This is a genomic window from Amycolatopsis sp. MEPSY49, from assembly GCF_051337345.1.
In the GTDB taxonomy this organism is placed as follows: Bacteria; Actinomycetota; Actinomycetes; order Mycobacteriales; family Pseudonocardiaceae; genus Amycolatopsis.
Genome location: NZ_JBDLYJ010000014.1, coordinates 54,027 through 110,312, shown reverse-complemented (window position 1 = coordinate 110,312; position 56,286 = coordinate 54,027). Strand labels below are relative to the sequence as shown.

At 69.5% G+C, this 56,286-nt stretch carries 51 protein-coding genes and 4 tRNA genes (1 of these 55 cut by a window edge); 37 read left to right on the top strand and 18 right to left on the bottom strand.

Going from position 1 to position 56,286, the window contains the following annotated elements; all coding sequences use genetic code 11:
• The 4 genes in view from ABFJ78_RS41510 to ABFJ78_RS41495 are tightly spaced (at most 5 nt apart) and all read right to left on the bottom strand, a layout consistent with a single transcriptional unit that may run on beyond the window.
• Positions 1-923, bottom strand: partial view of an NAD-dependent epimerase/dehydratase family protein gene (locus ABFJ78_RS41510; protein ID WP_436392932.1) — the 5' portion only. Its footprint begins 97 nt before the window's first position; 923 of the gene's 1,020 nt are visible here — the first part of the coding sequence; its start codon is at positions 921-923; its stop codon lies off the left edge, out of view.
• A gap of 5 nt (positions 924-928) precedes the next feature.
• Positions 929-1,576, bottom strand: a complete 648-nt coding sequence (locus ABFJ78_RS41505) for a PIG-L deacetylase family protein (RefSeq protein ID WP_436392931.1) — start codon at positions 1,574-1,576, stop codon at positions 929-931.
• Positions 1,573-2,364, bottom strand: coding sequence for a sugar phosphate nucleotidyltransferase (locus ABFJ78_RS41500; protein ID WP_436392930.1), 792 nt, complete (start codon positions 2,362-2,364; stop codon positions 1,573-1,575). The genes ABFJ78_RS41505 and ABFJ78_RS41500 overlap by 4 nt, the downstream gene beginning before the upstream one ends.
• Before the next feature lies 1 nt (position 2,365).
• Complete coding sequence (locus ABFJ78_RS41495; RefSeq protein ID WP_436392929.1) at positions 2,366-3,598, bottom strand: class I SAM-dependent methyltransferase; 1,233 nt, start codon at positions 3,596-3,598, stop codon at positions 2,366-2,368.
• 187 nt (positions 3,599-3,785) lie between these two features.
• On the opposite strand from ABFJ78_RS41495, the gene ABFJ78_RS41490 reads away from it, so the two are divergent.
• Positions 3,786-4,154, top strand: a complete 369-nt coding sequence (locus ABFJ78_RS41490; RefSeq protein WP_436392928.1) for a YrdB family protein — start codon at positions 3,786-3,788, stop codon at positions 4,152-4,154.
• A 48-nt stretch (positions 4,155-4,202) separates the two neighbouring features.
• Here ABFJ78_RS41490 and ABFJ78_RS41485 read toward each other — a convergent pair whose 3' ends face one another.
• Both ABFJ78_RS41485 and ABFJ78_RS41480 read right to left on the bottom strand, forming a co-directional pair.
• The gene (locus tag ABFJ78_RS41485) at positions 4,203-5,075 is read right to left on the bottom strand and encodes an LLM class F420-dependent oxidoreductase (protein ID WP_436392927.1); all 873 of its coding nucleotides are present in this window, start codon (positions 5,073-5,075) and stop codon (positions 4,203-4,205) included.
• A 41-nt stretch (positions 5,076-5,116) separates the two neighbouring features.
• Positions 5,117-6,085, bottom strand: a complete 969-nt coding sequence (locus ABFJ78_RS41480; RefSeq protein ID WP_436392926.1) for a YncE family protein — start codon at positions 6,083-6,085, stop codon at positions 5,117-5,119.
• A gap of 134 nt (positions 6,086-6,219) precedes the next feature.
• Between ABFJ78_RS41480 and htpX the strand changes: the two genes are divergently transcribed.
• The 3 genes from htpX (at position 6,220) to ABFJ78_RS41465 (ending at position 9,595) form a co-directional block, all read left to right on the top strand.
• The gene (htpX, locus tag ABFJ78_RS41475) at positions 6,220-7,071 is read left to right on the top strand and encodes a zinc metalloprotease HtpX (protein ID WP_436392925.1); all 852 of its coding nucleotides are present in this window, start codon (positions 6,220-6,222) and stop codon (positions 7,069-7,071) included.
• A 117-nt stretch (positions 7,072-7,188) separates the two neighbouring features.
• The gene (locus ABFJ78_RS41470) at positions 7,189-8,283 is read left to right on the top strand and encodes an LLM class flavin-dependent oxidoreductase (protein ID WP_436392924.1); all 1,095 of its coding nucleotides are present in this window, start codon (positions 7,189-7,191) and stop codon (positions 8,281-8,283) included.
• A 1-nt stretch (position 8,284) separates the two neighbouring features.
• Entirely contained in the window at positions 8,285-9,595 is a 1,311-nt protein-coding gene (locus ABFJ78_RS41465) for an NtaA/DmoA family FMN-dependent monooxygenase (RefSeq protein ID WP_436392923.1), read from the top strand.
• Here ABFJ78_RS41465 and rfbA read toward each other — a convergent pair.
• A complete protein-coding gene (rfbA, locus tag ABFJ78_RS41460) occupies positions 9,592-10,467 on the bottom strand; it encodes a glucose-1-phosphate thymidylyltransferase RfbA (protein WP_436392922.1) in 876 nt (291 codons plus the stop codon). The two genes, ABFJ78_RS41465 and rfbA, sit on opposite strands and share 4 nt — an antisense overlap.
• Positions 10,468-10,517: 50 nt before the next feature.
• Complete coding sequence (locus ABFJ78_RS41455) at positions 10,518-11,654, bottom strand: sialidase family protein (protein WP_436392921.1); 1,137 nt, start codon at positions 11,652-11,654, stop codon at positions 10,518-10,520.
• Between the two features lie 146 nt (positions 11,655-11,800).
• Between ABFJ78_RS41455 and ABFJ78_RS41450 the strand changes: the two genes are divergently transcribed.
• Positions 11,801-12,469, top strand: coding sequence for a hypothetical protein (locus ABFJ78_RS41450; RefSeq protein ID WP_436392920.1), 669 nt, complete (start codon positions 11,801-11,803; stop codon positions 12,467-12,469).
• 34 nt (positions 12,470-12,503) lie between these two features.
• On the opposite strand, the gene ABFJ78_RS41445 is transcribed toward ABFJ78_RS41450, so the two are convergent.
• Positions 12,504-12,995, bottom strand: coding sequence for a YajQ family cyclic di-GMP-binding protein (locus ABFJ78_RS41445; RefSeq protein ID WP_372671307.1), 492 nt, complete (start codon positions 12,993-12,995; stop codon positions 12,504-12,506).
• A gap of 118 nt (positions 12,996-13,113) precedes the next feature.
• Between ABFJ78_RS41445 and ABFJ78_RS41440 the strand changes: the two genes are divergently transcribed.
• Positions 13,114-13,196: transfer RNA gene (locus tag ABFJ78_RS41440), tRNA-Tyr, on the top strand.
• 196 nt (positions 13,197-13,392) lie between these two features.
• Here ABFJ78_RS41440 and lon read toward each other — a convergent pair.
• The 4 genes from lon to ABFJ78_RS41420 all read right to left on the bottom strand — a co-directional run bounded on the left by lon (position 13,393) and on the right by ABFJ78_RS41420 (position 18,604).
• Positions 13,393-15,795 (bottom strand): endopeptidase La, encoded by a 2,403-nt coding sequence (lon, locus tag ABFJ78_RS41435; protein ID WP_436392919.1) that lies wholly within the window; start codon positions 15,793-15,795, stop codon positions 13,393-13,395.
• A gap of 100 nt (positions 15,796-15,895) precedes the next feature.
• The gene (locus ABFJ78_RS41430) at positions 15,896-16,744 is read right to left on the bottom strand and encodes an SAM-dependent methyltransferase (protein WP_436392918.1); all 849 of its coding nucleotides are present in this window, start codon (positions 16,742-16,744) and stop codon (positions 15,896-15,898) included.
• Entirely contained in the window at positions 16,741-17,595 is an 855-nt protein-coding gene (locus tag ABFJ78_RS41425) for an SAM-dependent methyltransferase (RefSeq protein WP_436392917.1), read from the bottom strand. Before ABFJ78_RS41425 ends, ABFJ78_RS41430 begins: the two co-directional genes overlap by 4 nt.
• Before the next feature lie 70 nt (positions 17,596-17,665).
• Positions 17,666-18,604, bottom strand: a complete 939-nt coding sequence (locus ABFJ78_RS41420; protein WP_436392916.1) for a GNAT family N-acetyltransferase — start codon at positions 18,602-18,604, stop codon at positions 17,666-17,668.
• Between the two features lie 237 nt (positions 18,605-18,841).
• On the opposite strand from ABFJ78_RS41420, the gene ABFJ78_RS41415 reads away from it, so the two are divergent.
• The 6 genes from ABFJ78_RS41415 to ABFJ78_RS41390 all read left to right on the top strand — a co-directional run bounded on the left by ABFJ78_RS41415 (position 18,842) and on the right by ABFJ78_RS41390 (position 22,901).
• Positions 18,842-21,487 carry a putative bifunctional diguanylate cyclase/phosphodiesterase gene (locus ABFJ78_RS41415; RefSeq protein WP_436392915.1) on the top strand — a complete coding sequence of 882 codons (2,646 nt, stop codon included), beginning with the start codon at positions 18,842-18,844 and terminating at the stop codon, positions 21,485-21,487.
• A 79-nt stretch (positions 21,488-21,566) separates the two neighbouring features.
• Positions 21,567-21,639, top strand: a tRNA-Thr gene (locus ABFJ78_RS41410).
• 50 nt (positions 21,640-21,689) lie between these two features.
• Positions 21,690-21,762, top strand: a tRNA-Met gene (locus tag ABFJ78_RS41405).
• Positions 21,763-21,811: 49 nt separating this feature from the next.
• Entirely contained in the window at positions 21,812-21,976 is a 165-nt protein-coding gene (rpmG, locus tag ABFJ78_RS41400) for a 50S ribosomal protein L33 (protein ID WP_005152047.1), read from the top strand.
• Positions 21,977-22,056: 80 nt separating this feature from the next.
• Positions 22,057-22,506 (top strand): MaoC family dehydratase N-terminal domain-containing protein, encoded by a 450-nt coding sequence (locus ABFJ78_RS41395; protein ID WP_436392914.1) that lies wholly within the window; start codon positions 22,057-22,059, stop codon positions 22,504-22,506.
• The gene (locus ABFJ78_RS41390; protein ID WP_436392913.1) at positions 22,503-22,901 is read left to right on the top strand and encodes a MaoC family dehydratase; all 399 of its coding nucleotides are present in this window, start codon (positions 22,503-22,505) and stop codon (positions 22,899-22,901) included. Before ABFJ78_RS41395 ends, ABFJ78_RS41390 begins: the two co-directional genes overlap by 4 nt.
• A 150-nt stretch (positions 22,902-23,051) precedes the next feature.
• Here ABFJ78_RS41390 and ABFJ78_RS41385 read toward each other — a convergent pair whose 3' ends face one another.
• Together ABFJ78_RS41385 and ABFJ78_RS41380 are read right to left on the bottom strand one after the other, a co-directional pair.
• Positions 23,052-23,957, bottom strand: a complete 906-nt coding sequence (locus ABFJ78_RS41385; RefSeq protein ID WP_436392912.1) for an SGNH/GDSL hydrolase family protein — start codon at positions 23,955-23,957, stop codon at positions 23,052-23,054.
• A 94-nt stretch (positions 23,958-24,051) separates the two neighbouring features.
• On the bottom strand, positions 24,052-24,981 hold the full coding sequence (locus tag ABFJ78_RS41380) for a TIGR03619 family F420-dependent LLM class oxidoreductase (protein ID WP_436392911.1): 930 nt from the start codon (positions 24,979-24,981) through the stop codon (positions 24,052-24,054).
• 197 nt (positions 24,982-25,178) lie between these two features.
• On the opposite strand from ABFJ78_RS41380, the gene ABFJ78_RS41375 reads away from it, so the two are divergent.
• From ABFJ78_RS41375 to ABFJ78_RS41350, 6 genes are all read left to right on the top strand, one after another.
• Positions 25,179-25,251 (top strand) — tRNA-Trp (locus ABFJ78_RS41375).
• A gap of 26 nt (positions 25,252-25,277) precedes the next feature.
• Positions 25,278-25,718, top strand: coding sequence for a preprotein translocase subunit SecE (gene secE, locus ABFJ78_RS41370; RefSeq protein WP_436392910.1), 441 nt, complete (start codon positions 25,278-25,280; stop codon positions 25,716-25,718).
• A gap of 73 nt (positions 25,719-25,791) precedes the next feature.
• Complete coding sequence (gene nusG, locus ABFJ78_RS41365) at positions 25,792-26,604, top strand: transcription termination/antitermination protein NusG (protein WP_436392909.1); 813 nt, start codon at positions 25,792-25,794, stop codon at positions 26,602-26,604.
• A 74-nt stretch (positions 26,605-26,678) separates the two neighbouring features.
• Positions 26,679-27,116, top strand: coding sequence for a 50S ribosomal protein L11 (gene rplK, locus ABFJ78_RS41360; RefSeq protein WP_043781763.1), 438 nt, complete (start codon positions 26,679-26,681; stop codon positions 27,114-27,116).
• Between the two features lie 73 nt (positions 27,117-27,189).
• Positions 27,190-27,909 (top strand): 50S ribosomal protein L1, encoded by a 720-nt coding sequence (rplA, locus tag ABFJ78_RS41355; RefSeq protein WP_372671273.1) that lies wholly within the window; start codon positions 27,190-27,192, stop codon positions 27,907-27,909.
• 162 nt (positions 27,910-28,071) lie between these two features.
• Positions 28,072-28,851, top strand: a complete 780-nt coding sequence (locus ABFJ78_RS41350; RefSeq protein WP_436392908.1) for an alpha/beta fold hydrolase — start codon at positions 28,072-28,074, stop codon at positions 28,849-28,851.
• Between the two features lies 1 nt (position 28,852).
• Here the strand turns inward: ABFJ78_RS41350 and ABFJ78_RS41345 are convergent, their stop codons facing one another.
• Positions 28,853-29,761, bottom strand: coding sequence for a hypothetical protein (locus tag ABFJ78_RS41345; protein WP_436392907.1), 909 nt, complete (start codon positions 29,759-29,761; stop codon positions 28,853-28,855).
• A gap of 306 nt (positions 29,762-30,067) precedes the next feature.
• Here ABFJ78_RS41345 and rplJ point away from each other — a divergent pair, with 306 nt between their 5' ends.
• From rplJ to ABFJ78_RS41260, 17 genes are all read left to right on the top strand, one after another.
• Positions 30,068-30,622 (top strand): 50S ribosomal protein L10, encoded by a 555-nt coding sequence (rplJ, locus tag ABFJ78_RS41340; RefSeq protein WP_372671270.1) that lies wholly within the window; start codon positions 30,068-30,070, stop codon positions 30,620-30,622.
• A 48-nt stretch (positions 30,623-30,670) separates the two neighbouring features.
• Positions 30,671-31,057 (top strand): 50S ribosomal protein L7/L12, encoded by a 387-nt coding sequence (rplL, locus tag ABFJ78_RS41335; protein WP_436392906.1) that lies wholly within the window; start codon positions 30,671-30,673, stop codon positions 31,055-31,057.
• Positions 31,058-31,165: 108 nt separating this feature from the next.
• Complete coding sequence (locus tag ABFJ78_RS41330; protein WP_436392905.1) at positions 31,166-31,303, top strand: hypothetical protein; 138 nt, start codon at positions 31,166-31,168, stop codon at positions 31,301-31,303.
• Between the two features lie 278 nt (positions 31,304-31,581).
• Complete coding sequence (locus tag ABFJ78_RS41325; protein ID WP_436392904.1) at positions 31,582-32,775, top strand: ABC transporter ATP-binding protein; 1,194 nt, start codon at positions 31,582-31,584, stop codon at positions 32,773-32,775.
• A 38-nt stretch (positions 32,776-32,813) separates the two neighbouring features.
• Complete coding sequence (locus ABFJ78_RS41320; RefSeq protein ID WP_086675527.1) at positions 32,814-33,566, top strand: MlaE family ABC transporter permease; 753 nt, start codon at positions 32,814-32,816, stop codon at positions 33,564-33,566.
• 4 nt (positions 33,567-33,570) lie between these two features.
• The gene (locus tag ABFJ78_RS41315; RefSeq protein WP_003060266.1) at positions 33,571-34,407 is read left to right on the top strand and encodes an MlaE family ABC transporter permease; all 837 of its coding nucleotides are present in this window, start codon (positions 33,571-33,573) and stop codon (positions 34,405-34,407) included.
• Entirely contained in the window at positions 34,404-35,741 is a 1,338-nt protein-coding gene (locus tag ABFJ78_RS41310; protein ID WP_436392903.1) for an MCE family protein, read from the top strand. Before ABFJ78_RS41315 ends, ABFJ78_RS41310 begins: the two co-directional genes overlap by 4 nt.
• Positions 35,738-36,766, top strand: a complete 1,029-nt coding sequence (locus tag ABFJ78_RS41305; protein WP_436392902.1) for an MCE family protein — start codon at positions 35,738-35,740, stop codon at positions 36,764-36,766. The genes ABFJ78_RS41310 and ABFJ78_RS41305 overlap by 4 nt, the downstream gene beginning before the upstream one ends.
• Positions 36,763-37,749 carry an MCE family protein gene (locus ABFJ78_RS41300; RefSeq protein ID WP_436392901.1) on the top strand — a complete coding sequence of 329 codons (987 nt, stop codon included), beginning with the start codon at positions 36,763-36,765 and terminating at the stop codon, positions 37,747-37,749. The genes ABFJ78_RS41305 and ABFJ78_RS41300 overlap by 4 nt, the downstream gene beginning before the upstream one ends.
• Positions 37,746-38,930, top strand: coding sequence for an MCE family protein (locus ABFJ78_RS41295; RefSeq protein ID WP_436392900.1), 1,185 nt, complete (start codon positions 37,746-37,748; stop codon positions 38,928-38,930). Before ABFJ78_RS41300 ends, ABFJ78_RS41295 begins: the two co-directional genes overlap by 4 nt.
• Positions 38,927-40,114, top strand: coding sequence for an MCE family protein (locus ABFJ78_RS41290; protein WP_436392899.1), 1,188 nt, complete (start codon positions 38,927-38,929; stop codon positions 40,112-40,114). Before ABFJ78_RS41295 ends, ABFJ78_RS41290 begins: the two co-directional genes overlap by 4 nt.
• Positions 40,114-41,379: an MCE family protein gene (locus ABFJ78_RS41285; protein ID WP_436392898.1), complete on the top strand. Its 1,266-nt coding sequence runs from the start codon at positions 40,114-40,116 to the stop codon at positions 41,377-41,379. The genes ABFJ78_RS41290 and ABFJ78_RS41285 overlap by 1 nt, the downstream gene beginning before the upstream one ends.
• Positions 41,380-41,415: 36 nt before the next feature.
• A complete protein-coding gene (locus ABFJ78_RS41280; RefSeq protein WP_436392897.1) occupies positions 41,416-42,000 on the top strand; it encodes a hypothetical protein in 585 nt (194 codons plus the stop codon).
• A gap of 85 nt (positions 42,001-42,085) precedes the next feature.
• Entirely contained in the window at positions 42,086-43,051 is a 966-nt protein-coding gene (locus tag ABFJ78_RS41275; RefSeq protein WP_436393036.1) for a hypothetical protein, read from the top strand.
• A 946-nt stretch (positions 43,052-43,997) separates the two neighbouring features.
• On the top strand, positions 43,998-47,501 hold the full coding sequence (gene rpoB / locus ABFJ78_RS41270; protein ID WP_436392896.1) for a DNA-directed RNA polymerase subunit beta: 3,504 nt from the start codon (positions 43,998-44,000) through the stop codon (positions 47,499-47,501).
• A gap of 97 nt (positions 47,502-47,598) precedes the next feature.
• Entirely contained in the window at positions 47,599-51,510 is a 3,912-nt protein-coding gene (locus ABFJ78_RS41265; RefSeq protein ID WP_436392895.1) for a DNA-directed RNA polymerase subunit beta', read from the top strand.
• A gap of 275 nt (positions 51,511-51,785) precedes the next feature.
• On the top strand, positions 51,786-52,889 hold the full coding sequence (locus tag ABFJ78_RS41260) for a hypothetical protein (protein ID WP_436392894.1): 1,104 nt from the start codon (positions 51,786-51,788) through the stop codon (positions 52,887-52,889).
• A gap of 57 nt (positions 52,890-52,946) precedes the next feature.
• On the opposite strand, the gene ABFJ78_RS41255 is transcribed toward ABFJ78_RS41260, so the two are convergent.
• Positions 52,947-53,720: a M15 family metallopeptidase gene (locus ABFJ78_RS41255; RefSeq protein WP_436392893.1), complete on the bottom strand. Its 774-nt coding sequence runs from the start codon at positions 53,718-53,720 to the stop codon at positions 52,947-52,949.
• Positions 53,721-53,767: 47 nt separating this feature from the next.
• Positions 53,768-54,268, bottom strand: a complete 501-nt coding sequence (locus ABFJ78_RS41250) for an Lrp/AsnC family transcriptional regulator (protein WP_003071759.1) — start codon at positions 54,266-54,268, stop codon at positions 53,768-53,770.
• Positions 54,269-54,363: 95 nt separating this feature from the next.
• Between ABFJ78_RS41250 and ABFJ78_RS41245 the strand changes: the two genes are divergently transcribed.
• Positions 54,364-55,536: an MFS transporter gene (locus ABFJ78_RS41245; protein ID WP_436392892.1), complete on the top strand. Its 1,173-nt coding sequence runs from the start codon at positions 54,364-54,366 to the stop codon at positions 55,534-55,536.
• 61 nt (positions 55,537-55,597) lie between these two features.
• On the top strand, positions 55,598-56,197 hold the full coding sequence (locus tag ABFJ78_RS41240; RefSeq protein ID WP_436392891.1) for a zinc ribbon domain-containing protein: 600 nt from the start codon (positions 55,598-55,600) through the stop codon (positions 56,195-56,197).
• Positions 56,198-56,286: the final 89 nt, after the last annotated feature.

The following is a 56,286-nucleotide window of genomic DNA, read 5'->3' as shown; positions in this document are numbered from 1 at the left end:
AGCCCGAACTTGCGGTAGGCCTCGATGAGCTCGACGGCGCCGTCCTTGACCGACCACTCGCACACGAAGCCGGGGATGGCTTGGCGGAAGCGCGAGAAGTCGACTCGGTACGAGCGCGGGTCGGCGCCGGCCTCGCCGGTGATGTTCAGCGTGGAGCCCGGCACGGCCTCGACGACCTCCTGGGCGATCTCGGCGACGGTGACGTTGTTGTCCTCGGTGCCGATGTTGAACGCCTTGTTGTGCACGGCCTCCTTCGGCGCCGTCAGGGCCGCCGTGAACGCGCGCGCGATGTCCTGGGCGTGCACCAGCGGCCGCCACGGTGTGCCGTCCGACAGCACCAGCACCTCGCCGGACAGGTGCGCGTGCGCGGTCAGGTTGTTCAGCACGATGTCGCCGCGCAGCCGGGGCGAGTAGCCGAACGCGGTCGCGTTGCGCATGTAGACCGGGGTGAAATCGTCGTCGGCGAGCTCGTGGACGTCGGCCTCGACGCGCACCTTCGACTCGGCGTACGGCGTCACCGGCTTCAGCGGCGCGTCCTCGTCGACGAGGTTGTCGCCGCCGGCGCCGTACACCGAGCAGGTCGACGCGTAGATGTACCGCTGGACCCCGGCGTCCTTCGCCAGCTTCGCGAGCTTCACCGACGCGTGGTGGTTGATGTCGTAGGTCAGCTCCGGCGCGAGCGAGCCGAGCGGGTCGTTCGACAGCGCGGCCAGGTGGATCACCGCGTCGAAGCCCTCGACGTGCTCGGCGGTCACGTCCCGCAGGTCGACGACGTGCCCGGCCGGATCGGCCGGAGCGGGCCCGAGCAGGCAGTCCTCGAACAGCCCGGAGTCGAGGCCGAAGACCTCGTGGCCGGCGGCGGCGAGCACCGGGGCCATCACCGTCCCCAGGTAGCCCTTGTGCCCCGTCAGCAACACCCGCATCGGATTCAGCCCTTCAGATCGAGAGTGAGTTTCTTGACGAAGAACGCTTCGGCGTACTTCGCGGCGGCCTCGATGCCGCGGATCCGGGCCAGCCCGAGGAACGCTTCGCGGTCGTACCAGGGGCGGTGGCGCTGCGACGCGTAGTGCTCCTGCAGCAGCCGGACCTTCTCTTCCGCGACGTCGTCGTCGAGCGGCTGGTACACCGAGGGGGCGCCGAGGTCGCCGTCCCACTTGACGATCTCGTAGCCCAGCGCCAGGTGGTCGCGGAACGCCGTCGGCACCAGCTTGGCCAGCCCGCGGTGGTCCTGGTGGGCGTCGTCGGTCCGGGGCGCCAGGATGACGTCCGGGTCGGTCCGCCGCCGCAGCTCCTCCAGGGCGTTCTTGGCCTCTTCCCAGTGCGCCGGGAACCGCCCGTCCGGCAGCTTCAGCACCGTGACGTCGAGTTGCGCGCCGGGGCAGAACGCCGCCAGCGCCGCCCGCTCCTCGTCCTCGCGGGGCGTGCCGCCGCCGGAGAGGACCAGCGCGTCGACCTTCAGGCCCGGCCGCGTCGCGCACAGCGTCAGCAGGGTGCCGCCGGCGCCGATCGCGATGTCGTCGCAATGGGCGCCGAGGGCGACGACGCCGCCGAGCCGTCCCGGCCGCAGCCCGATCACGCGATGCTCGCCGCGGCGCGCTCCCAGAGCGCCCAGGGCCGGTCGCCGTGGGTGTAGGCGTTGTCGAGGGCCGCGCGCTCCTTGACCGTGTCCGTCGGCTTCCAGAAGCCGCGGTACGGGTAGGCCAGCAGGCGGCCGCGCTTGGCCAGCTCGCCGCAGCCGTCGGCGACCAGGTCGCCGTTCTCCGGGATGTGGTCGAACACTTCCTGCCGCAGCACGAAGTAGCCGCCGTTCTCCCACAGCGGCATTTCGCTCACGGCGGTGATCGACCCGACCTTGCCGCCTTCGTCCATCTCGACGCAGTGGAACGACGACTGCGGCGGCACGACCATCATCGACGCGCCCGCGTCGGTGTTGCGGAAGCGCTCGATCATGTCGGGCAGCGGGACGTCGGACAGCACGTCGGCGTAGTTCGCGAGGAACATCTCGTCGCCGTCGAGGTAGTCGCGGACGCGGCGCAGGCGCTCGCCGATCGGCGACTCGATGCCGGTCTGCACGAAGGTGATCGTCCAGTCGGCGATGTCGGTCGACAGCAGTTCCGCCTGCCCGTTGCGCAGGATGAAGTCGTTGGAAATGGTTTCCTGGTAGTTCAGGAAGAAGTTCTTGATGTGCGCAGCGCCGTAGCCGAGGCACAGGATGAATTCCGTGTGGCCGAAGTGCGCGTAGTAACGCATCACGTGCCAGATGAGCGGTCTCGGACCGACCATCGCCATCGGCTTCGGGACGTCGTCGGCCGCGCCGTTGCGCATCCGCATCCCGTAGCCACCGCAGAAGAGGACGACCTTCACTTCACTGCACCTCGACGATTTCCAGGTGGGGGATGGGGAACACGAGCTTTCCGCCCCACGCACCCACGAACGAAAGCTGTTCGGTCAGCTCCTCCCGGAGGTTCCACGGGAGGACGAGCACGTAGTCGGGCCGGTCGGCTTCGATCCGCTCCGGGGGCAGCACCGGGATGCGCGTCCCCGGCGTGAACCGGCCGTGCTTGTACGGGTTGCGGTCGACCGTGTACTGCAGCAGGTCCGTCCGGATGCCGCAGTGGTTCAGCAGGGTGTTGCCCTTGCCGGGGGCGCCGTAGCCGACGACGGTCTTCCCGTCGCCCCGCGCCTCGATGAGGAACTTCAGCAGGTCCAGCCGCACGCGGGTGACGCGCTCGGCGAACTCGGTGTACCCGGACAGCTCGTGCAGCCCGGCGGCTTTTTCGCGCTCCAGCACGTCGGTCATCCGCTCGCTGGGCTCGCCCGCGACGCCGTCGGGACGCGCCCACAGCCGGATCGACCCGCCGTGCGTCGGCAGCAGTTCGACGTCGACCACGGTCAGGCCGCCGGTCGCGAGGGCGCGCCGGGCGGATTCGACCGTGTAGTACTGGAAGTGCTCGTGGTAGATCGTGTCGTACTGGTTCTTCTCGATCAGCGTGAGCAGGTGCTGGACCTCGATGGAGACCCAGCCGTCGTCCGCGACCAGGGCGCGCAGGCCCTTGGTGAAGCCGAGGACGTCGGGGATGTGCGCGTAGACGTTGTTCGCGGCGACGAGATCGGCGGGGCCGTGCTCCTCGCGCACCTTCAGGCCGGTTTCCTCGGAGAGGAAGGCCGTCAGGGTGGGCACGCCGGCGTCGCGCGCCGCCTGCCCGACGTTCACCGAAGGTTCGACGCCCAGACACCGGATGCCGTGGCCGACGACGTGCTTGAGCAGGTAACCGTCGTTGCTGGCGACCTCGACGACGAAGGACTTTTCGCCGAGCCCGAGCTTTTCGACGGCGCCGTCGACGAAGTGTTTCGCGTGCTCGACCCACGAGGTGGAAAAAGACGAGAAGTACGCGTACTCGGTGAAGGTGTCGTCGGGATCGATCAGGGGCGGGATCTGGGCGAGCCAGCATTCGGTGCACACCTTGAGGTGGAGCGGGAAGGTGGCCTCCGGCTCGTCGAGCTGTCCGGCGGTCAGGAATCGCTCACACGGGGGAGTGGCCCCGAGGTCCACCACGCTGGCCGTGTTTGTCGAACCGCAGAGTCGACATGTGGTCATCTACCAGGCTCCTTGGCTCGCGGTCGCGATGTGCGCTTAACACGTCGAGCAGGGGCGGACCGTCGTTACAGCGACGCGTGAGGCGCCGGTGGACCGATTCGGAACCGCAACCTGTGGCAGAGATCACGCACGGTACCCGTCCGGACCCGTAACGTCCACAGTGGATTCGGGGCCCTAGGCTGGCCGGATGACTTCGGGAACGGGTCCCCGCCTGAGCGGGGTCGCGGGCGTGGTGCTGACGGTCCGCTTCCTCACCGAGCTGGCCCTGCTGGGCGGCCTGGCGCTGGCCGGCACCCAGCTCGGCAGCGGCGTGGCGCTGGCGATCGTCGACGCGGTTTTGCTGCCGCTGGTGGCCGCCGCGATCTGGGGCCTGTTCATCGCCCCGCGGGCCCGCCGCCGGCTGCCGGAACCGGCCCGGTTCCTGGTGGAGTTCGCCCTGTTCGCGGCCACCGGGGTGGTGCTCGTGCTGGTCGGCTGGGTCGTCTGGGGGATCGCGCTGGCGGTCGTGGGCATCGGCGTCGCGGCACTGACCCGCGTCTTCGCCAAGGACGGCTGAGCCCTCCCCACCGGACGGCGGGGAGGGCAAGGTGCGGATCGGGAGTTGCTAGATCTTCTCCGCCGCCGGGATGACATCGGTGCCGAACTTCTCCAGCACCGCCGGGTTGTGGACGTGCGGGACCATGCCCAGCGCGACGTCGATGCCGAGCCCGTGCAGCCGCTCGAGTTCCTTCAGCAGCTCGCCGGACTTCGAACCGTCCTCGCCGATGTCCAGGATGTGGTAGACGGTCTTCGTGATCGACCCGTAGTCGCGGCCCTCGTTCTCGCAGTGCCGCTTCAACACGTCGAGCTTGTGCTCCAGCTCCGGGCCGTTGAACAGGTTGCACTGGTCGGCGTACTTGGCGACCAGCCGCAGCGTCTTCTTCTCGCCACCGCCGCCGATCATGATCGGCGGGCGCGGGTCCGACAGCGCCTGCGGGACGTTGAGCAGCCGGGCCGCGTCGAAGTGCTTGCTCTTGAACGGCGCATCGCCCTCGGCCCACATCTGGAGCACGTACTGGAGGTTCTCCTCCAGCAACTCGAAGCGCTCCGCGACCGGCGGGAACGGGAAGCCGAGGCCGCGGGACTCGTCCTCGTTCCAGCCCGCGCCGATGCCGAGGATCGCGCGGCCGCCGGACAGCACGTCCAGCGTCGTGATCGCCTTGGCCAGCAGGCCCGGATGGCGGTAGAGGACGCCGGTGACGACCGTCAGCAGCTTGGCGCGCTCGGTGTGCGCGGCGATGAAGCCGAGGGTCGTGTACGCCTCGAGCATGTCGTTTTCGACGGGGCCGACCCCGCCGATCTGGAAGAAGTGGTCCATCACGGCGATGGAGTCGAAGCCCGCCTGGTCGGCGGTGCGGACGACGGCGGCCAGGTCGGCGCCCAGCGCGGACGCCCCGTTCGGCCAGGTGAAGTCGGGGATCTGCAGTCCGAGTTTCATACCTTCCGACCGTATACCTGGAGTTACCCCAGCCGGGGTGCTCAGAAATCGCGGACGAGGGAAACCCTGCCGTGCAAGGGATCCGTGACGAACACCGTGCGCGTGCGCTGGTCGACCGCGACGTCGCCGGGGTTGATGCCCAGTGGCAGCTCGCCGGTCAGCGTCCCGCTCGCGCCGTCGACCCGGCTCAGGCCGTTCTGGCCGCCGTTGGTGTAGACGGTGTTCGTGCCCTGGTGCACGGCGAGCGACGACGATTCGCTGCGCAGCAACACGGTCTTGCGCTCGGTGCGGGTCGCCGGGTCCACAATGGACATGTGGTGGATGCCGGAGTTGGCGACGTACACCGAGCCGCTCTCGGCGTGCACCGCGACGGCGGTCGGCCGCGCGCCGACCTTCACGCTGGCGACGAACTTCCCGCTGTCGATCGAGAACACCTCGACCGAGTCCGTGCCGGTGCTCGCGCAGTAGGCGAGCTTGCGGCCGGCGTCGACGGCGATCCCGGCGAGGCTCGGCTTCGGGCCCGGCACGAGCGCGGACAGGGTGCAGCTGACGCCGTCGAGCACGGCGAGCGTGCCGGTGCCGCCGCTGGCCGCGTAGACGCGGTTGGCGCGCTCGTCGACGGCCAGCGCGGAAGCGCCCGCCCCGGCGCCGATCACGCTCACCAGGTCGTGGGTGCGGCCGTCGAGCACCACGACGGTGCCGGCCGGCGGGTTCGCGACGTAGATCCGGTTGGCCTTGGGGTCGACCGCGACGGCGCTGGGGGTGCCACCGACCCGGACCACCGCGCCGACCGAGGCCGCGCGCGGGTCGACCACCGAGACCGTCCCGGCCTCGGGATCCGTGACGTACGCGAGCCCGGTGACGGGATTCACCGCGACCGCGGTCGGGGCCCCGCCGAGCTCGATCGACCGGACGTCCTGCGCCCGCGCGACCCCGGGCCGGACCACGGCTCCGGCACCGGCCGTGACCAGCGCGAACAGCGCCCGGCGGCCTATCGGGCGACCTCGCATCGGCGCCTCCGCTCGTGATCGACTCGCCTCCCGACCCTAACCCGCGCGATCATCACGTGAAGGAACTTCGCGTCCCCCGATCGCGTTGTTTCCACTGGGTAACCCACTTCCAGAGCGGACGGAGGCGAGCGCGCGTGCACGGGCACCAGAACGGACTGAAGACGGCGGTGCTGCTCGGCCTGCTGTCGGCGATCATCATCGCGATCAGCGGGCTCTTCGGCCGCGGCGCGCTGGTCATCGGCCTGGTCATCGCGCTGGGGATGAACGCGTACGCCTACTTCAACTCCGACAAGCTGGCGTTGCGCGCGATGCGGGCGCGGCCGGTGTCCGAGGTCGAGCAGCCCGCGATGTACCGGATCGTGCGCGAGCTCGCGCAGGTCGCCCGCCAGCCGATGCCGCAGCTCTACCTGAGCCCGACCGTCGCGCCGAACGCGTTCGCGACCGGCCGCAGCCCGCGCCACGCGGCCGTCTGCTGCACCACCGGCATCCTCGACCTGCTCGACGAGCGCGAGCTGCGGGCCGTGCTCGGCCACGAGCTGTCCCACGTCTACAACCGCGACATCCTGATCTCGTGCGTCGCCGGCGCGCTGGCCAGCGTGATCAGCGTGCTCGCGAACATCGCGCTGTTCTTCGGCGGCAACAACCGCGACGGCAGCCCGCTGGTCAGCCTGATGCTGGTCTTCGTCGGCCCGATCGCCGCCGCCGTCATCCGGATGGGGGTCAGCCGGTCGCGGGAGTACCAGGCCGACGCGTCCGGCGCCGAGCTGACCGGCGACCCGCTGGGCCTGGCCTCGGCACTGCGGAAGCTGGACGCCGGGACGCGGGCGCGGCCCCTGGTCGCCGAGCCGCAGCTGGTGTCGCAGTCGCACCTGATGATCGCGAACCCGTTCCGGCCCGGCGAGGGCCTGAGCAAGCTGTTCTCGACGCACCCGCCGATCGCCGACCGCATCGCGCGGCTCGAGGAAATGGCCCGCCGCCGCTTCTGACCCAGCCGCACTTTCACGTGAAAGTGCGCCCCCCCAGGTGGGCACTTTCACGTGAAAGTGCGCTTTCCCAACTGGTGGGAGCGGGAATCCCGGTCTCAGCCGGGCAGTTCAGTAGGCATGGTTTCCGCACAGCTGCACCTGGGCGTCGCCATCGACGGGGCCGGGTACCACCCGGCCGCGTGGCGTGTCTCCGCGGTCGAGCCCGCCGCGCTGTTCACCTCCGGTCACTACCTGAAGTACGCGAAGCTCGCCGAAGCCGCTTCGCTCGACTTCGTGACCCTCGACGACTCCCTGGCGCTGCAGCCCGGCGGCGAGGAGGTCGTGCGCGGGCGCCTCGACGCCCTGCTCACGCTGTCCGCCCTCGCGCCGGCGACCAGCCGGATCGGCCTGGTCCCGACGGTCACCACCACCCACACCGAGCCGTTCCACGTCTCGACGTCGGTCGCGACCCTCGACTACGCCAGCCGCGGCCGTGCCGGCGTTCTCGCGGTGCCGTCGCTGACCGACGCCGAGGCCGCCCACTTCGGCCGCCGCCCGGCCCCGTCGCCGGCCGACGGCGAGGCCGAGACCGCCGAGGTCCTCGACGTCAGCACCCGGCTCTGGGACAGCTGGGAGGACGACGCGATCATCCGCGACGCCGCCACCGGCCGCTTCATCGACCGGGAAAAGCTGCACTACGTCGACTTCGAGGGCCGCTTCTTCAGCGTGAAGGGCCCGTCGATCACGCCGCGGCCGCCGCAGGGCCACCCGGTGACCGCGGTCTACGGCGATTCGCCGCACGCCGTCGGCGCCGACGTGGTCATCACCCGCGCCGACCACCTCGAAGCCGTGCGCGCCGCGGCCGCCCGGTTCCCCGGCGCGAAGGTCCTGGCCACGGTGTCGATCGTGCTCGCCGAGACCGAGCAGGGCGCCCGCGACCGGCAGCACGAGCTGGACGCGCGGACGCCGTTCGAGCCCGCGGGCCTGTCCTTCGTCGGCACCCCCGCACAGCTGGCCGCCGAACTGCCGCGCTGGGCCGCCGAGACCGGCGTCGCCGGCTTCCACCTGCGGCCCGCCGTCCTGCCCGACGACCTCGACCTGCTCGCCGGCGAGGTCGTCCCGGCGCTGCGGGCGGCCGGCGCGTTCCGGGACGGCTACCGCGGCGCGACCCTGCGCGACCACCTCGGCCTCGGCCGGGCCGTCAACGCCTACGCCGTCACCCCGGGAGCCTGAGATGACCAAGCAGATCAAGCTCGCCGCGCACTTCCCCGGCGTCAACAACACGACGGTGTGGAGCGACCCGGCGTCGGGCAGCCAGATCGACTTCGCGTCCTTCGAGCACCTCGCCCGCACCGCCGAGCGCGGCAAGTTCGACTTCCTCTTCCTCGCCGAGGGGCTGCGGCTGCGCGAGCACGCGGGCAAGATCCTCGACTCCGACGTCGTCGGCCGGCCCAACACGACGACCGTGCTGGCCGCGCTTTCCGCCGTCACGACGCACCTCGGCCTGGCCGGGACGCTGTCCTCGACGTTCAACGAGCCCTACGAGGTCGCCCGCCAGGTCGCGAGCATCGACCACCTCTCCGGCGGGCGCGCGGCGTGGAACGTCGTGACGTCGCCGGACGCGTGGACGGGCAAGAACTTCCGCCGCGGCGGCTTCCTCAAGCGCGAGGACCGCTACGCGCGCGCCGAGGAGTTCCTGGCCACCGTGCGCGAGCTGTGGGACAGCTGGCAGCCCGGAACCCTGGTGGGGGACAAGGAGAACGGCGTCTTCGCCCGCGACCCCGGAAAGTTCGTCCACAGTGGACCGCAGTTCGACATCCACGGGCAGTTCACGCTGCCGCGGACGCCGCAGGGCCAGCCGATCGTCATCCAGGCCGGCGACTCCGACGAAGGCCGCGAGTTCGCCGCGAAGGCCGCCGACGTCATCTTCAGCCGGCACGGCACCCTCGAAGACGGCCAGGCGTTCTTCCACGACGTCAAGCGGCGGCTGGCCGCGTACGGCCGCGAGTACGGCGAGCTGCTGATCATGCCGGCGGCGACGTTCGTCCTCGGCGACACCGACGCCGAAGCCGAGGAACACGCGCGCGAGATCCGGCTCCAGCAGGTCCGCCCGGCCACCGCGATCCAGTTCCTCGAGCAGGTGTGGAGCCGCGACCTGTCGGGCTACGACGTCGACGGCCCGCTGCCGGAGCTCGACCCCGACCCGGACGCCGAGCCGCTGACCTGGGGCCGCGTCCGGCACGAGAAGGACCAGCTCGCGCTGGCGCGGAAGTGGCGGGCGATCGCGGAGGAGAAGAAGCTCTCGATCCGCGAGCTGGTGATCGAGGTCACCGCGCGCCAGCAGTTCGTCGGCACGCCGTCGACCGTCGCTTCGACGATCGACGAGTACGTCCAGTCCGACGCCGCCGACGGGTTCGTCCTGGTGCCGCACCTGACGCCGACCGGGCTCGACGAGTTCGTCGAGAAGGTCGTGCCGCTGCTGCAGGAAAAGGGCGTGTTCCGCACCGAGTACACCGGCACGACGCTGCGCGAGCAGCTGTTCTAGGCGCCCGCGGCTACGGCGACTGCCTTCACGTAGTCGCCGTAGCCGGACTTCGCCAGCTTCTCGCCCAGCGCGTAGCACTCGGCGGCGTCGATGAAGCCCATCCGCAGCGCGATCTCTTCGAGGCACGCGATGCGCACGCCGGTGCGGTGCTCCAGCACCTGCACGAACTGGCCGGCCTCGAGCAGCGAGTCGTGCGTGCCGGTGTCGAGCCACGCGAAGCCGCGGCCGAGGTCGACCAGCGACGCCCGGTCCTGCCGCACGTACTCGAGGTTGACGTCGGTGATCTCCAGCTCGCCGCGCGGCGACGGCTTGAGCGCTTGCGCGATCTCGACTACCTGGTTGTCGTAGAAGTACAGCCCGGTGATCGCCTTGTTGGACCGCGGCTTGGCGGGCTTCTCCTCGATGGTCAGCAGCTTGCCGTCCGCGTCGACCTCGCCGACGCCGTAGCGCTCGGGGTCCTTCACCGGGTAGCCGAACAGGACGCAGCCGTCGAGCTCGCGCACCGCGGTCTGCAGCCGGCCGGAGAAGCCCTGGCCGTAGAAGATGTTGTCGCCGAGGACGAGGGCCACGTCGTCGTCGCCGATGAAGTCCGCGCCGATCACGAAAGCCTCGGCGAGGCCGTTCGGGCTCGGCTGCTCGGCGTAGGAGAACGAGACGCCGAACTGGCCGCCGTTGCCGAGCAGCTTGCGGAACATCGGCAGGTCGGCGGGGGTGGAGATGACGAGGATCTCGCGGATCCCGGCCAGCATGAGCACCGAGATCGGGTAGTAGACCATCGGCTTGTCGTAGACCGGCAGCAGTTGCTTCGACACCGCCTGGGTGATCGGGTGCAGGCGCGTCCCGCTGCCTCCGGCCAGCACGATGCCCTTCATGAACTGCCTCCTCTAGTCCGGCTCCGGCCCCACCCTACGGGCCGCCGGGTTCAGAAAGCCGGTCCCTTGCCGAAGTAGGCCTTGCAGCCGTTGTTGTACTCGGTGGCGATCTCCAGCACGTTCTTGCCGTCGTCGACCGGCAGCAGCGTCGACGAGTAGTTGGGGCAGAAGTTGTTGTAGATGCCGGTGATGTGCACGGGCGCGGGCAGTTCGTACCAGTTGCCGCTGCCGAAGTCGTCGTTGGCCAGCAGGACCTGGCCGTTCCCGGGCTGCGGCTGGCCCTTGGCGTTGGTGTAGATCTGCCCGACCATGACGATCCGCACGCCGTTCGGGCCGCCGGGGAAGAGCGCGATCGTCTGCGCGTGCTGGAAGTAGTTGCCGTTCGCGGTGTTCACGCGGGTGCCGGGGTCGGCGGGGTCACCCCAGTTGGCGCCGTCGGGGGAGATCTTGAAGTACGGGTCGCAGTAGCGGTCGCGGAAGTTGCAGATCTCGTAGGCGAAGTAGTACCGGCCGTCGGGCAGCCGGCGGATGATCGGCATCCCGGGCCGGACCCGGTCCGGCGGGATGGCCAGGGTGAGCTGCTTGGTGCCCCAGTTCACGCCGTCGGTCGAGGCGACGCGGTTGAGGACCTGGGCGTACTTCGGGGCCTGCGTCTCGTCGGCGAAGTGGAGCCAGAGCGTGCCACCGGCGTCGACGGTGAACTCCGGTTCCCAGATGCCGTCGATGTTGTGCGACCGCGCGGCCTCGGACAGGAACCGCCACGAGCGGCCGCCGTCCGGGCTGGCCCAGATCTTGATCCCGACGCGGCGCTGCGCCCCGGCGTCCTGCCGGTAGGAGGCGGCCCAGAGCAGGGTGCCCGCGCGAAGCCGGCCGACCCGCTGCGGCAGCTCGTAGATGGTGCCGCAGCACATGCCGTACCGGCCGTCGGGATCGTGGATGGCGCCGATCTGGTGGAACGTGTCGCCCTCGTCGGTGCTCTCCATGATGGGCGTGAACTTGCCGCTGGCGTCTTCGCTGGTCAGCGAGGCGATGATGCGGCCCCGGCCGAAGATCGAGTAGTCGAGCCGGATGAGCCGCGCGTAGGAGCCGAGGCCGGGCAGGAGCTGCTTGCGCTCGGCGGCGCTCGCGGACGTCAGTGTCGCGCCGATCACGGTGAGTGACAGCACGAAGGCGAGCAAGCGGCGCATCCTGACCCTCTCCACGCGGTGACGGCGCGATTACAGCACGCGGATCGGGTCCTTCGTGGACAGTCACACGGCCCATTCGCGCGTTCGAGGGGTTTGCTGTGCACTTCCGGGTGACGGGTAACGTGGAGTAGCTGCGAGGGGGAACGATGAGACGTGCGTTGTGCGGTTTTCTGGTTCTGGTCCTGGTGTCCGGGTGCGGGTCGTCGACGGGGTACGGCACGATCGTGACTTCGGCGTCGGCCCCGGTTGCGCCGGTCGCGCCGCCGTCGACTTCGGCCGCGCCGGTGCTGAAGGACGTGCCGCCGGAGACGCACACGGGCAAGGGCGACGGCGAGTTCGCGTCGACGTGGCCGGCGGACCAGCTGGGCTTCTTCACGTTCGACTGCCCGAAGTGCTCGTCGAACGTGATGGTCGACACGGACGGCGGCGAGTACGGCCTGGTCAACGCGATCGGCAAGTACAAGGGAACCACGTGGCTCAACACAGAACCGGACCGCCCGACAACGAAGGTGACGGTCCACGCGAACGCGGCCTGGACGGCGACGATCGCGGACTACCGAAGCTTGCCGGTGGCTTCTGCGGGTGCGACGGCGTCAGGTAAGGGTGACGCGGTGTTCCGGGTCCCGGAGGGGGTTCGCACGGTGGCGTTCACGGCGAAGACGCGCGGGAACGTGGCCGTGTGGGTCCACTCGGAGAAGGTCCGCGACCTGCTGGTGAACGAGATCGGCGATCTGTCCAAGACGGTGGAGGTCGTGGGGCCGGCGTATCTGCTGGTCGAGGGGTACGAGGCGAGCTGGACGATCACGCCGTCCTGAGCGGGCACCCGGTGGCCGGGTGCCCGCGACGGCGTCACCGGTAGTTGGTGAACTGCAGCGCGATCTCGAAGTCCTTGCCCTTCAGCAAGGCGATCACGTCCTGCAGCTGGTCCTTCTTCTTGCCCGACACCCGCAGCTGGTCACCCTGGATCTGGGCCTGCACGCCCTTGGGACCCTCATCGCGGATGAACTTCGCGATCTGCTTCGCCTTGTCCGACGCGATGCCCTGCAGGATCTTGCCGGAGATCTTGTAGATCTTGCCCGACAGCGCCGGCTCGCCCGCTTCGAACGCCTTCAGCGAGATGCTGCGCTTGATCAGCTTCTCCTTGAAGACCTCGACCGCGGCCAGGGCGCGCTCCTCGGTCTCGGACTCGATCGCGATCGCCTCCTCGCCGGACCAGTTGATCGTCGTGCCCGTGCCGCGGAAGTCGAAGCGCGTGCCCAGCTCCTTGCTCGCCTGGTTGAGCGCGTTGTCCACCTCCTGGCGGTCGACCTTGCTCACGACGTCGAAAGAGGGATCCGCCACGTGTCCTCACACCTCGTACTCGCTTGTCAGGGGCCACCCAGCCTAGCCCCGGGTATCCCGGTTGACCCCCGCCGGGAGCCCTTGGGTAAGCTTTCCCCCGGCCGGTGCGACCGGCCATGGCGGGTTACCCGAGTGGCCAAAGGGGACTGGCTGTAAACCAGTTGGCTTACGCCTACGGGGGTTCGAATCCCTCACCCGCCACCCGTTCGCGAGAGAGCCCTGTCTGCGGAATGCGCAGACAGGGCTCTCTTCGTTGTGTCCTCTGGAGGTCGAACCCCCAGACCCCCGCCAAGGGGCTCCGCCCCCTGGACCCCCGGCCGCGGTCGCCTTCGTGGGAACGGCCGGTTTCCCTTGGGGGAGAGGGAAACCGGCCGTTCTCAGGTGGCGGCGCTCGGGGTTACGCCGCCTGGGAAACCGGCGTCGAAGCCGGCGTCAAGGCGAGGTCCAGGACCTCGCGGACGTTCGCCACCGCGTGGACGTCCAGCTCGCTCAGCACCTCGGCCGGGACGTCGTCCAGGTCCGGCTCGTTGCGCTGGGGGATGATCACCGTCTTCATACCCGCTCGGTGGGCCGCCAGCAGCTTCTGCTTCACCCCGCCGATCGGGAGCACCCGGCCGGTCAGCGACACCTCGCCGGTCATCGCCACGTCCGCCCGGACCACGCGGCCCGAGAGCAGCGATGCCAGCGCCGTCGTCATCGTCACGCCCGCCGATGGCCCGTCCTTCGGGACCGCGCCCGCCGGCACGTGGACGTGGATGCCTCGCTTGCGCAGGTCGCCCACCGGGAGCTCCAGCTCCGCGCCGTGCGAACGCAAGTACGACAGCGCGATCTGCACCGACTCCTTCATCACGTCGCCGAGCTGGCCGGTCAGCTGCAGCCCGGACGCGCCGGACTCCTCGTCGGCCAGCGACGCCTCGATGTAGAGGACGTCACCGCCGGCACCGGTCACCGCCAGACCCGTTGCCACGCCCGGGGTTGCCGTGCGCTGCGTCGACGCCGGGAGCGACGACTCCGGGATGTGCCGCGGGCGGCCCAGGTAGTCCGGAAGGTCCGAGGCGTCGATGGAGACCGGCAGCGAAACCTCGTCCAGTGCCACCTTCGTCGCCACCTTGCGCAGCACCTTCGCAATCGTGCGGTTCGCGTCGCGCACGCCCGCCTCGCGGGTGTACTCGGCGGCGATCCGGCTGAACGCGGCGTCCGTCAGAACCACATCCGAAGCGCCCAGGCCGGCGCGCTCCAGCTCGCGGGGGAGCAGGTGGTCGCGGGCGATCGTCACCTTCTCGTGCTCGGTGTAGCCGTCCAGCGTGACGAGCTCCATGCGGTCCAGGAGCGGGCCGGGGATGGTCTCCAGCGCGTTGGCCGTCGCCAGGAACACGACGTCGGACAGGTCCAGCTCGACCTCGAGGTAGTGGTCGCGGAACGTGTGGTTCTGCTCCGGGTCCAGCACTTCGAGCAGCGCCGCCGTCGGGTCGCCGCGGTAGTCGGCGCCGACCTTGTCGATCTCGTCGAGCAGTACCACCGGGTTCATCGAGCCGGCTTCCTTGATGGCGCGGACGATCCGGCCCGGCAGCGCGCCGACGTACGTGCGGCGGTGACCGCGGATCTCCGCCTCGTCGCGGATGCCGCCCAGCGCCACGCGGACGAACTTGCGGCCCATGGCCTTCGCGACGGACTCACCCAGCGACGTCTTGCCGACCCCGGGAGGGCCCGCGAGGGCCAGCACGGCGCCGGACCGACGGCCGCCGACCGGGCCGAGACCCGATTCCGCGCGGCGCTTCCGGACGGCCAAGTACTCGATGATGCGTTCCTTGACGTCGTCGAGGCCGGCGTGGTCGGCGTCCAGCACGGCGCGGGCCGCGGCGATGTCGTAGACGTCCTCGGTGCGCTCGTTCCAGGGCAGCTCCAGGACGGTGTCCAGCCACGTGCGGATCCAGCCGCCCTCGGGGGACTGCTCGGACGTGCGGTCCAGCTTGTCCACCTCGGCCAGCGCGGCCTTCTTGACGGCGTCGGGCAGCTCGGCGCCTTCGACGCGGGCGCGGTAGTCGTCGTCCTGAGCGGTGCCGTCGAGCTCGCCGAGCTCCTTGCGGATGGCCTCGAGCTGGCGGCGCAGCAGGAACTCCTTCTGCTGCTTCTCCATGCCCTCGGCGACGTCCTTGCGGATCGTGTCGGTCACCTCGAGCTCGGCCAGGTGCTCCTTGCTCCACTCGAGGGCCTTCTCCAGGCGTGCGGTGACGTCCAGGGCGCCGAGCAGCTCGAGCTTCTGGTCGGTGGACAGGTAGGGCGCGTTGCCGGACAGGTCGGCGATCGCGGAGGCGTCCTCGACCTGCTGGACGGCGTCGATCAGCTGCCAGCCGCCGCGCTGCTGGAGGATCGAGATGACGACGGCCTTGTACTCGGCCGCGAGCTGCGCGGTCCGGTCGTCCGTGGTCTCGGGGGCGTCCTCGGCGTGCACCCAGCGGGCGGCGCCGGGGCCGTCGGCGATCCGGCCGACGAGCGCGCGGGACGTGCCGCGCAGCAGCACGGCGGCCTTGCCGCCGGGCACGCGGCCGATGCGCTCGACCGTGGCGACGGTGCCGTACTCGGCGTATTCGCCGTGGACGCGCGGGACGATCAGGACCTCGGCCTTGGCGGCCGCGGTCGAGCGAATGCCGGGGAAGGACGCCTGGCTCGGCGTCTTGGCCTGAGCGGACTCCACCGCTGCCCGGGTCTCGGTGTCGGTCAGGTCGAGCGGGACGACCATGCCCGGCAGCACGACGTCGTCATCGAGCGGGAGCACGGGCAGGAGGCGGGTGTCGGACATGTGCACTCCTCGTGTAGTTGAGTCTGCCTTGCTCAACTCTCCGATGGATGTGTTTGTTTCCGATGGTGCGTTCGCCCACAGCGATCAGGGAAACCGCAGGTCAGAGCGACGGACGGCGAGCGACGGCGCACCAGGCGAACGGCCGCGTCTCCGCGTCGATCGGGGTCGGCGGCTCCTCCGGGCGCCAGTCCGGCAACGATGTCATCCCCGGCGGGAGCAGCGGCCAGCCGCCGAACCACGGGAGCAGCTCCTCGGCCGACCGCAGCCACGCCGGGTTCGACGTGTCGCGGTAGGCGTCGATGAACCGCTTCACCTCCGCGGCGCGCTCCGGTGGCGCGTCGTCGCGGCACGTGCCGTGCGTCAACGCCAGCCAGCTGCCCGGCGCGAGCTTCTCGCGGTAGGCCGCCATCAGCCCGTCGGGATCGTCGGACGGCCCGATGAAGTGCATCACCGTGATCATCAGCAGGCACACCGGGCGCGACCAGTCGACGAGCGACGCCGTCACCGGATCGTCGAAGATCTCCGCCGGCCGCCGGATGTCCCGCTCGACCAGGCCCGCCCAGCCGGTCGCGCCTTCGCGCTCCAGGATCAGCCGCGAGTGCGCGGCCGCCACCGGCTCGTAGTCGACGTAGACGACCGACGCGCGCTCGCCGGCGGGCAGCCGGTCGCGCACGATCTCGTGCACGTTGCCCGCGGTCGGCACGCCGGAGCCGAGGTCGACGAACTGGCGGACGCCCGCCTCCATCGCCGCCGACACCACCCGGTTCATGAACGCGCGGTTCTGCCGCGAGATCGGCCGGATCAGCGGCCACACCTTCTCCACGCGCCGGCCGAACTCGCGGTCGACCGCCCAGTGCTGGTCACCGCCGAGGTACCAGTCGTAGACGCGCGCGGCGGACGGCTTGTCGGTGTCCACCCCGGCCGGGGCGATCGGCGCTCCTTCGCTCATACGCCCGGCTTGACTCCGATCCCGCACCAGGCGAACGGCCGGGCCTCCGCCTCCAGGGCGTTCAGCTTCCGGTCCGGCCGCCAGTCCGGCAGGTGCACGATGCCCGGCTCCATGATCTCCCAGTCGCCGAACAGGGGCTCGATTTCGTCGCGGTCGCGCAGCCACACCGGGTTGCTCGTCTTGCGGTACTGCTCGACGAACCAGCGCAGCCCGGCCAGGGCCTCGCCCTCGCCGTCGCCCTCGCTCATCTGCGAGATCGCCAGCCAGCTGCCCGGCGCGAGCTTGTCGCGGTAGGCCTTCAGCAGGCCGATGGGGTCGTCGTCCGGGCCGACGAAGTGCAGGACCGCCATCATCATCAGGCAGACCGGCTGCGAGAAGTCGATGAGCCGCTTCGTCTCTTCGGCGCGCAGGACGGCCTTCGCGTCGCGCATGTCGGCCTGGACGATGCCGGCCCAGTCCGTCGCCATCCCCTCTTCGAGGATCAGCGTCGCGTGCGCGACCGCGACCGGCTCGTAGTCGACGTACACGACCTTCGCGTCGTGGTCCTCGGGCAGCTCCGCCTCGACGACCTCGTGGACGTTGCCCGCCGTCGGGACGCCGGAACCGAGGTCGATGAACTGGCGGATGCCTGCCCGCAGCGCCGCCCGGACCGCGCGGTTCATGAACTCGCGGTTCTGCTTCGAGCCGGGGCGCACGAGCGGCCACTGCTGCTCCATGCGCCGGCCGAACTCGCGGTCGACGGCCCAGTTCTGCGTGCCGCCCAGGTACCAGTCGTAGATCCGGGCCGCGGACGGCTTCTCGGTGTCGACGCCTTCAGGTGCTCTCGGCGCCGAATCGCGCTGGTCGGTCACTTCCGGCTCCCCTCGCTGCTCCCGGGGCAAGCCTATAAGGACGGACTCCCCGGGGTAAGCCGCCAGTCGTTCAGCGGACAGCCGGCCGGCGCTGCCAGTACGTCCACAGCGGGCGGTACCCCTGCGCGTACCAGAACGGCGTCGACAGCGGGTTCGCCGCCGCGTGGTGCAGGAGGACGACGTCGGCGCCTTCCTCGTCCAGGACGTGGTGGGCGTGCGCGGCCAGCGCGGTACCGACACCGGACGACCGCGCGGTCTCCGCGACGGCCAGCGAAGAGAGGTAGCCGACGCGCGATGCGTTGACGCGGTCGCTGATCCAGCCGGTCTCGCCGGGGTGCTGGACGTTCACCATGCCGAGCGGACGGCCGTACAGCTCGGCGATCCACAGCGGCGGCTCCGGCCGGTTCAGCTGCTCGGCCAGGTCCTTGGCCATGATGTCCTCGACGCCCTTGCGGAAGGTGACCGTGCCGTACTGCGCGTCGAAGGTGTGCAGCTCCAGGCCCAGCGTGACGGCGGTTTCGAGGTCGCCGGGCTCGGCGCGGCGGATCTTGACGCCGGGCGTGCCGCGCGGGCCGGCCGGGATCATCCGGTCCGCCGGGCGGACCGCGATCACCCGCAGCGGGGCGAACCCGTGATGCAGCATTTCCCGCGTGCCGGCGGCGTCCCGGCTCGCGCGCGGAACGATCGCCGCGGTCTCGGTGTCGCCGCGCTCGGCGACCGCGCGCAGATGTTCATCCCATCGAGTGAGCAGCGCGTCGAGGGCCTCGGCCGGCCGCGGACCGGCCAGCTGGAGGTCGAGGCGGTGCTCGGTGAGCGCCCGCCACGGCGCGTTGGGCGCGTCCTGGTCGACCTGGATGCGCGAGGCGAGGGCGGAAGCGGCGGAGTCGCCCGTCGCGACCTCCAGCACCACCGCGTTTTCGGCCGCCTCGAAGGGAGATGAACCGGGGAGCAGGGAATCCACCGCCGCGAGCCGGGCCGCGTGTTCGGTGGCTATCACGTCGCTGTGCATGGGTTCATTGAAGCGCTACCCGGGGCCTCGTGTGCAAAGGACCGACCCCCTGTTCATCCCCCGTTGTTTCACCCCTTGGTCCACGCAGGTCAGCGCCACCGAGGCATTGTTAACCCTGGGGTGATCTCCTACTGTCTCGAAAGGGACACGGGTACGCCCTACGGGGTACGGTATGGCCCTTGTCCACACCCGAAGTCACGGATCAGTACCGGTGGACAAGCCGGGAGGGAAGGTCGGATGCCGGACACCAACGCCCACGGCGACGCCGTAGCGCAGGCGCAGCCCGGGCCGGGAACCGTGTCCGGGACACCGCCCGTCTCCGCCGAAGCCCGCACCGACGAACGCCGGTTCCGCGCGTACACCTTCGCCGTCCTGAGCATCGGGCTCGTCGCCGCGTTCGCCGTCGGCTCCTGGCTGCCGTTCCACTGGGACAGCAGGCTCCTGTGGATCGGGCCGGTGCTCGCGGTCGCGTTCCTGCTCGCCGAACAGCTCGGCATCAACGTCGACGTCCGCAGCGGCATCTCGTGGACCATCTCCTTCACCGAGATCCCGCTCGTCATCGGGTTCTTCGTCGCGCCCTTCGAAGTCGTGCTGGCCGCGCACCTCGTCGCCGGCATCGGCACGCTGCTCGCCCGCAAGGTCGCCGGCCGCGTCCTCTACAACGCGGGCGCGTTCCTGCTCGAGATCACCGGCGCCTTCGGGGTCGCCGGGCTGGTGAAGGTCGCCGTCGGCGCCGGGGCGGGCGACAAGATCCCGTGGGTCGCCGCGCTGGCGGGCACCCTGACCGCGCCGCTGGTGAGCACGTTGCTCGCGCTGGCCGCGGTCCGCGTCCTGCGGCGCCGGATGCGGGTCAGCACCGCCGTCCGGCTCACCGCGCGGATCCTGGTCGTCGGGTTCGTCAACGCCTCCGTCGGCCTGTCCGGCTACCTCGTCATCTCGAACACGCCCAAGGCGTGGCCGCTGGTGCTCGCCGTGTTCCTCGGCCTGACCGCGCTCTACTGGGCCTACTCCGATCTGCTGCGCGAGCAGCGGGACATGGAGGCGCTCTCCGACGTCAGCCTGATGGTCGCCCGCTCCGGCCAGCAGGCCGCGGCGCGCCCGGCCAGCCGCGCCGACGAGCTCGTCGGCGGCGTCGACGTCCGCGAGTGGGCCACGATCGCCGAGCGCATCAAGGACCAGCTCGCCGCCGGCCGGGTCGTGCTGAGGCTGCGGCTCGAACCGAAGGACGCCATGCGCGTCGTCGTCGCCGGCGAGGACCTGCCGCCCGCCGACCCGGCCGCCGACGACCCGCTGCTGCGCCTGCCCGGCGCGCACGTCCGGCACTTCCGGATCACCGAAGCCAACCCCGACGTCCGCGCGGCGCTGCTCGACCGCGGCGCGCAGGAAGCGCTCGTCGTGCCGCTGCGCAGCGCGAACCAGCTGCTCGGCGTCGTCGAGGCGCACGACCGGCTGTCCCGCTGGCGCGGGTTCGGCAAGTACGACGTCCAGCTGCTCGGCACGATGGCCAGCCACCTGGCGACGTCGCTGGACAACCGGCGCCTGCTCGCCACCCTGCGCCACGACGCCTACCACGACCCGCTCACCGGGCACCTCAACCGGCCGGGCTTCCGGCAGGTGGCGAAGGAACCGTTGCGGGACTTCGCGAACGCCGTCGTGCTGCGGATCGACCTCGACGTCTTCTCGACGGTCAGCGACGCGCTCGGGTACGCGTGGGCCGACCGGATGGTGATCGCCGCCGGCCGCCGCATCCGCGACGCGCTCGGCCCCGACGTCCCGCTCGCCCGCCTCGAAGGCGCGTCCTTCGCGGCGCTGCTCGTCGGCTGCCCGCCGGAGGACGCCCACGCGGCAGCGGAACGGCTGCGCGAAGAGCTCTCCGCGCCGTACCCGGTGGACCGGCTGTCGGTCGAGGCGAACGCGATGATCGGCTACGCGACGACGACGCCCGAGGAGTCCGGCGACGTCGTCGACATCGAGGGTCTGCTGCAGCGCGCCGACGTCGCCGTCCGCGCGACGAAGGGCGGCGAAGAGGTCCGCGGGTACGTGCCGAGCATGGGCCAGATCTTCCTGCGCCGCTTCCAGATGGTCACGCAGTTCCGGCAGTCCCTCGAGGACGGCCAGGTCAGCGTCCACTACCAGCCGAAGATCACCCTGCCGAACCGCCAGGTGCAGGGCGTCGAGGCGCTGGTCCGCTGGGTGCACCCGGAGTTCGGCAGGCTCGGCCCCGACGAGTTCGTCCCGGCCATCGAGGCGGCCGGCCTGATCGGCGTCCTGACGGGTTTCGTGCTCGGCGAGGCGCTCAAGCGCTGCCGCAAGTGGCTCGACGAGGGCCTGCGGATCTCGGTGGCGGTCAACCTGTCGGTGCGCAACCTGGCCGACGAGGACTTCCCGAACAAGGTCGCCCGCGAGCTGGCGCACTACGGCATCCCGCCGGAGCTGCTGACGTTCGAGCTGACCGAGTCCGGCGTGATGTCCGACCCGCAGAAGGCGCTGCCGATCCTGCGCGAGCTGCACTCGCTGGGCATCACGCTGGCGGTGGACGACTTCGGCACGGGCTATTCGTCGCTGGCCTACCTGCGGCAGCTGCCGGTCGACCAGGTCAAGATCGACAAGAGCTTCGTCCTCGGCATGGGCACCGACCTCGGCGACCTCGCGGTGGTCCGCTCGATCGTCGAGCTGGGGCACTCGCTCGGCCTGACGGTGGTCGCGGAAGGCGTCGAGGAGGACGTGGCGCGCGACCAGCTCGAGGCGATGGGCTGCGACGTCGCGCAGGGCTACCTGATCTCGCGGCCGCTGCCGGAGGACCGGCTCGAGGCGTGGCTGCAGGCCCGCACGGCGCGCTCCCCGGGACGCCACTCCGAGACCGTGCTTACCCTGCTGACCTGAGGTTTTGTGCTAACGGGACCCCGGTTGCACAGCCGGGTGACCGGGGTTGGTAATCTTTCCAAGTCCTCGCGAGAGGCAGGCCCCTTTAGCTCAGTCGGCAGAGCGTCTCCATGGTAAGGAGAAGGTCTACGGTTCGATTCCGTAAAGGGGCTCTCGACCTCAGCCGCGTCACGCCTGCGTGTCGCGGCTTGGGTCATGTAAGGGCGGTGTAGCTCAGTTGGCAGAGCAAGCGGCTCATAATCGCTGTGTCGCCGGTTCAAGTCCGGCCACCGCTACGCGGTAACGACGGGGCTGGCCCCCGGACCTGAGAGAGAAGGAAACGCTGTGGCTGCCACCGACGTGCGACCCAAGATCACGCTGGCGTGCGAAGAGTGCAAGCACCGCAACTACATCACCAAGAAGAACCGGCGCAACAACCCGGATCGCCTGGAGATGAAGAAGTTCTGCCCGAACTGCGGTACGCACCGGACGCACAAGGAAACCCGCTGACCGCGTAGCGCGTTCGCACCAGCTTCGAAGAGCCGCCCTGGACCACCAGGGCGGCTCTTCGCTGTTGGTAGCCTCTCCGGGTGCCTTTGGACGAGTCGTTCACCGGGCGGGTGTACCCGCCGCAGACCAGCTACGAAGTGAGCCGGGAGAAGATCCGCGAGTTCGCCGACGCGATCGGCGACGCGAACCCGGTCTACCGCGACCCCGAAGCCGCGAAAGCCGCCGGGCACCCGGACGTGATCGCGCCCCCGACGTTCATCACGATCGTCAACCTGGCGGCGATCAACGCGATCGTGACGGACCCCGAGCTGGGACTGGACTACTCCCGAATGGTCCACGGAGACCAGCAGTTCACCTACAGCCGCCCGGTCCGGGTCGGCGACCGCCTGCTGCTGACGACGCACATCGACAAGATCATGGCCCGGGCGGGCAACGACTTCATCAACCTGCGAGCCGAGATCGTCGACGGCGAGGGCGAGCACATCGCCACAACGCGGGCCCAGCTGGTGGTCCGGGGGGAGAACGCGTGAACATCGGCGACGAGCTGCCCACGATCGAGGTCCGGGTGACGCGCGACCAGCTGGTCCGCTACGCGGGGGCGTCCTTGGACTTCAACCCGATCCACTGGAACGAGGCGTTCGCGAAGGAGGTGGGACTCCCGGACGTGATCGCCCACGGAATGCTGACGATGGCGCTGGCCGGCCGAGTGGTGACGGACTGGCTGGGCGACCCGGCCAAGCTGATCGACCTGAGCGCCCGCTTCACGAGGCCAGTGGTGGTCCCCAACACACCCGAGGGAGCAACGGTGGAGTTCTCGGGCAAGGTAGGGGCGATCAACGAGGACGGAACGGCCAGAATCGACCTGGTGGCCAAGTTCGACGGAAAGACGGTCCTGGGCAAGCCACAAGCCCTGGTGCGCGTCTAGAGGAGTTCCCAAAGCGAGGGGAACCCGCAAACCAGCACCGACGAGCACCCAGACCCCCCAGGCACCCCGATCCGAAGCCAGAACACGGCCGGAGGCACCCGGTGTCACCGGCCGTAGTCACAATGGGCGAGCGGGGTGCCGGAGAAGAACTCACGGAAGCTTGAGAACCCCAAGCACAGCATCAGCCATCCCCTGCTCCCCCCGAACATTCGGATGAAGCGGAGCGGTCCGCGAAGTAGGAATAACGCCCTCAACCCACCGGGTATCCGAAGCCGAGCAAACATCGTGCCCCTTACTGGGAGCAGCGGTATCGGCATACCCGGCCGAGTGAGCATCGGCCTGATCCTCAAGCATCTTGTTCAACTTCCCGAGCGCACCCCGGAAGTACTCAACATCCCCGGAGCCAACGGGAAGCACGGGCCAACACCCATCCCCATCAGGCAAAACGGTCGGATACCCAACGACGACGACCTTCGCCTTGGGCGCCTTCTGATGGATCTTGTCGAGCACAGCGCCCACCTTCGGAGCGGCAGCATCGATCCGTTCGGCGAGCTGATCATGCCCGCCGGCGGTCAACCGATCCCGGCAAGGCGACCCGGACCGATGAGCGGTGGCGCAGGAGGAAGCAAGCGAAATGAACCCGACGTCGTTCCCGCCGATCCCCAGCGTCACCAGCGTGGTCTTGGAGTTGACGGCATCCAGCTGAGCCGGATTGGTCCCATCGGAAGTCTTCTGCGGCGAGGTCAGATTGGCGGTGGTAGCCCCACTGCAGCTGACATCGGCCAGCTCAGCGGGCTTGAGCTTGGCGGAGACGACATGGGGGTAGTTGTCGAGCGAACGCTGACACCCGGCGGGAGGCCCGGCCTGCCGCCCATTGTGCGGCGAAGACGTATAGGAATCGCCCAGAGCGACGTACCGCCCGGTGCCACCCCCGGTCTCGGCGCCGGTGTCGGGCGGTGCGGAAGAAGAACCGTGCTGCCACTTGTAGTACCCGAAGGCCAGCAGGCCGACCACGATCACGGCGACGAGGCAGCCGCCCCCACTGTTCTTGGCCACACATCGTTTCTACCGGCGCGAGCACGGTTCCGAAGTGGGCAATACGGGTGACTAGGGGGAATCGTCGAACCCCGCTGAGTGACGATGATCTACGTCACACGAGCTCAGCGGCGAGCTCCAGAGCGTGGTCGACATCCTTGGCGACGTAGTGCAGATCGACGAGGACTTCGGTGATGCCGAGCTCACGGGCCACGTCCAGGCAGGGCGCGACGTCCGCGACCGTCTCGACCCCGGTGCCCGCGCGCGGGTTGATCCGCAGCACCCGCCGCAGGGTCCCGGGATCGCGGCCAGCCTGCTCGGCCGCGTCGACCGCGACCGACCAAAGCCCGATCAGGTACTCCTTCGGCATCCACCCGGCCAGCCACCCGTCCGCGCGCCGCCCCACCCGCACCAGCGCGGGCGGGGAGAACCCGCCGAGCAGCACGGGCGGCCGCGGATCCTGAGCCGGGCGCAAGCCGACGGTCGACGGCGCGATCCGCCACTGCGGCCCCTCGTGCGCCACCGGATCACCGGTCCACACGGCGTCGAGCGCGTCGAGCACGGCGTCCAGCCGCTTGCCACGCCCCTCCCACGGGACGCCCGTCGCGAAGTACTCCTCGCGCAGCCAGCCAAGCCCGAACCCGACGTCCAGCCGTCCGCCGCTGGCGAGGTCGAGCGAGGTCAGCGCCCTGGCGAGCAGCACGGGGGAATAGACCGGGCCGGTCAACGCGCTCATCCCGAGGCGAGCCGTGCGGGTCACGGCGGCCGCTGTGGCCAACGTCGTGAACGGATCCGCGAAGGTCTCGAACTCCTTCGGGTACGGGTGCTCCGGAGTCCCGCCGCCCGGGTAGAGGTCCGAGGGCGCGTGCGGCGTCAAGATCCGGTCACCGACCCACAGGGACCCGAAACCCATCCCCTCGGCAGCGGTCGCGAAACGCGCGACGGCCGCGGGGTCGGCCAGGGCGCCGTACTGCGGCAGCGCGAGCCCCAGCCGCGTCCCGCTCACCGGGGCGCGGGACTCCGGGTTGTCCGTCATGGCGGACATCCTGGCATGATCGGGTGGCCGGCGGGGAGTTTTCCGCAGGCCGGCCGGGGTTCGGCGGTCGATCGGGGGGCGCGGTTGCGGGCTCTCGCGAGGCTTGCCGTAGACTTCGGGACTTGGAACGCACTACGGTCATCCCCGCCTGGATGGTGGGGACGATGGAATGCGTCCAACGGGGCTTCGAGCGATCGAGGCCTCACAGGGGTGTAGCTCAATTGGCAGAGCAGCGGTCTCCAAAACCGCAGGTTGCAGGTTCAAGTCCTGTCACCCCTGCGTAACGGAACTGGTGGAGCGGAGGAGTGGTCGTGAGCGACAGCGACGCCAGCGGCGGCGAGCAGGAGCAGGACGGCACCGGGCAGAAGCCCGACAGCACGTCCCGTCCCGTCACAGCCGCTGCCCGGCGTGAGCGCCGTGCGACCGCTCGTCCGGCGGGCAAGTCCGCGGCACGTGCGGACGACAAGACCCGGCCGGCCGGCAAGTCGGGGGAGAAGACCGCCCCCGACGCGAAGGGCGCCCCGACCCCGAAGCGGGACCAGAAGGCGAAGAAGGCCTCCGTGTTCGCGCGGCTCATGCGCTTCGTCCGCGAGGTCTGGGCCGAGCTGCGCAAGGTCATCTGGCCGAACCGCAAGCAGATGGTCACCTACACCGCGGTCGTGCTGGCCTTCGTGGTGTTCATGGTGGCCCTGGTGAGCGTGCTCGACCTGGCATTCAAGTGGGGCATCGGCAAGATCTTCGGCTGACGCGCCCCGGCGCGCGCCGATGGGGCTCAGGTCCCGGCCTGACCCCGGCAATGATCAACTGAGAGGACGGAACGTGACCTCCGACAACGGCACATCAGCCGGTCACGACCTGACCGAGCTTTCCGACGAGCAGGTGCACACGGCACTCGGTGACGAGGAGTCCGCGCACCTGGAGCCCGTCGAGGTGTCCGACGAGGTCGACGAATCCGCTTCCGATGACGCAGCCGACGCCGGTTCCGACGAGGCCGAGCCCGCCGCGGACGACGAGGACCCGGTCGCCAAGCTGCGCGCCGAGCTGCTCGCCGCGCCCGGCGAGTGGTACGTCGTGCACTCGTACGCCGGTTACGAGAACAAGGTGAAGACCAACCTCGAGACCCGGACCCAGACCCTGGACGTCGAGGACTACATCTTCCAGATCGAGGTCCCGACCGAAGAGGTCACCGAGATCAAGAACGGCCAGCGCAAGCAGGTGCAGCGCAAGGTGCTGCCCGGCTACATCCTGGTCCGGATGGACCTGAACGACGCCTCGTGGAGCGCGGTGCGCAACACGCCGGGTGTCACCGGGTTCGTCGGCGCCACTTCGCGGCCGTCGCCGCTGACCGTGGACGAGGTGCTGAAGTTCCTCGCCCCCAAGGTCGAGAGCGAAGCCCCGGCGAAGGCCGGCAAGGGCGAGTCCTCCGCCACCGCGGCCCCGCTCGGCGGCCCGGCCGTCGAGGTCGACTTCGAGATCGGCGAGTCGGTCACGGTCATGGACGGCCCGTTCGCGACGCTCCCGGCGACGATCTCCGAGGTCAACGTCGACGGGCAGAAGCTGAAGGTCCTGGTGTCGATCTTCGGCCGGGAGACCCCGGTCGAGCTGTCGTTCAACCAGGTCTCCAAGATCTGACGGCCGCCCGGTCGGCCGCAGTTCCCGCGTCCACGGCAGGTACGCGGGGAACGTAGTACAGGACAGGAAAAGAAATGCCACCCAAGAAGAAGAAGCTTGCGGCGATCATCAAGCTGCAGATCAAGGCGGGTGCGGCCAACCCCGCGCCGCCGGTCGGCCCGGCCCTGGGTCAGCACGGCGTCAACATCATGGAGTTCTGCAAGGCCTACAACGCCGCGACCGAGTCGCAGCGCGGGGACGTCGTCCCGGTCGAGATCTCCGTGTACGAAGACCGGTCGTTCGACTTCAAGCTGAAGACGCCGCCGGCCGCCAAGCTGCTGCTGAAGGCCGCGGGCGTGGAGAAGGGCTCCGGCGAGCCGCACAAGACCAAGGTCGCCAAGGTCACCTGGGACCAGGTCCGCGAGATCGCCAAGACCAAGGAGACCGACCTCAACGCGCACGACATCGACCAGGCCGCGAAGATCATCGCCGGCACTGCTCGTTCGATGGGCATCACGGTCGTCGACGCCTGACGCTTTACCCGTGGGAGAGCCGCGTGCTGGCTCGTCACCACACTGATCCGTTTTCGAAGTTAAGGACAGAAGCATGACCAAGCACAGCAAGGCTTACCGCCAGGCTGCGGAGCTCGTCGACAAGGCGCGCCTGTACGCGCCGCTCGAGGCCGCGAAGCTGGCGAAGGAGACCTCCAAGACCAAGATGGACGCGACCGTCGAGGTCGCGATGCGTCTCGGTGTGGACCCCCGCAAGGCCGACCAGATGGTCCGCGGCACCGTGAACCTGCCGCACGGCACCGGTAAGACCGCCCGCGTCATCGTCTTCGCCGTCGGCGACAAGGCCGCCGAGGCCGAAGCCGCCGGCGCGGACGCGGTCGGCACCGACGAGCTGATCGAGCGCATCCAGGGTGGCTGGCTCGACTTCGACGCCGCGATCGCGACGCCGGACCAGATGGCCAAGGTGGGCCGCATCGCCCGCATCCTCGGCCCGCGTGGCCTGATGCCGAACCCGAAGACCGGCACGGTGACCCCCGCGGTCGAGAAGGCCGTGAAGGACATCAAGGGCGGTAAGATCAACTTCCGCGTCGACAAGCAGGCCAACCTGCACCTGGTGATCGGCAAGGCTTCCTTCGACACGGAGAAGCTGGTCGAGAACTACGCGGCGGCGCTGGACGAGATCCTCCGCGCCAAGCCGTCGTCGGCGAAGGGCCGCTACCTGAAGAAGGTCACCTTCACCACCACGATGGGCCCGGGCATCCCGGTCGACCCGCTGCGGACCCGCAACCTCCTCTCCGAGGACGCGAACGTCTGAGAACCTTATTCTGGTTAGGCTGGCGCTCCGGAACGCAACCGGTGCCGCTGCGGCGAGCTTCGCGCCGGCCGACGGCTGAATAAGGTTCTTGAGTCTGAGATCACCGGAAAGGGCGTCCCCGCTTGCTGCGGGGGCGCCCTTTCTTCGTGTCTCATGGAGGTCATGCCGACTTTCGCGTCGTTCGACGGCCTCCGGTTGAACTACACGGTGTGGGAGGGCGACGGCGCCCACCACCCGGTGCTGCTGCAACACGGCTTCGCGGCCGACACGAACGCGAACTGGATCTCCACTGGTGTGGTCGCGGCGCTGCGCTCGGCGGGGCTGACGGTGATCTCACTGGACGCGCGAGGCCACGGCCGTTCGGAGAAGCCCCACGACGAGGCGGCGTACACGGGCGACAGCATGGCCCGCGACATCTCGGCGCTGCTGGACGAGCTGGCGTTGGACGAGGTGTCCCTGGTCGGCTACTCGATGGGCGCGATCATCGCGCTGTCATCGACGGCTTCGGACAAACGCATCCGCCGGCTGGCCACGGGCGGAGTGGGGTCGGGGATCGTCGACTTCGGTGGCGTCGACCTGCGGGTGGTGAAGCCGGCGGAGATCGCTTCGGCGTTGCTGGCCGAGGACCCGTCGACGGTGCCGCCGTCGGGGGTGCCGTTCCGGTTGCTGGCCGACGCCACTGGTGGGGACCGTCAGGCGTTGGCATCGGTCGCGTTGGCATCGGCGTCGCAGGACGGGAGTCTGAACCTCTCGGCGATCGGGGTGCCGACGCTGGTGCTGGCGGGGGACCAGGACCTGCTGGCGGCGGAGCCGGAGCGGCTGGCCGCGGCGATAGCGGGGGCGCGGTTGGTGCGGATCCCGGGCGACCACATGACGGCGGTGATGGCGCCGGCGTTCTCCGAGGCGCTGGTGGCGTTCTTGACCGCGCCTCAGCCCCGCTGAGTCAGCTGGTCGGCGGTGCCGCGGGGCACGGCGTGGGCTCGTTGGTGTGCGCGACGATCAGCCACTGGCCCTTCGGCACCTTCGCCACGGTGAAGGCGCCGAGCGCGGGGCCGCCCTCGATGCCGAACTGGCACGAGCTGATCGTGAACCGGTCACCCGGGTAGGGCTCCGAGACGCTCGAGGGCATCGACTCGGCGTACTTGTTCTTGTTGGTGACCTTGCGGTTCAGCTCGTGCACCGCGACCTGGCAGTCGGCGTAACCCAGGTCCTGGGCGAACTTCTGCTGGACGGGCTCGTCCATCCGGCCGCACGCCTGCGGGACGAGGTTCTGCGCGACGGCGTCGTAGACCTCCCGGACGGCTTCGTACGGGCTGGTCGAGAGGATGTGGTTGGTCTGGTACTTCCCGCCGCCCTCCTGGGCGAGCTGGGCGGAGGTCTTGCCGGCGTCGTTGGGGAAGAAGTGGTTGTACAGCCACGTTCCCGCCACACCGAGGATGACGATCGCCAGGACCCACGCGATCACCTTCTTGCCCAGCCAGCTCAGCCACTTCGGCGCTCGACGGCGTTCGGTCGGGACCAGCTGATAGCCCGGCGGGATCATCGGGGGCTGGGCGCCACCCTGCTGGGGAGACGGCGGCGCCTGGACCACGCCGGTGTTCGGCGGCGGGGCCGGCTCGTTGCCCTGCTGGGCTTGGGTGAACCGCAGGTAGTCCTGGAACTGCTGGAACTGGCGGAACTGCTCCAGCTGGTCCGGATCCATCGGCGGCTGCGCGCCGCCGCCGGAGGGCTGGGGGAGGGCCGGTGACCCCGCGCCAGGCGTGAGGGCGTTGCCAGGCGCCGACGCGGGCGCGTTCGAGCCCGCCGGTTCGATGTCCGAGCCCGGCTTTCCGTCATCGCGCTGCTCCGCCACGTCACCATGATGCCCTCCCCGGCCCCGCCGCGAACCCCCAGCCGCCCTAAACGCAGGTCAGCGCGGCCCCCGGGAGAAGCCTCGCCGGACCACCCGGTATAGTTCAGAACGGTTCTACCGAAGACCGCTGGTTTTCCCCGCAAGGGGAACGAAGGTCCCGCAACTCGCCGGGCGGCCCGCGCAGGAGGAACGAGGCCCCGGCACGTGTGCCGGAAGAACGCCCCGCGCCTGCTTGCGCGAGGGCGTTTCGTCGTTTCGGGGGTCCCTCGACGCCAGTGGAAACACTAGCCAAGAGAGGAGGCGACCATGGCGAAGCCCGACAAGGTGGCGGCCGTCGCCGAGATCGCGGAGAGCTTCCGCAACAGCTCGGCCACCGTCGTTACCCAGTACACCGGCCTCTCCGTGTCCCAGCTGTCCCAGCTGCGCCGCGCTCTCGGCACCAGTGCCAAGTACCGGGTCGCGAAGAACACCCTCGTCAAGCGCGCCGCCGAAGACGCGGGCGTCACGGGGCTCGAGGACCTGTTCGTCGGCGCCACCGCCATCGCCTTCGTCGAGGGTGAAGCGGTCGACGCCGCCAAGGCGCTTCGCGACTTCGCGAAGGACAACAACGCGCTTGTGATCAAGGGCGGCTACATGGACGGCAAAGCGCTGTCCGTGGACGAGATCAACAAGATCGCCGATCTCGACAGCCGTGAGGTCCTGCTCTCCAAGGCAGCGGGCGCGTTCAAGGCGAAGCTGTCCCAGGCCGCCGCGCTGTTCCAGGCGCCGGCGTCCCAGGTCGCCCGCCTGGCTGCCGCGCTGGAGGAGAAGCAGCGCAACGCCACCGGTACCGAAGCAGCCGAAGCACCCGCCGAGAGCTGAACCACCCCACCCCGAACGTCTAGTTCGTTTTTCTGAGAGGAAGCCATCATGGCGAAGCTGAGCACCGCCGAGCTGATCGACGCCTTCAAGGAGCTCACCCTCCTCGAGCTCTCCGAGTTCGTGAAGGAGTTCGAAGAGGTCTTCGACGTGACCGCCGCCGCGCCGGTCGCCGTCGCCGCTGCCGCCCCGGGTGCCGCCCCGGCCGCCGCCGCCGAGGAGCAGGACGAGTTCGACGTCGTCCTCGAGGGCGCCGGCGACAAGAAGATCCAGGTCATCAAGGTCGTCCGCGAGGTCGTCTCCGGTCTGGGCCTGAAGGAGGCCAAGGAGCTGGTCGAGGCCGCTCCCAAGGCCCTCCTGGAGAAGGTCGACAAGGAGGCCGCCGAGGCCGCCAAGGAGAAGCTCGAGGCCGCGGGCGCCAAGATCTCCATCAAGTGATTCACGGCGCGTAAGCGCCACCGCGAAAGGGCGGGCACCCACGGGTGTCCGCCCTTTTCCGTTTTGACCGGTTGTTGCGCGGAGGGGCCCGCGAACGACTCGATGACCATGACCGACCCCGAGCACGTCGAGCTCCTCGCGCAGCAGCTCACCGACCGCAAGCCCCAGCTCACGCTCTCCCTGGCCGCCGTCGTCGCGCCCGTGCTGTTCCTGCTGGTCGTCGCCGCTTTCACGCTGATCCCCTAGGAGCGCTGTCCGATTGGCCCCGGGTCCCTAAATCGCGGGTCTGGGGATCGGAAGATCTGCGTCATTGCCCCGAATGGGCTACCGTGCCTCCCGTTGCCGATCACGGCGGGGTGACGATGGAACCAGGGCTGGCCAGGAAAGAAAACTGGTGAGTAACCTGTTCGCACTCAGCTCGTTGCACCTGGTTGACGCGGGTTCTTGGGGCGCCAGGCCCGCACCCGCCGCCGGCATGGGTGTGGCAGCGGGCGCAATGACGCGGAACAGCTCCTGGAGGTGCGATGGGTGCCGAGGTGGTCATCGAAGGCCTGACCAAGTCCTTCGGTAAGCAGGCCATCTGGCGGGACGTCACGCTGACCCTGCCTCCGGGCGAGGTTTCGGCGATGCTCGGACCGTCGGGAACCGGCAAGTCGGTGTTCCTCAAGTCGATGATCGGGCTGCTCAAGCCCGACCGCGGCCGGTGCGTGATCAACGGTGTCGACATCGTCACCTGCTCCGAGCACAAGCTCTACGAGATCCGGAAGCTCTTCGGCGTCCTCTTCCAGGACGGCGCGCTGTTCGGCTCGATGAACCTCTACGACAACGTCGCCTTCCCGCTGCGCGAGCACACGAAGAAGTCCGAGACGGAAATCCGCCGGATCGTCCTCGAGAAGCTCGACATGACCGGTCTGAACGGCGCCGACAAGAAGCTCCCGGGCGAGATCTCCGGCGGTATGCGCAAGCGCGCCGGCCTCGCCCGCGCCCTGGTGCTGGACCCGGAGATCATCCTGGTCGACGAGCCGGACTCGGGCCTCGACCCGGTCCGCACCACCTACATCTCCCAGCTGTTCCTCGACGTCAACGCGCAGATCGACGCGACGTTCCTGATCGTTACGCACAACATCAACCTGGCCCGCACGGTCCCGGACAACCTGGGCATGCTCTTCCGCAAGGAACTGGTCATGTTCGGCCCGCGCGAGGTGCTGCTGACCAGCGAAGAGCCGGTCGTCAAGCAGTTCCTCAACGGCAAGATGCAGGGCCCGATCGGCATGTCCGAGGAGAAGGACAGCGCCCAGATGGCGGCCGAGCAGGCGATGTTCGACGCCGGGCACCACGCCGGCGGGGTCGAGGACGTCAGCGGGGTGCCGCCGCAGATGCAGCCGACGCCGGGCGTGCCGACGCGGATGGGCGCGGTCCGCCGCAAGGACCGGGTCATGGAGATCATGCACCGGCTGCCGGACGCCGCGCAGCAGAGCATCATCGCCTCCCTGAGCCCCGAGGAGCAGCGCCACTACGGCGTCAGCCCGCGGCAGGTCGCGCACGCCCAGCAGCAGCAACAGCAGCAGGTCCCGGCGGGCGCCCGGCAGGGTGACGGCGTCCCGAACCAGCACCACGGCCAGCTGCCCGCCGACCAGGTCGCGCGCATCCCCGGCGGCCAGCCGCCGAGACCCGGCACGCACCGGATGCCACCGAGCAACGGGCCAGGTGGCCGGTGAGCTCTCCCGCATCACAGGCGAAGATCCCCGGGATCGGCATGCTCCGCGAGACCGGGAACCTGTTCGCTCTCGGCCTGGACATCATCCGCGGCCTGTTCCAGCGCCCGTTCCAGCTGCGGGAGTTCATCCAGCAGTCGTGGTTCATCGCGAGCGTGACCATCCTGCCGACGGCCCTGGTGGCGATCCCGTTCGGCGCGGTCATCTCGCTGCAGTTCGGTTCGCTCGCCCGCCAGCTGGGCGCGCAGTCCTACACCGGCGCGGGCTCCGTGCTCGCCACCGTGCAGCAGGCCAGCCCGCTGGTCACCGCGCTGCTGGTGGCGGGCGCGGGCGGCTCGGCCGTCTGCGCCGACATCGGCGCCCGGACCATCCGCGAAGAGATCGCCGCGATGGAGGTGCTCGGTGTCTCCGCGGTGCAGCGGCTGATCGTGCCGCGCACGCTCGCGATGATGCTGGTCGCGCTGCTGCTCAACGGCATGGTCAGCGTCATCGGCGTGCTGGGCGGCTACTTCTTCAACGTCGTGCTGCAGGGCGGGACGCCGGGTGCGTACCTGGCGAGCTTCTCGGCCCTCGCGCAGCTGCCCGACCTCTGGGTCGGCGAGCTCAAGGCGCTGATCTTCGGGTTCATCGCCGCCGTCGTCGCGTCCTACCGGGGCCTGAACCCCTCCGGCGGCCCGAAGGGCGTCGGGGACGCGGTGAACCAGTCGGTGGTCATCACGTTCCTCATGCTCTTCGTCGTGAACTTCGTGATCACCCTGATCTACCTGCAGATCGTGCCCGGAAAGCTGGACTAGCGCCATGACGTTCCTCCAGGGCGCGAAACGCGTCGCCAACCGACCCCTCCAGACGCTGGACACCTTGGGTGACCAGATGTCGTTCTACGGCCGGGCGCTGCTGTGGACGCCGCGGACGCTGCGCCGCTACACGAAGGAGGTCCTCCGGCTGCTCGCCGAGGTCAGCTTCGGGTCCGGCTCGCTGGCGGTCATCGGCGGCACGGTCGGCGTGATGGTCGGCCTGACGCTGTTCACCGGTGTCCTCGTCGGCCTCCAGGGCTACTCGGCGCTGAACTCGATCGGAACGTCGGCCTTCACCGGCTTCCTGACGGCGTTCTTCAACACCCGCGAGATCGCGCCGCTGGTCGCCGGGCTCGCCCTGAGCGCCACGGTCGGCGCCGGCTTCACCGCGCAGCTGGGCGCGATGCGGATCTCCGAGGAGATCGACGCGCTGGAAGTCATGGGCGTGCCGAGCCTGCCGTACCTGGTGACGACGCGGATCATCGCCGGGTTCGTCGCGGTCATCCCGCTCTACATCATCGGCCTGCTGAGCTCGTACCTCGCGTCACGATTGGTCGTCATCTACATCTACAACCAGTCAGCCGGTACTTACGACCACTACTTCGACCTGTTCTTACCACCGCAGGACGTGCTGTATTCGTTCATCAAGGTGCTGCTGTTCAGCGTCCTGATCATCCTGTCGCACTGCTACTTCGGCTACCGCGCGACCGGCGGCCCGGCCGGCGTCGGCGTCGCGGTCGGCAAGGCCGTGCGCCTCTCCATCGTCACGGTGTCGATCATGAACTTCTTCATCGGGTTCGCCATCTGGGGAACCGACGTCACGGTAAGGATCGCGGGATGAGGGTGCTCCGACGCAGGCTGCTCGGCCTGCTGCTCATCGCCGTGATGGTCGGCGGGGTGGCGCTGTCCATCGCGCTCTACGACAAGGCGTTCACGCCGGTCGTCACGGTCAAGCTGCAGGCCGACAAGATCGGCAACCAGCTGATCAAGCAGTCCGACGTCAAGGTGCGCGGGCTGATCGTCGGGTCCGTCCAGGACATCGTCGCCACCGACAAGGGCGCCGAGCTCACGCTGGCGCTCCAGCCGGAGTCGGCGAAGCTGATCCCGGAGAACGTCTCGGCGCGCTTCCTGCCGAAGACGCTCTTCGGCGAGCGGTTCGTCTCGCTGGAGATCCCCAAGGACCCGTCGTCGAAGACCCTGTCCAACGGCGACGTCATCCCGCAGGACCGCACGTCGGGCGCGGTCGAGCTGGAGCAGGCGTTCTCCCACCTGATGCCGGTGCTGCAGGCGGTCCAGCCGCAGAAGCTGTCGGCGACGCTGACCGCGATCTCGACGGCGCTGTCCGGCCGCGGCGACCAGCTCGGCGACACGCTGTCGCAGCTGGGCACCTACATCGGCGAGCTGAACCCGCACGAGCCGGAGCTGCAGCACAACCTCAAGGCGCTCGCGGAGTTCTCCGACCACCTCAAGGACGCCGCGCCGGACCTGGTGCAGAGCCTCGACAACCTGAGCACGACGACCCGGACCGTGGTCGACGAGCGGCAGAACCTGTCGAACCTCTACGGCAGCCTGACGACCGCCTCGGTCGACCTGCAGACGTTCCTGCAGAACAACAAGGAGAACATCATCTCCCTCGCCGACACCGCCCGGCCGACGGCCGAGCTGCTGGCGAAGTACGCGCCGGAGTACCCCTGCGTGATCTCCCAGATGGCCGACAACGTGCCGCTGATCGACCAGGCGCTGGGCAAGGGCACCGGCAAGCCCGGCCTGCACGCGACGATCGAGATCATCGTGCCGCGCGCGCCGTACGAAGCGGGCAAGGAGGAGCCGCGGTTCGAGGACAAGCGCGGCCCGCGGTGCTACGACATGAAGGACATCCCGAAGCCGTTCCCGTCGGAGCCGCCGGACGGCGCGTTCAAGGACGGCACGAAACACCAGGCCGCCCCGAAGACCGTCGGTGAGGGCCTCAACCCGGCGAAGTTCAAGGCGGACGCGGCCGGTGGCGGCAGCGGAGGCGGCGACAGCGCTGATCAACTTGCGTACTCGACCGCGGAGCAGGGCTTCCTGGCCGACCTGCTCGGCCCGCAGCTCGGCATGAACTCGGCGGACGTCCCCAGCTGGAGCGCGCTGCTCGTCGGGCCGCTGTACCGGGGCGCGGAGGTGACGGTCAAGTGAGGGGCCTGCTCGCGCCGCTGATCAAGCTCGGCATCTTCGTGGTCGTCACCGTGCTGTTCACGACGATCCTCGGGATCAGCATCGCCAACATCAACACCACCAGCACCAACGCCTACAAGGCGCGCTTCACCGACGCGACGCTGCTGCTGCCCAACGACGACGTCCGCATCGCCGGCGTCCGGGTCGGGCAGGTCAAGGACGTCAAGATCGTCGACAAGCGCCAGGCCGAGGTCGAGTTCGAGGTCGACGCCGGCCGGACGCTGCCCGCCGGCGTGACCGCGCAGATCAAGTTCCGCAACCTGGTCGGCCAGCGCTACGTCTCCCTCGGCGAGGGCGAGAACAGCGGCGGCAAGACGCTGCAGCCCGGCGGCACCATCCCGCTGGACCGCACCACGCCGGCGCTGGACCTGACCGAGCTGTTCAACGGCTTCAAGCCGCTGTTCACCGCGCTCAACCCGGACGACGTCAACAAGCTGTCCTACGAGGTCATCCAGGTCCTGCAGGGCGAGGGCGGGACGGTGGAAAGCCTGCTGTCGCACACGGCGTCGCTGGCCACCACGATCGCCGACAAGGACCAGGTGATCGGCGAGGTCATCGACAACCTCAACTCGGTGCTCGACACGGTCAACGCGCACACGCCGCAGCTCAACGACCTGATCGTCAAGCTGCAGCAGCTGACCTCCGGCCTCGCCGCCGACCGCAAGCCGATCGGTGACGCGATCGAGAGCCTCGGCAACCTGGCCGAAACGACGTCCGGCCTGCTGGGCGAGGTCCGGGAGCCGCTGAAGAACGACATCAGCGCCCTCGGCACCCTCACGGACCAGCTCAACAAGAACGAGCCGGAGCTGGAGCACTTCATCCAGTTCCTGCCGACCAAGGTGAGCACGCTGACCCGCACCGCGGACTACGGCTCCTGGTTCAACTTCTACGCCTGCGAGTTCTCCGGGACGGTCAGCTTGCCACCTTTGATTCCGCCGGTGGAGCTGCCCCTGATCCCGGCCAACCGGTCGAGGTGCTCGGGATGAAGTCCTTCCAGAAGCGCAACCCCGTCCCGATCGCGCTGGTCGGCATCGCCGTCCTCGCGCTCGGCTTCATCGCCGCGCTGAACTCCGACGACCTGCCGGTGATCGGCGGCGGCACCACGTACTCCGCCGAGTTCAGCGAAGCCTCCGGGCTGCAGAAGGACAACGACGTCCGGATCGCCGGGGTCAAGGTCGGCAAGGTCAGCGACATCGAGCTCGACGGCGCGTCGGTCAAGGTGTCGTTCAAGGTCAAGGACGCCTGGCTCGGAGACCGCACCAGCGCCGCGATCAAGATCAAGACGCTGCTCGGCCAGAAGTACCTGTCGCTGGACCCGCAGGGCCAGGGCTCGCTGAACCCGGGCACCGCGATCCCGCGCGACCGCACGATGGCCCCCTACGACGTGCTCGACGCGTTCCGCGGGCTCTCGCAGACGGTCGACAACATCGACACCAAGCAGCTGGCGCAGAGCTTCGACACGATCTCGCAGACCTTCGCGAACACGCCGGAGGACGTGAAGGGCGCGCTGTCCGGGCTCTCGAAGCTCTCGGACACGATCGCCTCGCGCGACGAGCAGCTGTCCAACCTGCTGGCCAACACCCGCGAGGTGTCGCAGACGCTGGTCGACCGCGACGCCGAGGTGCAGAAACTGCTCACCGACGGCAACAAGCTGCTCGACGAGCTGTCGAAGCGCGAAGACGCGATCACGTCGCTGCTCAACGGCTCCCGCGAGCTCGCGACGCAGCTGCAGGGCCTGATCGACGACAACGACAAGCAGCTCGACCCGGTGCTCACGTCGCTGGACCAGCTGACCTCGATGCTGCAGCGCAACCAGGACTCGCTGGCCGAGGGCATCAAGAAGTTCGCGCCGTTCATCCGCGTCTTCACCAACACCATCGGCAACGGGCGCTGGTTCGACAACTACATCTGCGGCCTGCTGCTGCCGTCGTTCGGCCCGATCAACGAAGAGGGGTGCTACACGAAATGAGTGACACCCGCTTCGGCCAGGCTCTCACCCGGGGCTTCACCATCGCGATCGTCCTCGCGCTCGTCGTCGCCGGCGGGATCTGGTGGACCCTCAAGGACGCCGGCCGCAACCACCTGACCGCGTACTTCGCCGGCGCCGTCGGCCTGTACGAGGGCAACAGCGTGCGGATGCTCGGCGTCGACATGGGCACGGTCACCAAGATCACGCCGATGGGCAACCAGGTGAAGGTCGACTTCGAGTACGACCGCTCGGTCGCCGTCCCGGCCGACGCCAAGGCGCTCATCGTGGCGCCGTCGCTGGTGTCCGACCGCTACGTCCAGCTCGCCCCGGCCTACACCGGCGGCCCGCGGATCTCCGACGGCGCGGTCATCGGCCTCGATCGCACCGAGGTGCCCCTCGAGGTCGACCAGCTGGCCGCCAGCCTGGCCCGGGTCAGCGAGACCCTCGGCCCGAACGGCGCCAACAAGGAAGGGTCGCTGTCGAACCTGCTGAACACCGCGGCGGCCAACGTCGACGGCAACGGCCAGGCCCTGCACGACACGATCACCAAGCTCGGCCAGGCGGCCGGGACGCTGGCCGGCAACAAGGACGACCTGTTCTCCACCGTGGAGAACCTCGGCAAGTTCTCGCAGACGCTCGCCGACTCCGACAAGCAGGTCCGCACCTTCGAGAGCCAGCTCGCCGACGTCAGCGGCTACCTGGCGTCCGAAAAGGACAACCTGGCCGCGACCGTGCAGCAGCTGGGCACCACGCTCACCGCGGTGCAGGCGTTCATCGACCAGAACCACGACCGGCTCAAGTCCAATGTGGACAAGCTGGCCGGGGTCACCAAGGTGCTCGTCGACCAGCGCAGCTCGCTCGCCGAGATCCTGGACGTCGCGCCGGTCGGCCTGAGCAACCTGGTCAACACCTACAACGGCGCGTCCGGCACGCTCGACGCCCGGCCGAACCTCAACGAGCTGACCCAGCCGCCGCTGGTGATGATCTGCCGGCTGCTCAAGCAGGTCGGCACCAACAGCATCCCCGACGTGCTCGGCAACGCCTGCGAGAGCATCGCCGGCGTGGTCGACAAGGCGATCCCGCTGCCGTCCGTGGCGCAGACCGTGCAGGCCCTGCAGTCCGGTCAGCTGCCGCCGCTCCCGCTGCCCATCGCGGGGCAGCTCTACGGAGGTGGCCAGTGAAGAAGCTCCTGAAGGTCGGCGCGCTCACAGTGGTGTCTTCGGTGTCCGCGCTGACGCTGTCCGGCTGCGCGTTCAACGGCATCTACGACCTGCCGCTGCCCGGTGGCGCCGACCTCGGCGACCACCCGTACACGGTGAACGTCGAGTTCCGGGACGTGCTCGACCTGACCCCGCAGGCCGGGGTCAAGGTGAACGAGGTGCCGGTCGGCCGGGTCGAGAACGTCGGCCTCACCAAGGACGGCTGGCACGCGCTGGTGACGCTCAAGGTCAACGGCGACGTCAAGCTGCCGGCCAACGCGCTCGCCAACGTCAAGCAGTCGAGCCTGCTCGGCGAGAAGTACGTCGAGCTGGCCTCGCCCGGCGACGACCAGGCCCAGGGCAAGCTCGCCGACAACGCGACCATCCCGCTGGCCCGGACGAACCGCAGCGTCGAGGTCGAAGAGCTGCTCGGCGCGCTGTCGCTGCTGCTCAACGGCGGTGGCGTCGACCAGCTCAACACCATCACCAAGGAGCTCAACAACGCCACCTCCGGCCGCGAGCCGGACATCAAGGCGCTGCTGGACAACGCGAACCAGCTGGTCACGAACCTCGACCAGCAGTCGCGCAACATCACCCGGGCCATCGACGGGCTGAACCGGCTCTCCTCGACCCTGAACGACCAGAAGGACAAGCTGGTCGGCGCGGTCGACAACCTCGGGCCGGGCCTCGGCGTGCTCGAGCAGCAGCGCGGCCAGCTGGTCACGATGCTGCAGGCGCTGGACAACCTCTCCGGCGTCGCCACCGACACGGTGAACCGGTCGCAGAAGGACCTCGTCGCCGACCTGAAGGCGCTGACGCCGACGCTGCAGAAGCTCGGCGAAGCGGGCAACGACCTGCCGAAGGCCCTGCAGATCCTGCTGACGTTCCCCTTCAGCGACCAGGCCGTCAACGACGTCAAGGGCGACTACTTCAACCTGTTCGCGAAGGTGGACCTGAACCTGAAGACCGTCGTCGAGAACCTGGGCAACAGCCGGCAGAACGCCCTCTCCGGGGTGCTCCCCTTGAAGGGCCTGACCGGTGGGACCGAAGGCGCGTCGGGCAACCCGCCGCTGCCGATCCCGGGCGAGAGCGGGTCCGCGCAGTCCGGGCAGGCGCAGCCGGGCCTCGGCAATCTCTTCGGGCTGCTGTCGGGAGGTGCGGGCTGATGCTGATCCGCCGGACGAAGATCCAGCTGATCGCCTTCGCGGTCATTTCGATCGTCGCGATCGTGTACGCGCTGATCCGGTTCGCCGGGCTCGGCAGCGTGTTCGGCAACGACGGCTACACGGTGAAGCTGCAGCTCAACGAGTCGGGCGGCATCTTCACCAACGCCGAAGTCACCTACCGCGGCTACAACATCGGCCGGGTCGGCGAGATGCGGCTGACCCCGACCGGGCTCGAAGCCGACCTGAACATCGACCCGTCGGCGCCGCGGGTGCCGGCCGACCTCGACGCCGTCGTCGCCAACCGCTCGGCGGTCGGCGAGCAGTACGTCGACCTCAAGCCGAAGGCCGACCAGGGCCCGTACCTCGCGGCGGGCTCGGTCATCCCGGCGTCGAAGACGACCACCCCGGTCAGCACCGACCGGCTGATCGGCGACCTGGACTCGCTGGCGGCGTCGGTCCCGGTCGACTCGCTGCGCACGGTCGTCGACGAGTCCTACGACGCCTTCCGCGGCACCGGCGGCGACCTGCAGCAGCTGCTGGACACCGCGCGCAGCTTCACCACGACCGCGCAGGAGTACCTGCCGCAGACGATCCAGCTGCTCGACCAGGGCGGCAAGGTCCTGGACACGCAGAACGACGAGGCGGCGAACTTCGCGTCGTTCAGCAAGAGCCTCAACGAGCTGACCGGCACCCTGAAGAACTCCGACGGCGACCTGCGCAAGCTCATCGGCATCACGCCGCAGGTGGCGACGCAGATCAGCCAGGTGCTGCGGGAGTCCGGCCCCGGCCTGGGCGCGCTGACGGCGAACCTGCTGACCACGGCCAACCTGACCGTGACCCGGCTCGACGGCATCGAGCAGGGCCTGGTCACCTACCCGGCGCTGGCCGGCGCGGCGAGCAGCGTGGCGCCCGGCGACGGCACCGCGCACCTCGGCCTGGTGCTCAACCTGTTCAACCCGCCGTCGTGCACCAAGGGGTACCTGCCGTACTCGCAGTACCGCAGCGGCAATGACCTCTCGGCGAAGCCGGCGAAGGAAGACGCGTACTGTGCCGAGCCGAAGGGCAGCCCGATCAACGTCCGCGGCGCGCAGAACGCGCCGTACGGCGGGGTGCCGGTCGCGCCGTCCGACGCCGACGTTTCGGCCAACGCGAACCGGCCGGCGGAGGAGCTGGCCGACGAGCGCGACACCCGGGGCGTGCCGGGCATCGTCGGCAGCCCCGGCGTCAGCCTGAACAGCCTGGGTTCGCTGCTCGGGCTCGCCTGACGTGGATTTGATGACCGTTACCTACCCTGGAGTGCTATGAGTTCGGACGAGCCGGCCGCCGTGGCGGTGGACGAGGAGCCCGCCGGTGCTCCGGCGGCCCCTGACCGGGACCCGTCGCGGATCCTGGTGCTCGGCGCCGCGGCGCTGGCGCTGGCCGCGCTGATCGCGGCGGCGATCTTCGGCGTCCAGTGGTGGGTGGCCGCGAACGACGACAACGCCGACCTGGCGGCTTCGCGCGAGGCCGTCGTCAAGGCGGGCACCAACGCGCTGAAGGCCTACACCGAGGTCGACTACCAGGACCTCGACGGGTTCTTCGCCCGGCAGAAGGCGGTGTCGGACGACAAGATGTCGCAGCAGATCGACCAGTCGGCGCCGACGTTCCGCAAGGCGCTCGCCGACGCCAAGACGAAGGTCGTCACCGACGTCCAGGACATCGCCGTCGAGGAGCTGGACGACCACGAAGGCAAGGCCAGCTTCCTCGCCGCCATCGCCACGACCGTCACCCAGGGCGACAAGAGCAGCGCGAAGCCGCTGCGCCTCGAGGTGTCGATGACCCGCGTCGGCGACGAGTGGAAGCTGTCCGGCATCGACAGCGTCCCGCTCGTCGCGGCCGGCCAGTAGCGTCACCTTTAAGGAGCTTGTTGTGCCCCCGTCCCGCCGCCAGCCGCCTCGCAGCAGCAGCACCCCGCCGTCGCGCCGGCCGCGCGTGGCCGGCCTGCGCAAACCGCCGGCGGACGAGTCCGCCGCGGAGCGGACCGGTCAGCTCCCCGCCGTCCCGGCCAAGCCGCGGCCGCGCCCGGCACCCCGTCCGGCGCCGCGCCCGGCCGCCAAGCCCGCCTCGGAGGCCTTCGAAGCCGACAGCGGGCAGCTCGACACGGCACCGTCGGCCGAGGACACACAGGTGCTCGCGGCGGTCGGCACCGAGGAGGAGCCGCAGGTCGACGCGCTCACCGGCGAGCCTGAAGAGGCCCCGGCGAAGCCGGCCCCGCGGCGGAAGAAGCGCGACACGGGCATCGCGAAGCCGACGGAGGAGTCCGAGGTCCCGGTCGCGTCGGACGAACCGGCCGAGCCCGCGGCGGCTTCGCGGGTCCAGAAGCCGTACGTGGTCGCGGGCGCACTGGTGCTGGTGGCGCTGGTCCTGGGCGGGCTGGCGTACTGGTTCAAGTCCGAGGAGGTCAAGGTCTCCTCGGCCACGAGCAACACGGCCCTGCTCGACGTCGCGAAGACCGCGCAGGTCAAGGACGCGGTGTCGAAGGCGGCCGAGGCGCTGTTCTCGTACGACTTCAACAACATCAAGAAGACCGAGGACGCGGCGAACGACCTGCTCGCCAACGACGACGTCAAGAGCAAGTACAACTCGCTGATGAGCGAGGTGAAGCGGCTGGCGCCGGAGCAGAAGATGATCGTGACGTGCAAGGTGACGCGCGCGGCGGTGATCATGCTGAACGGCGACCTGGCGAAGGTGATGGTCTTCGTCGACCAGACCTCGACCCGCACGGACACGAAGAAGACGACGGCCGGGACCGCCCAGCTCCACTTGAACGCCCAGCTGCAGGGGGACAAGTGGAAGATCACGGACATGGACACGTACAACGCGCCGAAGGTGCCGGCGGCCAGTCAGGCCCCGGCGTCGTCGTCCGCGCCGCCGGCGTCTCCGTCGCCGACGAAGTAGCTCTCGGCAGCGGCCCGCGACCTCCTCGATCGGTCGCGGGCCGTTTCCGTGCCCGCAGCGGCCCCCTGCGCGGCCCGGGGATGTCTTGAATGACTCATTCAGGGCCTCCGAGGTCAGGGTCCCGGCAAAGTCAGGTCAGCGCGGCCGATCCGGTCGCCCGCACGTCATGAACGGGTCGTTCACCTCGTCAGACGACATGAACGACCCTTTCATGGCATCGCCGCGACGCCGGGCAGACCGCGCGGCGGCTCGGCGCCCAGCCACCGGACGAACGGACCACCGTCGGGTCCGCTCCGGCGGGCTCACGGGCCGACCGGGCGCGTGTGACGTCTGAGGCTCCCGAGGCGCTCCTGTGCGGCCGTCGCAACCCCGGGACACGTGTGACGCCTGGGACGACGCCGACCCCCGGAAAACGCCCCTCGGGCCGATCACGCAAACCACCCGCGACACGCCGCCGGCGGCGGAACCGGTCCCGTCCGAAGTGGCCTGGAACACAGTTCAACAGAACCCCTGAACGCGGGAAAAACCCAGGTCCAACCCCTATTACTGGCGCTACCGGCGGGTAACTGGAAGACTATTCGGCCGATCACGCTCCGCTGACCTTCTCCAACGCTGCGCCAACCGGCGGGACCCCCGTGTGGCATCTTGACTCTCGGGCCCGGTGGGTTCACGCTTACTCCCGAACGGCGAAACCGGCGGCCCTTGCGGGAGGGACAACCGGCTCGCCTGGAGGCATACCTGAAGACGTCGCGAGGCAGGCTGGGCCCCATCGGGAGCGCCCCCTGGACAGACCGCGCCGTTCGGGCTAGACTGCCTCTTTGCGCTGCCCTCTTTCAGGCTGCCCGGAGCCGGTAGTTAGGATAGTGGGCACACGGCACCCTTGACAGTCGCTCATAGCTGTTGCTATGGCGGCCGTCACCGCTCATTGTCCCCGGAAGGACGCATCTTGGCAGTCTCTCCCGCGAACCAGGCCACTGCTGCGACCACCTCGGCTGAATCTCGCTCGGAGTCCACGGGAATCCCCGGCGCGCCCAAGCGGGTTTCCTTCGCAAAGATTCGCGAACCCCTCAGCACCCCCAACCTGCTCGACGTCCAGATCCAGTCGTTCCAGTGGTTCACCGGGGACGAAGCGTGGTTCGAACGCCGTGTCGAAGAAGGTGAAGAAAACCCGGTCGGCGGCCTCGAAGAGGTCCTGAACGAGATCTCCCCGATCGAGGACTTCTCCGGTTCGATGTCCCTGTCCTTCTCCGCTCCGCGCTTCGACGAGGTCAAGGCCTCGATCGAGGAGTGCAAGGACAAGGACATGACCTACGCCGCCCCGCTGTTCGTGACGGCTGAGTTCGTCAACAACAACACGGGCGAGATCAAGAGCCAGACGGTCTTCCTCGGCGACTTCCCGGTCATGACCGACAAGGGCACGTTCATCATCAACGGCACCGAGCGTGTCGTCGTGTCCCAGCTGGTCCGCTCGCCGGGCGTCTACTACTCGAAGGACGTCGACAAGACGACCGACAAGGACGTCTTCAGCGTCCGCGTGATCCCGAGCCGCGGCGCGTGGCTCGAGTTCGACGTCGACAAGCGCGACACCGTCGGCGTCCGCATCGACCGCAAGCGCCGCCAGCCGGTCACCGTGCTGCTGAAGGCGCTCGGCTGGACCACCGAGGCGATCCGCGAGCGCTTCTCCTTCTCGGAGACGCTGCTGGCCACCCTCGAGAAGGACCACACCGCCGGCACCGACGAGGCGCTGCTCGACATCTACCGCAAGCTGCGCCCGGGCGAGCCGCCCACGAAGGAGAGCGCGCAGACCCTGCTGGAGAACCTGTTCTTCAAGGCGAAGCGCTACGACCTGGCCAAGGTCGGCCGGTACAAGGTCAACAAGAAGCTGGGCCTCGAGACGCCGTACGACACCGGGACGCTGACCGAAGAGGACATCGTCACGACCATCGAGTACCTGGTCCGGCTGCACGCCGGCGAGGACAAGATGGACGCGCAGAACGGCACCGAGATCCCGGTCGAGACCGACGACATCGACCACTTCGGCAACCGGCGCCTGCGCACGGTCGGCGAGCTGATCCAGAACCAGATCCGGGTCGGCCTCTCCCGCACCGAGCGCGTCGTGCGCGAGCGCATGACGACGCAGGACGTCGAAGCGATCACGCCGCAGACCCTGATCAACATCCGCCCGATCGGCGCGGCGATCAAGGAGTTCTTCGGCACCTCGCAGCTGTCGCAGTTCATGGACCAGAACAACCCGCTGTCGGGCCTGACGCACAAGCGTCGTCTGTCGGCCCTCGGCCCGGGTGGTCTGTCCCGTGAGCGCGCCGGCATGGAGGTCCGGGACGTCCACCCGTCGCACTACGGCCGGATGTGCCCGATCGAGACGCCGGAAGGCCCGAACATCGGCCTGATCGGCTCGCTCTGCTCCTACGCGCGGGTCAACCCGTTCGGCTTCATCGAGACGCCGTACCGCAAGGTCGTCGAGGGCCGGGTCACCGACCAGGTCGACTACCTGACCGCGGACGAAGAGGACCGGTACGTCAAGGCCCAGGCCAACGCGCCGATCTCCGACGACGGCACCTTCATCGAAGACCGCGTCATGGCCCGCCGCAAGGGTGGCGAGGTCGAGCTGATCGACCCGCTCGACATCGACTACATGGACGTCTCGCCGCGGCAGATGGTCTCGGTCGCGACGGCAATGATCCCGTTCCTCGAGCACGACGACGCGAACCGCGCCCTGATGGGTGCGAACATGCAGCGCCAGGCCGTGCCGCTGCTGCGCAACCAGGCCCCGTACGTGGGCACGGGTGTGGAGCTGCGCGCCGCGGTCGACGCCGGTGACGTGCTCGTCGCCGAGCAGGCCGGCATCGTCGAGGAGCTCTCGGCGGACCTGATCACGATCATGCACGACGACGGCACGCGGAAGAGCTACGGACTGTACAAGTTCCGCCGCTCGAACCACGGCACCTGCTTCAACCACCGCCCGATCGTCAACGAGGGCGACCGGGTCGAGCAGGGTCAGGTCATCGCCGACGGCCCGTCCACCGAGAACGGTGAGATGGCGCTCGGCAAGAACCTGCTCGTCGCGGTCATGCCGTGGGAGGGCCACAACTACGAGGACGCGATCATCCTCTCCGAGCGCCTGGTGCAGGACGACGTCTTGACGTCGATCCACATCGAGGAGCACGAGATCGACGCCCGCGACACCAAGCTGGGCGCCGAGGAGATCACCCGGGACATCCCGAACGTCTCCGAGGAGGTCCTGGCCGACCTCGACGAGCGCGGCATCATCCGGATCGGTGCCGAGGTCCGCGACGGCGACATCCTGGTCGGCAAGGTCACGCCGAAGGGTGAGACCGAGCTGACGCCGGAAGAGCGCCTGCTCCGCGCGATCTTCGGTGAGAAGGCCCGCGAAGTCCGCGACACCTCGCTGAAGGTGCCGCACGGCGAGACCGGCAAGGTCATCGGCATCCGGGTGTTCTCCCGCGAGGACGACGACGAGCTGCCCCCGGGCGTCAACGAGCTGGTCCGCGTCTACGTGGCCCAGAAGCGCAAGATCCAGCCGGGCGACAAGCTCGCCGGCCGGCACGGGAACAAGGGTGTCATCGGCAAGATCCTGCCGGTCGAGGACATGCCGTTCATGGAGGACGGCACGCCCGTCGACATCATCCTGAACACCCACGGTGTGCCGCGCCGGATGAACATCGGCCAGATCCTCGAGCTGCACCTGGGCTGGCTGGCGTCGCAGGGCTGGACGATCGAAGGCAACCCGGACTGGGCGAAGAACCTGTCCGAGGAGCTCTACGACGTCGCGCCGGGCACGAACACCGCGACCCCGGTGTTCGACGGCGCGAAGGAAGAGGAGCTCACCGGGCTGCTCGGGGCGACCAAGCCGAACCGCGACGGCGAGCGCATGGTCAAGGAGAACGGCAAGGCCACGCTGTTCGACGGCCGCTCCGGCGAGCCGTACCCGTACCCGGTGTCGGTCGGCTACATGTACATCCTGAAGCTGCACCACCTGGTCGACGACAAGATCCACGCCCGCTCCACCGGTCCGTACTCGATGATCACGCAGCAGCCGCTGGGTGGTAAGGCGCAGTTCGGTGGCCAGCGCTTCGGTGAGATGGAGTGCTGGGCGATGCAGGCGTACGGCGCCGCCTACACGCTGCAGGAGCTGCTGACGATCAAGTCGGACGACGTGGTCGGCCGCGTCAAGGTGTACGAGGCCATCGTCAAGGGGGAGAACATCCCCGAGCCGGGCATCCCGGAGTCGTTCAAGGTGCTCCTCAAGGAGCTCCAGTCGCTGTGCCTCAACGTCGAGGTGCTCTCCAGCGACGGCGCGGCGATCGAGATGCGCGACTCCGACGACGAGGACCTCGAGCGCGCCGCGGCCAACCTCGGCATCAACCTGTCCCGCAACGAGTCGCCCTCGGTGGACGACGTCGTGCACTGATCGCGAGCTGAGGTGGGACCTGCCTCCCGAGTCGGACACAGGTCCCACCTCGCCCGCCACCCCTCTCTAGCCGAAACAACCCCAAGGGGATCTAGACGTGCTGGACGTCAACTTCTTCGATGAGCTCCGCATTGGTCTCGCCACGGCCGACGACATCCGTCAGTGGTCGTACGGCGAGGTCAAGAAGCCGGAGACCATCAACTACCGGACGCTCAAGCCCGAGAAGGACGGCCTCTTCTGCGAGAAGATCTTCGGCCCGACCCGGGACTGGGAGTGCTACTGCGGCAAGTACAAGCGCGTCCGTTTCAAGGGCATCATCTGTGAGCGCTGCGGCGTCGAGGTGACCCGCGCCAAGGTGCGCCGCGAGCGGATGGGCCACATCGAGCTGGCCGCGCCCGTCACCCACATCTGGTACTTCAAGGGTGTTCCGTCCCGCCTGGGCTACCTGCTGGACCTGGCGCCGAAGGACCTCGAGAAGATCATCTACTTCGCTGCTTACGTCATCACCGGCGTGAACACGGAGCTGCGCCACAACGACCTGCCGACCCTCGAGAACGAGATCGGCGTCGAGCGCAAGAACCTCGAGACCAAGCGTGACGCCGACATCGAGGCCCGCGCGCAGAAGCTGGAAGCCGACCTGGCCGAGCTGGAGGCGGAGGGCGCCAAGTCCGACGTCCGCCGCAAGGTCAAGGAGGGCGGCGAGCGGGAGATGCGCCAGCTCCGCGACCGTGCCGGCCGCGAGCTGGACCGTCTCGAGGAGGTCTGGACGACCTTCACGAAGCTCGACACCCGCCAGCTGATCGCCGACGAGCTGCTCTACCGCGAGCTCGTCGACCGCTACGGCGAGTACTTCACCGGCGGCATGGGCGCGGAGGCCATCCAGAAGCTGGCCACCGAGTTCGACGTCGCCGCGGAGGCCGAGAGCCTGCGCGACACCATCCGCAACGGCAAGGGGCAGAAGAAGCTCCGCGCGCTGAAGCGGCTCAAGGTCGTCGCGGCCTTCCAGGCCACCGGCAACGACCCGCGCGGCATGGTGCTCGACGCCGTCCCGGTCATCCCGCCGGACCTGCGCCCGATGGTGCAGCTGGACGGTGGCCGCTTCGCGACCTCCGACCTGAACGACCTGTACCGCCGGGTGATCAACCGGAACAACCGCCTCAAGCGGCTGATCGACCTCGGCGCGCCCGAGATCATCGTCAACAACGAGAAGCGGATGCTGCAGGAGGCCGTCGACGCGCTGTTCGACAACGGCCGCCGCGGGCGTCCGGTCACCGGCCCGGGCAACCGGCCGCTGAAGTCGCTGTCCGACCTCCTCAAGGGCAAGCAGGGCCGGTTCCGCCAGAACCTGCTCGGCAAGCGCGTCGACTACTCGGGCCGTTCGGTCATCATCGTCGGCCCGCAGCTGAAGCTGCACCAGTGCGGCCTGCCGAAGGACATGGCGCTCGAGCTGTTCAAGCCGTTCGTCATGAAGCGGCTGGTCGACCTGAACCACGCGCAGAACATCAAGTCCGCCAAGCGGATGGTGGAGCGCTCGCGGCCGCAGGTGTGGGACGTGCTGGAAGAGGTCATCACCGGCCACCCGGTGATGCTGAACCGCGCGCCGACGCTGCACCGCCTCGGCATCCAGGCCTTCGAGCCGCAGCTGGTCGAGGGCAAGGCCATCCAGCTGCACCCGCTGGTCTGCGAGGCGTTCAACGCGGACTTCGACGGTGACCAGATGGCGGTGCACCTGCCGCTGTCGGCCGAGGCGCAGGCCGAGGCCCGGATCCTGATGCTGTCGGCGAACAACATCCTGTCGCCGGCGTCGGGCCGTCCGCTCGCCATGCCGCGGCTGGACATGGTGACGGGCCTGTTCCACCTGACCCGCCTCACCGAGGACGCCGAGGGCGCGGGCAACGCGTACTCGTCGCCGGCCGAGGCCATCATGGCCTTCGACCGCAAGGCGCTGAGCCTGCACGCCCCGGTCAAGATCCGCATCACCGACCGTCAGCCGGCGAAGGCCGACGAAGCGGCGCTGGCGGAGAAGGGCTGGGAGCCGGGCAAGGCGTGGCTGGCCGAGACGACCCTGGGCCGCGTGCTGTTCAACGAGCTGCTGCCGGCGGACTACCCGTTCATCAACGAGCCGATGCCGAAGAAGCGGCAGGCCGCGATCGTGAACGACCTCGCCGAGCGGTACTCGATGACCCAGGTCGCGCAGACCCTGGACCGCCTGAAGGACGCCGGGTTCTACTGGGCGACCCGCTCGGGCGTCACCGTCGCCATCTCGGACGTGCTCACCCCGGTGGGCAAGGCCGCGATCCTCGACGAGTACGAGGGCAAGGCCTCCCAGGTGGAGAAGCGCTACCAGCGTGGTCAGCTGTCGCACACCGAGCGCAACAACGAGCTCGTCAAGGTGTGGACGCAGGCCACCGAAGAGGTCCACAAGATCATGGAGACGGCGCTGCCGGACGACAACCCGATCGCCATGATCGTGAAGTCGGGCGCCGCCGGTAACATGACGCAGGTCCGGTCGCTGGCCGGTATGCGTGGCCTGGTGTCGAACCCGAAGGGTGAGTACATCCCGCGTCCGATCAAGGCCAACTTCCGTGAGGGCCTGTCGGTGGCGGAGTACTTCATCGCGACGCACGGTGCCCGGAAGGGCCTGGCGGACACGGCGCTGCGGACCGCCGACTCGGGTTACCTGACCCGGCGTCTGGTGGACGTTTCGCAGGACGTCATCGTCCGCGAGATCGACTGCGGCACCACCCGCGGCATCATGATGCCGATCGGCGAGGACATCGGCGACGGCAAGGTCCTGCGCGACCAGCACGTCGAGACCTCCGTCTACGCGCGGAACCTCGCGACGGACGCGGTGGACGCCAAGGGCAACGTCGTGCTGAACGCGGGCGACGACATCGGCGACCCGGCCATCGACAAGCTGCTCTCCAGCGGCATCTCGAAGGTCAAGGTCCGCTCGGTGCTGACCTGCGAGTCGGCCGTCGGCATCTGCGCGACCTGCTACGGCCGCTCGATGGCGACCGGTCAGCTCGTCGACGTCGGCGAGGCCGTGGGTATCGTCGCGGCCCAGTCGATCGGTGAGCCGGGTACGCAGCTGACGATGCGTACGTTCCACCAGGGTGGTGTCGCCGGTGACGACATCACGACCGGTCTGCCCCGTGTCCAGGAGCTCTTCGAAGCCCGGGTCCCGAAGGGCAAGGCGCCGATCGCCGACGTCGATGGCCGCGTGCGCATCGAGGAGAGCGAGCGGTTCTGGAAGATCACGCTGATCCCGGACGACGGCGGCGAAGAGATCGTCTTCGACAAGCTGTCCAAGCGTCAGCGGCTCGCGAACACCCCGAACGGCCCGCTGGGCGACGGCGACCACGTCCACGTCGGCCAGCAGCTGCTCGAGGGCACGCCGGACCCGCACGAGGTCCTGCGGGTCATGGGGCCGCGCGAGGCGCAGATGCACCTGACGGACGAGGTCCAGAAGGTGTACCGGGCGCAGGGTGTGTCGATCCACGACAAGCACATCGAGGTCATCGTCCGGCAGATGCTGCGCCGGGTGACGATCATCGACTCCGGTGCCACGGACTTCCTCCCGGGCGAGCTGCCCGAGCGGACCAAGTTCGAGGCGACGAACCGGGCCGCGGTCGCCGAGGGCGGCGAGCCGGCTTCGGGCCGTCCGGTGCTGATGGGCATCACGAAGGCGTCGCTCACCACGGACTCGTGGCTGTCGGCGGCGTCGTTCCAGGAGACCACGCGAGTCCTGACCGACGCGGCGATCAACGGCCGCTCGGACAAGCTCGTGGGCCTCAAGGAGAACGTGATCATCGGTAAGCTGATCCCGGCCGGTACGGGCATCAACAAGTACCGCAACATCCAGGTGCAGCCGACGGAAGAGGCCCGGGTCGCGGCGTACGCGATCCCGTCCTACGACGACGGCTACTACACCCCGGACGTGTTCGGTACGGGCACCGGTGCGGCGGTTCCGCTGGACGACTACGACTTCGGCCGCGACTTCCGCTGAAGCTGAGTCGACGAAAGGCCCTCGCCGGGTTTCCGGCGGGGGCCTTTCCCGTGTGGCCGGAACCGGCCAATCGGCCGGGGGACCCGGCTGCCGTTGACCACTTCATTTGTCATGCGTTCCGTCGGGCGAAGGGCGGCGGTCTCGCTCGCCGTGCTCGTCACGGCGATGGCGGCGCTGACCGGCGTGTTCGCCGCTCCACGGCCAAGCTGACGAACAACGGCTCCGGCCGGGCGACCGGGCTCACGGTCTTCCAGGACTTCGACCCGATCGACCTGTTGGTCCCCTACGGGGGCTGGGGTGCGCTCCAGGACCGGCCGGGACTGACGATCGAGGCCGGCGGGTCGTTCGAGCTGACGGTGTCCGGCCAGGTCCGGGACCCCGAGCAGACCACGACGGCCCTGCGCGGCATCGTGTTCGACGGGACCGGGTTCGGGGTCGGTTCGTTCGACTCCCGGGTGCCGGTCGCGAAGGTGCCCGGCCGCGCGACGGGCGTCTGGTACGCCGACCGGAACGGCAACGGCGCACTCGACGGCGGCGAACCGCTCCCCGGCACCACGCTCACCCTGCGGTACGTCCACAACACCCGGACCTACGCGGCCACGAGTGACGGGGAAGGGAAGTTCACCTTCGACCTCCCGGCCGGGGACTACACCCTCGGCGGCGAGGTCGTCGACGGCTGGCTGGTCCCGTGGCAGACCGTCCGGATCGCAGCGGACACGCCGGACCTGCTCGTCCGCGGCGCGCCGCCGTTGAACGGCGCGCTGACCGCGTCGCTGGCGTTCACCCAGGACAGCTACCAGCCGGGCGACCTGGCCCACCTCACCGTGACGCTGGCGAACTCGGGCCCGACCCCGCTCACCGGCATCGTGGCCGCGTGCAACCGCATCGGCGACGGTCACCTGCTGAACGCGACCGGCCCCGGTTGGGGTGATCTCGTGTGGAACCGCGGCAAGGTCGTGGCCGCCTGCGACTTCGGGTACAGCGAAGTCGACATCGAGAACCACGCGAACGCCCGCGCCGAGGCCGCGGTGCCGGGCGGGCAGGCCGTCGTCGAGGGCAGCATCGGAGTGCTCGACGACCGGGGCGAGATCGCGCAGGGGCTGGCCGGCACCGAGGTCGTGCTGGTGTCCGACCGGCGCTGCCCGGTCGCGGGCCGGCAGACCAGCGACGCCACCGGGCACTTCCTCTTCGAGGACGTGGCTCCCGGCCCCGAGTACCGGCTGTACTTCCTGACCCCGGCGGGCTGGAAGACCAAGTACGAGAACCCGACCGGGATCGAGGTCCAGGGTCCGCCGGCGAACCACTACGCGTACCGGATCGCCGCCGAGGAAGGCGACGCGCCGCCGCCGGAGGTGCCGGTCAACCCCGCGGACTGCTGACGTCCCGGCGGTACGGCGCCCGTCGGTCCACAGTGGACCGACGGGCGCTTTCGCGGCTCAGCGGAGGCTGCAGCGGGACACCGGGAAGTCGAAGTACGTGTCCGGGAACGGCTCGCCGTTCAGCGTGTAGTGCCACCACTCCTCGGGCAGGTTGCGGAATCCCGCCGCCGTCATCGCGTTGCGCAGCACGTCGCGGTTCGTGCGCGCCGCTCCCGTGATCGCCGGGTTGTCCGTGTGGGCCAGCGGGTCGAAGCAGTCGTACCCCGTGCCCATGTCGACCATGTTGTCCGGGAACCGCTGGTCCTGCGGCGCGAAGCACGGCTTCAGCGGCTCGCCGGGACGGTACGGCCGCTGGTGGCGCGGCGGGAGCTTCACCAGCGTGAGGTCCATCGTGCTGCCGCGGCTGTGGCCGGACTTCTCCGCGATGTACCCCTCTTCGAACAGCCGGTCCTTCTCGACGTTCGGGTAGAACTCCGCCTTCATCTTCTCGTCGGCGAGGTCCTTCGCCCACCGCACGAAGTGGTCGACCGCGCGCTGCGGGCGGTAGCAGTCGTACACCTTGAGCGTGTAACCCTGGCGGAGCACCTGCGCCTGGGCTCGCCGCAGCCCGTCGGCCGCCTGGCGGGTCAGGATGCAGGTGGGCTCGAGGTACCCGTCGATCCGCTGCCCGACGAAGTTGTGCCGGGTCGCGTAGCGGATGTCCTGCAGGATCGACGGCGCCACGTCGGACAGCGCGACGAACTCGGCCGCCGGGGCGGCCTGGGCGGGAGCGGGGACGGCGACCCCGGCCAAGGCGGCGAGGGCGACGGCGAAGACGCGGAAGATCGGCATCCCTCTCGTCTAGCAGGCGGCCCGCGGTCGCGCAGCCGCCAGACCGGTCACGACCAGCCTTCCGACGTCGTCGCGCGGAGGAAGTCGTCGGACGGCGGCTGCACCGGCCGGCCCTCGAACTGCGTCGACAGCACCACCGACGACCGCAGCTCGCCGTGCTTGCCCAGCCGCTCCAGCAGGCCCTCGAAGTGCTCCAGCGACGCCGCCCGGATCTTCAGCATCGTGCAGTGGTCGCCGGACAGGCGGTGGATCTCCACGACCTCGGGGTAGTCCTCGGACTTCGACGTCTTCAGCAGGCAGCTGCTCAGCGCGCAGCGCATCTCGACGAACGCCTGCAGCGGCTGGCCCGCGCGCCGCGCGTCGACCTGCGCGCGGTAGCCGGTGATCACCCCGGTCTCCTCCAGCCGCCGCACCCGCTCGGCGACCGCCGGCGCCGACAGGTTGATCCGGCGGCCCAGCTCCTTGAACGACAACCGCCCGTCGGCCTGCAGCAGGTCCAGCAGCCGCCAGTCGACGTCGTCCAGGGGCTTTTCCGAACGGAAGGTCATGGGCCCCATTTTCCTTCCGAAGCGCGGCCGTGGCCACGGATTTGCCGTTCACCGCCCCTTCGAACGCGCCCCGGAAGTTCCTAAAGTTCCTGGTCATGGGGACTTTGACGGTGACCGGCCGGGCCCGGTCCATGGGAGCGCTGTTCGCCGGCGTCGCGCTGCTCAACACGGCGACGGTCGGCCTGAGCACGGCGGCGACGCTGATCGTCGCGGCGGGCAGCGGCCCGGGGTGGAGCGGCCTGCCGAGCGTCGCGAACGTGCTCGGCACGGCCGCCGGCGCGCTGGGCGCCGGCCTGCTGCTGCCGGGCCACGGCCGCCGTCGCGTGCTGAGCGCGGGGTACGCCGTCGCCGCGGCGGGGGCGCTGGTCGCGTTCGCCGGCGCGCTGACGACGTCGCTGATACCGCTCCTGCTGGGCATCCTGCTGGTCGGTCTCGGCAACGGCGGCGCGCAGCTGTCGCGCTACCTGGCCGCGGACCTCTACCCCGAGGAACGCCGGGGCCGCGCGCTCTCGAACGTCGTCTGGGCGGGGACCGTCGGCGCGCTCGCCGGGCCGGCGCTGATGGCCCCGGCGGCGGACGTCGCCACCGGCTTCGGCTGGCCGGCGTTGTCCGGGCCGGTCGCCGTCGCGGTCCTCGCCACGGCGGGGGCGGCGCTGGCGGCGGCGTTCCTGCCGCGGCACGTCCCGCTCCGGCAGGAGGTGCCGGTGAGTGCCCCGGTGCGGGCGACCGGTGTCGCGCGGCCGCTGGTCGCGATGGTCGCCGCGCAGCTCACGATGGTCGCCGTCATGACGATGACGCCGGTGCAGCTGGAGGACCACGGGCACGGCCTCGACGTCGTCGGCTGGGTGCTGAGCGCGCACCTGTTCGGCATGTTCGCGCTGGCGCCGCTGTCCGGCCGGATCGCCGACCGCTGGGGCCCGCGTGTCACGGTCAACGCGGGCCTCGGCGTGCTGGCCCTTTCGACGGCGACGGCGCTCGCGGCCCCGACCGCGCACACGTCCGGCCTGCCGGTGGCGTTGTTCCTGCTGGGGTACGGCTGGAACCTCGTGTTCGTCGGCGGCAGCGCCCAGCTGAGCCGCGACCTCGCGCCGGAGACGCGCAGCCGGGTGCAGGGCACGGTGGACGCGGTGGTCTGGTCGGCGTCCGCGTTGGCCGGTTTGGGGTCAGGACAGCTGTTCGCCGGCGGTGGGTACGCGCTCGTGGCGGTCGTCGGCGGCGTTTTGGCGCTGCTTCCGTTGGCGCTGCTGGCATCCCGTGACGGCCGGTAGCCGGGTCGTTGTCGGCAAATCTGTCCTCGCCGGACGCGCGGTGCGGTGGCGAAGATGGGCCGTGGCTGACTCTGTGCCCTTCACGGACAACTTCTCGGACCTCTCCAACACGCAGGGGTACCAGTTCGAGTTCCGGTGCGAACGCTGCGGCAACGGCTATCGATCCGCTTTCCAGCGCGACAACGTCGAGACCGGGCGAAGCGTGCTTCGCGCCGTCGGGTCGTTCTTCGGCGGCACGCTGCGAGACCTGAGCAACTCGGCAGACCAGTGGCGCTACGACCGCGCGACCAACTCGCCCGCCAAGGACAAGGCCCTGTCCGCGGCGGTCAAGGAGATCACCCCGAGCTTCCGCCAGTGCCGCGGCTGCGGCGACTGGATGTGCCACGACCAGTGCTGGAACGAGGAGATCTCGCGCGCGCAGGCGTCCGCGCAGCGCGACCAGATCTGGGACAAGGCCCGCGAGAAGGACTGGACCAGCGGCCTCGACATCGACACCCGCGCCAAGGTCACCTGCCCCGGCTGCGGGCTGAAGGCCGACGGCGGGAAGTTCTGTTCGTCCTGCGGCACTTCCCTGGCGCTCAAGGTCGCCTGCGGTGGCTGCGGGAGCGAGACCAACAAGCCGGGAGCGCTGTTCTGCTCGGACTGCGGCACCAAACTTTGACCTGAGGACCCTAACCGGCGTCACCTGCTCCTTCCCTCGATTTCCGTCAGATTCCGGTTGTGCGGCCCGCTCCGGCGGGCCGCGAGCTT

What these genes read in the sequence shown, in the direction of transcription:
- ABFJ78_RS41380 (WP_436392911.1), bottom strand. Translation starts at nt 24,981, where the DNA reads ATGTCCGCCATGACGGACAACCCGGAGTCCCGCGCCCCGGTGAGCGGG.
- ABFJ78_RS41490 (WP_436392928.1), top strand. Translation starts at nt 3,786, where the DNA reads ATGACTTCGGGAACGGGTCCCCGCCTGAGCGGGGTCGCGGGCGTGGTG.
- rplL (WP_436392906.1), top strand. Translation starts at nt 30,671, where the DNA reads ATGGCGAAGCTGAGCACCGCCGAGCTGATCGACGCCTTCAAGGAGCTC.
- ABFJ78_RS41315 (WP_003060266.1), top strand. Translation starts at nt 33,571, where the DNA reads ATGACGTTCCTCCAGGGCGCGAAACGCGTCGCCAACCGACCCCTCCAG.
- ABFJ78_RS41295 (WP_436392900.1), top strand. Translation starts at nt 37,746, where the DNA reads ATGAGTGACACCCGCTTCGGCCAGGCTCTCACCCGGGGCTTCACCATC.
- ABFJ78_RS41470 (WP_436392924.1), top strand. Translation starts at nt 7,189, where the DNA reads ATGGTTTCCGCACAGCTGCACCTGGGCGTCGCCATCGACGGGGCCGGG.
- ABFJ78_RS41280 (WP_436392897.1), top strand. Translation starts at nt 41,416, where the DNA reads ATGAGTTCGGACGAGCCGGCCGCCGTGGCGGTGGACGAGGAGCCCGCC.
- rplJ (WP_372671270.1), top strand. Translation starts at nt 30,068, where the DNA reads ATGGCGAAGCCCGACAAGGTGGCGGCCGTCGCCGAGATCGCGGAGAGC.
- ABFJ78_RS41485 (WP_436392927.1), bottom strand. Translation starts at nt 5,075, where the DNA reads ATGAAACTCGGACTGCAGATCCCCGACTTCACCTGGCCGAACGGGGCG.
- ABFJ78_RS41430 (WP_436392918.1), bottom strand. Translation starts at nt 16,744, where the DNA reads ATGAGCGAAGGAGCGCCGATCGCCCCGGCCGGGGTGGACACCGACAAG.
- ABFJ78_RS41320 (WP_086675527.1), top strand. Translation starts at nt 32,814, where the DNA reads ATGCTCCGCGAGACCGGGAACCTGTTCGCTCTCGGCCTGGACATCATC.
- ABFJ78_RS41455 (WP_436392921.1), bottom strand. Translation starts at nt 11,654, where the DNA reads ATGCGCCGCTTGCTCGCCTTCGTGCTGTCACTCACCGTGATCGGCGCG.
- rfbA (WP_436392922.1), bottom strand. Translation starts at nt 10,467, where the DNA reads ATGAAGGGCATCGTGCTGGCCGGAGGCAGCGGGACGCGCCTGCACCCG.
- rplK (WP_043781763.1), top strand. Translation starts at nt 26,679, where the DNA reads ATGCCACCCAAGAAGAAGAAGCTTGCGGCGATCATCAAGCTGCAGATC.
- ABFJ78_RS41300 (WP_436392901.1), top strand. Translation starts at nt 36,763, where the DNA reads ATGAAGTCCTTCCAGAAGCGCAACCCCGTCCCGATCGCGCTGGTCGGC.
- ABFJ78_RS41285 (WP_436392898.1), top strand. Translation starts at nt 40,114, where the DNA reads ATGCTGATCCGCCGGACGAAGATCCAGCTGATCGCCTTCGCGGTCATT.
- ABFJ78_RS41310 (WP_436392903.1), top strand. Translation starts at nt 34,404, where the DNA reads ATGAGGGTGCTCCGACGCAGGCTGCTCGGCCTGCTGCTCATCGCCGTG.
- ABFJ78_RS41415 (WP_436392915.1), top strand. Translation starts at nt 18,842, where the DNA reads ATGCCGGACACCAACGCCCACGGCGACGCCGTAGCGCAGGCGCAGCCC.
- lon (WP_436392919.1), bottom strand. Translation starts at nt 15,795, where the DNA reads ATGTCCGACACCCGCCTCCTGCCCGTGCTCCCGCTCGATGACGACGTC.
- ABFJ78_RS41465 (WP_436392923.1), top strand. Translation starts at nt 8,285, where the DNA reads ATGACCAAGCAGATCAAGCTCGCCGCGCACTTCCCCGGCGTCAACAAC.
- ABFJ78_RS41350 (WP_436392908.1), top strand. Translation starts at nt 28,072, where the DNA reads ATGCCGACTTTCGCGTCGTTCGACGGCCTCCGGTTGAACTACACGGTG.
- ABFJ78_RS41480 (WP_436392926.1), bottom strand. Translation starts at nt 6,085, where the DNA reads ATGCGAGGTCGCCCGATAGGCCGCCGGGCGCTGTTCGCGCTGGTCACG.
- ABFJ78_RS41325 (WP_436392904.1), top strand. Translation starts at nt 31,582, where the DNA reads ATGGGTGCCGAGGTGGTCATCGAAGGCCTGACCAAGTCCTTCGGTAAG.
- ABFJ78_RS41245 (WP_436392892.1), top strand. Translation starts at nt 54,364, where the DNA reads ATGGGGACTTTGACGGTGACCGGCCGGGCCCGGTCCATGGGAGCGCTG.
- ABFJ78_RS41495 (WP_436392929.1), bottom strand. Translation starts at nt 3,598, where the DNA reads ATGACCACATGTCGACTCTGCGGTTCGACAAACACGGCCAGCGTGGTG.
- ABFJ78_RS41450 (WP_436392920.1), top strand. Translation starts at nt 11,801, where the DNA reads ATGAGACGTGCGTTGTGCGGTTTTCTGGTTCTGGTCCTGGTGTCCGGG.
- ABFJ78_RS41250 (WP_003071759.1), bottom strand. Translation starts at nt 54,268, where the DNA reads ATGACCTTCCGTTCGGAAAAGCCCCTGGACGACGTCGACTGGCGGCTG.
- ABFJ78_RS41420 (WP_436392916.1), bottom strand. Translation starts at nt 18,604, where the DNA reads ATGCACAGCGACGTGATAGCCACCGAACACGCGGCCCGGCTCGCGGCG.
- rplA (WP_372671273.1), top strand. Translation starts at nt 27,190, where the DNA reads ATGACCAAGCACAGCAAGGCTTACCGCCAGGCTGCGGAGCTCGTCGAC.
- ABFJ78_RS41255 (WP_436392893.1), bottom strand. Translation starts at nt 53,720, where the DNA reads ATGCCGATCTTCCGCGTCTTCGCCGTCGCCCTCGCCGCCTTGGCCGGG.
- ABFJ78_RS41330 (WP_436392905.1), top strand. Translation starts at nt 31,166, where the DNA reads ATGACCGACCCCGAGCACGTCGAGCTCCTCGCGCAGCAGCTCACCGAC.